Source organism: Streptomyces sp. NPDC006208 (assembly GCF_040613775.1).
Taxonomy (GTDB): domain Bacteria; phylum Actinomycetota; class Actinomycetes; order Streptomycetales; family Streptomycetaceae; genus Streptomyces.
On record NZ_JBEXSW010000003.1, the window covers coordinates 213,770 to 254,503 of the forward strand.

35 protein-coding genes and 9 pseudogenes are annotated in these 40,734 nt (G+C 67.2%); 25 read left to right on the top strand and 19 right to left on the bottom strand.

From position 1 onward, the window contains the following. From ABZ208_RS03595 to ABZ208_RS03605, 3 genes are all read left to right on the top strand, one after another. Nucleotides 1-779: tetratricopeptide repeat protein (locus tag ABZ208_RS03595; protein ID WP_356907914.1), on the top strand; the 779-nt coding region annotated here is incomplete at its 5' end. A gap of 696 nt (nt 780-1,475) precedes the next feature. Beyond that, nucleotides 1,476-2,246 carry a hypothetical protein gene (locus tag ABZ208_RS03600; protein ID WP_356907915.1) on the top strand — a complete coding sequence of 257 codons (771 nt, stop codon included), beginning with the start codon at nt 1,476-1,478 and terminating at the stop codon, nt 2,244-2,246. Continuing rightward, complete coding sequence (locus ABZ208_RS03605) at nt 2,233-3,279, top strand: hypothetical protein (RefSeq protein ID WP_356907916.1); 1,047 nt, start codon at nt 2,233-2,235, stop codon at nt 3,277-3,279. Before ABZ208_RS03600 ends, ABZ208_RS03605 begins: the two co-directional genes overlap by 14 nt. A gap of 440 nt (nt 3,280-3,719) precedes the next feature. On the opposite strand, the pseudogene ABZ208_RS03610 reads toward ABZ208_RS03605, so the two are convergent. After that, nucleotides 3,720-4,347 (bottom strand): annotated as a pseudogene (locus ABZ208_RS03610) (IS701 family transposase); the annotation flags it as partial. A 133-nt stretch (nt 4,348-4,480) separates the two neighbouring features. Between ABZ208_RS03610 and ABZ208_RS03615 the strand changes: the two are divergent. The 7 genes from ABZ208_RS03615 to ABZ208_RS03645 all read left to right on the top strand — a co-directional run bounded on the left by ABZ208_RS03615 (nt 4,481) and on the right by ABZ208_RS03645 (nt 11,301). Beyond that, nucleotides 4,481-4,723, top strand: a complete 243-nt coding sequence (locus tag ABZ208_RS03615; RefSeq protein WP_356907917.1) for a hypothetical protein — start codon at nt 4,481-4,483, stop codon at nt 4,721-4,723. A gap of 288 nt (nt 4,724-5,011) precedes the next feature. After that, nucleotides 5,012-5,881 (top strand): nucleic acid/nucleotide deaminase domain-containing protein, encoded by an 870-nt coding sequence (locus ABZ208_RS03620; RefSeq protein ID WP_356907918.1) that lies wholly within the window; start codon nt 5,012-5,014, stop codon nt 5,879-5,881. A gap of 47 nt (nt 5,882-5,928) precedes the next feature. Beyond that, nucleotides 5,929-7,518, top strand: a complete 1,590-nt coding sequence (locus ABZ208_RS03625) for a hypothetical protein (RefSeq protein WP_356907919.1) — start codon at nt 5,929-5,931, stop codon at nt 7,516-7,518. A gap of 92 nt (nt 7,519-7,610) precedes the next feature. Further along, nucleotides 7,611-9,137, top strand: a complete 1,527-nt coding sequence (locus tag ABZ208_RS03630; protein ID WP_356907920.1) for a nucleic acid/nucleotide deaminase domain-containing protein — start codon at nt 7,611-7,613, stop codon at nt 9,135-9,137. A gap of 42 nt (nt 9,138-9,179) precedes the next feature. Continuing rightward, the gene (locus tag ABZ208_RS03635; protein WP_356907921.1) at nt 9,180-9,731 is read left to right on the top strand and encodes an SUKH-4 family immunity protein; all 552 of its coding nucleotides are present in this window, start codon (nt 9,180-9,182) and stop codon (nt 9,729-9,731) included. 611 nt (nt 9,732-10,342) lie between these two features. Then, complete coding sequence (locus ABZ208_RS03640) at nt 10,343-10,966, top strand: DUF6000 family protein (RefSeq protein ID WP_356907922.1); 624 nt, start codon at nt 10,343-10,345, stop codon at nt 10,964-10,966. Between the two features lie 59 nt (nt 10,967-11,025). Further along, nucleotides 11,026-11,301 carry a hypothetical protein gene (locus ABZ208_RS03645; protein ID WP_356907923.1) on the top strand — a complete coding sequence of 92 codons (276 nt, stop codon included), beginning with the start codon at nt 11,026-11,028 and terminating at the stop codon, nt 11,299-11,301. A gap of 28 nt (nt 11,302-11,329) precedes the next feature. On the opposite strand, the gene ABZ208_RS03650 is transcribed toward ABZ208_RS03645, so the two are convergent. The 5 genes from ABZ208_RS03650 to ABZ208_RS03670 all read right to left on the bottom strand — a co-directional run bounded on the left by ABZ208_RS03650 (nt 11,330) and on the right by ABZ208_RS03670 (nt 17,056). Then, nucleotides 11,330-13,414 carry a site-specific integrase gene (locus ABZ208_RS03650; RefSeq protein WP_356907924.1) on the bottom strand — a complete coding sequence of 695 codons (2,085 nt, stop codon included), beginning with the start codon at nt 13,412-13,414 and terminating at the stop codon, nt 11,330-11,332. Between the two features lie 28 nt (nt 13,415-13,442). Beyond that, nucleotides 13,443-13,823 carry a hypothetical protein gene (locus tag ABZ208_RS03655; RefSeq protein ID WP_356907925.1) on the bottom strand — a complete coding sequence of 127 codons (381 nt, stop codon included), beginning with the start codon at nt 13,821-13,823 and terminating at the stop codon, nt 13,443-13,445. After that, entirely contained in the window at nt 13,820-14,998 is a 1,179-nt protein-coding gene (locus tag ABZ208_RS03660; protein ID WP_356907926.1) for a site-specific integrase, read from the bottom strand. Before ABZ208_RS03660 ends, ABZ208_RS03655 begins: the two co-directional genes overlap by 4 nt. Before the next feature lie 135 nt (nt 14,999-15,133). Beyond that, nucleotides 15,134-15,928 (bottom strand): hypothetical protein, encoded by a 795-nt coding sequence (locus tag ABZ208_RS03665; RefSeq protein WP_356907927.1) that lies wholly within the window; start codon nt 15,926-15,928, stop codon nt 15,134-15,136. Nucleotides 15,929-16,159: 231 nt separating this feature from the next. Further along, nucleotides 16,160-17,056 (bottom strand): helix-turn-helix transcriptional regulator, encoded by an 897-nt coding sequence (locus ABZ208_RS03670; protein ID WP_356907928.1) that lies wholly within the window; start codon nt 17,054-17,056, stop codon nt 16,160-16,162. A gap of 156 nt (nt 17,057-17,212) precedes the next feature. On the opposite strand from ABZ208_RS03670, the gene ABZ208_RS03675 reads away from it, so the two are divergent. Next, nucleotides 17,213-17,401: a hypothetical protein gene (locus tag ABZ208_RS03675; protein ID WP_356907929.1), complete on the top strand. Its 189-nt coding sequence runs from the start codon at nt 17,213-17,215 to the stop codon at nt 17,399-17,401. A 66-nt stretch (nt 17,402-17,467) separates the two neighbouring features. Continuing rightward, nucleotides 17,468-17,755, top strand: coding sequence for a hypothetical protein (locus ABZ208_RS03680; protein ID WP_356907930.1), 288 nt, complete (start codon nt 17,468-17,470; stop codon nt 17,753-17,755). 18 nt (nt 17,756-17,773) lie between these two features. On the opposite strand, the gene ABZ208_RS03685 is transcribed toward ABZ208_RS03680, so the two are convergent. Next, nucleotides 17,774-18,247: a hypothetical protein gene (locus ABZ208_RS03685; RefSeq protein WP_356907931.1), complete on the bottom strand. Its 474-nt coding sequence runs from the start codon at nt 18,245-18,247 to the stop codon at nt 17,774-17,776. A 133-nt stretch (nt 18,248-18,380) separates the two neighbouring features. Between ABZ208_RS03685 and ABZ208_RS03690 the strand changes: the two are divergent. Continuing rightward, nucleotides 18,381-18,509, top strand: a pseudogene (locus ABZ208_RS03690) (integrase core domain-containing protein); the annotation flags it as partial. 68 nt (nt 18,510-18,577) lie between these two features. Then, on the top strand, nt 18,578-19,873 hold the full coding sequence (locus tag ABZ208_RS03695; RefSeq protein WP_356907932.1) for a hypothetical protein: 1,296 nt from the start codon (nt 18,578-18,580) through the stop codon (nt 19,871-19,873). A gap of 233 nt (nt 19,874-20,106) precedes the next feature. Here the strand turns inward: ABZ208_RS03695 and ABZ208_RS03700 are convergent, their stop codons facing one another. Beyond that, a complete protein-coding gene (locus ABZ208_RS03700) occupies nt 20,107-20,514 on the bottom strand; it encodes a helix-turn-helix domain-containing protein (protein ID WP_356907933.1) in 408 nt (135 codons plus the stop codon). A gap of 66 nt (nt 20,515-20,580) precedes the next feature. On the opposite strand from ABZ208_RS03700, the gene ABZ208_RS03705 reads away from it, so the two are divergent. The 4 genes and pseudogenes from ABZ208_RS03705 (at nt 20,581) to ABZ208_RS03720 (ending at nt 24,364) form a co-directional block, all read left to right on the top strand. After that, the gene (locus ABZ208_RS03705) at nt 20,581-21,522 is read left to right on the top strand and encodes an NADP-dependent oxidoreductase (RefSeq protein ID WP_356907934.1); all 942 of its coding nucleotides are present in this window, start codon (nt 20,581-20,583) and stop codon (nt 21,520-21,522) included. Nucleotides 21,523-21,719: 197 nt separating this feature from the next. Continuing rightward, nucleotides 21,720-22,175: pseudogene (locus ABZ208_RS03710) on the top strand (transposase); the annotation flags it as partial. Nucleotides 22,176-22,230: 55 nt separating this feature from the next. After that, nucleotides 22,231-22,842 (top strand): annotated as a pseudogene (locus ABZ208_RS03715) (IS982 family transposase); the annotation flags it as partial. A 505-nt stretch (nt 22,843-23,347) separates the two neighbouring features. After that, entirely contained in the window at nt 23,348-24,364 is a 1,017-nt protein-coding gene (locus ABZ208_RS03720) for a trypsin-like peptidase domain-containing protein (protein ID WP_356907935.1), read from the top strand. Nucleotides 24,365-24,421: 57 nt separating this feature from the next. Here ABZ208_RS03720 and ABZ208_RS03725 read toward each other — a convergent pair. Further along, nucleotides 24,422-24,517: pseudogene (locus ABZ208_RS03725) on the bottom strand (IS5/IS1182 family transposase); the annotation flags it as partial. A gap of 71 nt (nt 24,518-24,588) precedes the next feature. Here ABZ208_RS03725 and ABZ208_RS03730 point away from each other — a divergent pair. Both ABZ208_RS03730 and ABZ208_RS03735 read left to right on the top strand, forming a co-directional pair. Next, nucleotides 24,589-24,795, top strand: a complete 207-nt coding sequence (locus ABZ208_RS03730) for a hypothetical protein (protein WP_356907958.1) — start codon at nt 24,589-24,591, stop codon at nt 24,793-24,795. 123 nt (nt 24,796-24,918) lie between these two features. Beyond that, nucleotides 24,919-25,290 carry a DUF1932 domain-containing protein gene (locus ABZ208_RS03735; protein ID WP_356907936.1) on the top strand — a complete coding sequence of 124 codons (372 nt, stop codon included), beginning with the start codon at nt 24,919-24,921 and terminating at the stop codon, nt 25,288-25,290. A gap of 1,149 nt (nt 25,291-26,439) precedes the next feature. Here ABZ208_RS03735 and ABZ208_RS03740 read toward each other — a convergent pair. Together ABZ208_RS03740 and ABZ208_RS03745 are read right to left on the bottom strand one after the other, a co-directional pair. After that, on the bottom strand, nt 26,440-28,731 hold the full coding sequence (locus ABZ208_RS03740) for a cytochrome D1 domain-containing protein (RefSeq protein ID WP_356907937.1): 2,292 nt from the start codon (nt 28,729-28,731) through the stop codon (nt 26,440-26,442). Nucleotides 28,732-28,891: 160 nt separating this feature from the next. Then, nucleotides 28,892-29,062 (bottom strand): annotated as a pseudogene (locus ABZ208_RS03745) (ATP-binding protein); the annotation flags it as partial. A gap of 494 nt (nt 29,063-29,556) precedes the next feature. Between ABZ208_RS03745 and ABZ208_RS03750 the strand changes: the two are divergent. Further along, entirely contained in the window at nt 29,557-30,099 is a 543-nt protein-coding gene (locus ABZ208_RS03750; protein WP_356907959.1) for a barstar family protein, read from the top strand. A 362-nt stretch (nt 30,100-30,461) separates the two neighbouring features. Here the strand turns inward: ABZ208_RS03750 and ABZ208_RS03755 are convergent, their stop codons facing one another. After that, on the bottom strand, nt 30,462-31,073 hold the full coding sequence (locus ABZ208_RS03755; protein WP_356907938.1) for a hypothetical protein: 612 nt from the start codon (nt 31,071-31,073) through the stop codon (nt 30,462-30,464). 501 nt (nt 31,074-31,574) lie between these two features. Then, nucleotides 31,575-32,184: pseudogene (locus ABZ208_RS03760) on the bottom strand (universal stress protein); the annotation flags it as partial. Nucleotides 32,185-32,560: 376 nt separating this feature from the next. On the opposite strand from ABZ208_RS03760, the gene ABZ208_RS03765 reads away from it, so the two are divergent. After that, the gene (locus tag ABZ208_RS03765) at nt 32,561-34,447 is read left to right on the top strand and encodes a long-chain fatty acid--CoA ligase (RefSeq protein WP_356907939.1); all 1,887 of its coding nucleotides are present in this window, start codon (nt 32,561-32,563) and stop codon (nt 34,445-34,447) included. A gap of 313 nt (nt 34,448-34,760) precedes the next feature. Here ABZ208_RS03765 and ABZ208_RS03770 read toward each other — a convergent pair whose 3' ends face one another. After that, complete coding sequence (locus tag ABZ208_RS03770) at nt 34,761-35,486, bottom strand: SDR family NAD(P)-dependent oxidoreductase (RefSeq protein WP_356907940.1); 726 nt, start codon at nt 35,484-35,486, stop codon at nt 34,761-34,763. Between the two features lie 104 nt (nt 35,487-35,590). Here ABZ208_RS03770 and ABZ208_RS03775 point away from each other — a divergent pair. Further along, a pseudogene (locus tag ABZ208_RS03775) lies at nt 35,591-36,258 on the top strand (LysR family transcriptional regulator). Nucleotides 36,259-36,438: 180 nt separating this feature from the next. Here the strand turns inward: ABZ208_RS03775 and amaP are convergent. From amaP to ABZ208_RS03800, 5 genes are read right to left on the bottom strand one after another with little or no spacing between them, the layout of a single operon-like run. Next, entirely contained in the window at nt 36,439-37,032 is a 594-nt protein-coding gene (amaP, locus tag ABZ208_RS03780) for an alkaline shock response membrane anchor protein AmaP (protein ID WP_356907941.1), read from the bottom strand. Between the two features lie 10 nt (nt 37,033-37,042). After that, a complete protein-coding gene (locus ABZ208_RS03785) occupies nt 37,043-37,741 on the bottom strand; it encodes a DUF6286 domain-containing protein (protein WP_356907942.1) in 699 nt (232 codons plus the stop codon). Further along, nucleotides 37,738-38,187: an Asp23/Gls24 family envelope stress response protein gene (locus ABZ208_RS03790; RefSeq protein ID WP_356907943.1), complete on the bottom strand. Its 450-nt coding sequence runs from the start codon at nt 38,185-38,187 to the stop codon at nt 37,738-37,740. The genes ABZ208_RS03785 and ABZ208_RS03790 overlap by 4 nt, the downstream gene beginning before the upstream one ends. Beyond that, nucleotides 38,184-38,405 (bottom strand): hypothetical protein, encoded by a 222-nt coding sequence (locus tag ABZ208_RS03795; protein ID WP_356907944.1) that lies wholly within the window; start codon nt 38,403-38,405, stop codon nt 38,184-38,186. The genes ABZ208_RS03790 and ABZ208_RS03795 overlap by 4 nt, the downstream gene beginning before the upstream one ends. A 38-nt stretch (nt 38,406-38,443) precedes the next feature. Further along, nucleotides 38,444-38,875 carry an Asp23/Gls24 family envelope stress response protein gene (locus tag ABZ208_RS03800; protein ID WP_356907945.1) on the bottom strand — a complete coding sequence of 144 codons (432 nt, stop codon included), beginning with the start codon at nt 38,873-38,875 and terminating at the stop codon, nt 38,444-38,446. A gap of 220 nt (nt 38,876-39,095) precedes the next feature. On the opposite strand from ABZ208_RS03800, the gene ABZ208_RS03805 reads away from it, so the two are divergent. Together ABZ208_RS03805 and ABZ208_RS03810 are read left to right on the top strand one after the other, a co-directional pair. After that, nucleotides 39,096-39,845, top strand: coding sequence for a hypothetical protein (locus ABZ208_RS03805; RefSeq protein ID WP_356907960.1), 750 nt, complete (start codon nt 39,096-39,098; stop codon nt 39,843-39,845). A 326-nt stretch (nt 39,846-40,171) separates the two neighbouring features. Then, nucleotides 40,172-40,436: pseudogene (locus ABZ208_RS03810) on the top strand (cyclase); the annotation flags it as partial. Between the last annotated feature and the right edge of the window lie 298 nt (nt 40,437-40,734).

The following is a 40,734-nucleotide window of genomic DNA, read 5'->3' on the forward strand; positions in this document are numbered from 1 at the left end:
GGGGGGAGGCAGGAGATGCGGCCGGTGCTGCGAGGGCGTTTGCCGAGCTTCTGGACGACGAGCTGCGGGTGCTGGGCCCTGACCATCCAGCCACTCTCGGTACCCGGCACAACTCGATTTGGTGGCGTGGACAGGCGGGGGATGCGGCTGGCGCTGCTGCTGCGTTCGAGCAAGTGCTTGAGGATTTGCTGCGGGTGCTGGGCCCGGACCATCCAGCCACTCTCACTACCCGAGCTGATCTCGCCTGGTGGCGAGGGCAGGCTGGAGATCCGAGGGAGGCAGCCGCCGCCTACGAGCAGGTAGTGGCTGACAGGTTGCGGGTGTTGGGTCCGGATCATCCTGGCACCCTTGACGCGCGTGCTGCCTTGTCTTTGTGGCAGGCAATGGCGGGAGAGGTCGACGCCTGCCTTGTTCAGCTAGAGCTGGTGGATGACCAAGAGCTCTCTCTCGACGCACCTATCCGGATCTGCCTGCGCCTCCATGCTGAGCCTGGTCATCCCTGGGCCTTGCCCAACGCCCAACGGCCGACGCTTGAAGTGGTGGCGACACCGGTCAGTCACGCTGATATCGAACCGGCATCAGCCCTGTATGAGCACACGCATGATCTGGAGTTCTCCTTCGTTCCCCGCAGGCCCGGTCGGCACATCGTGCGCTTTACCATCTACCACCACGCCACCGGCGCCGCGCTCCAACAGGTCGAGACCGAGTTGATTGTCGTAGGACCTAGGCTTAGTGAGCAGGTGCTCATGCCGCTCCCCGAACACAGCGGGAGGCGATGAGTTGTGCCGACTCCGCTGTCTGTCCGTATCGTCCAGGATCCCAGCGACGGGTTTCGCCGGCTTCCGCACCTGGAGACCACCGAACCTGACCTTCGGGTGAGTTTTGATGTTCTTGGGTGCAATCCGCCCCGGATCCGGGCTCGGTTGTCGGGCCCGGCCGTGCCAGCGCTTAGGGGCGGTGAGCACAAGGCCGACTTACCAGCAAGCCCCGGCCAAGTACGGGCGGACGCTGCATGGCTCTGCAAACAGTGGAGGCTTGCGTTCGTTGACTATCAGCCCACCGACGGTTCCGGGAAACCTCAACCAGGCCGAAAACGTCCGTACTCCTCGGCACTGGACCTCAGCTGCGAGCCCGAGAGCGAGCTACGGGAGGCGGTAGACGAACTCGCCCGAAACGGCGCCTACGTGCTGTTCGACGTTCTGCTCGCTGGGGATGACGAGCGCGTGGCGCTATTCCGAACGTATCTGGCAACCGCGCTGGCACAGGAGGGACTGAGGGTCCGCTTCGACTCCGCGGAGCTACACCTTCCGTGGCCGATGCTGTGCCTCAAACAAGAGCACGTGTCCACGCCCCTCGACCATGTCACTGGGACAGTTGGTGAGCGAGGGCTGTCATCGCAGCTCCAGAGCGCAGCTGCCACATCTCCAGGAGGCCCACCCAGGGAAAGCGGGCCAGTGCAGTGGAAGGCGGAGCCGATGGGGGACATCATCGCGCAGCCGGAGCTGAGTTTGGATGAGCTGTTCACCCTCTTCCTGGGACACCGCCACCAGATCGAGCACACAGGAGATGCCTACCCGTGGCTCCAGCCGCCGTCACGCCCGCAGCAGCTTCCGGCCGTAAGCCTTAACCACGACACCGCTGTGGGCAAGAGGACCCGAGCCCCGGAGGTGGCTGCCGTCCTCGCGGACGGTACGAGGTGCACTGTACGGACCACGTACCAGGACCTCGAACGGGACCTTGGTGCCAGGAACTTGGACGAGCAGTTGATGTATTTCTGGAGCCATGGCTACTTCGAGCCGAACGGCTCAGAATCAGCCCAGCTCGTCATCCGGCTCACCGATGGGAGGCCCTTTGGCGGCCAGACGGTTCGGGCGCGGCGTCACCCGCACCGCAGGGCGGGTGCGTTCCACCCCTTCGTCGTACTTAACGCCTGCCACGGCGGGATCGCGGCCGGGGACGTTGACCGTGGGTTCCTCGGCCGAGTGATGATTGAGTACGGTGCCCAGGGCGTGCTCGGCCCCCACATCGAGATGCCACAGGTATTCGCCGCCGAATACGCATTGGCTTTCGTCAAGCGATACCTAAGCGGCGGCCCGTCCGCCACCGCTGGAAAGATCGCGCTCGACCTTGCACAGCTATTCGCGACTCGGTACCGCAATCCCTTGGGCTTGGCATACGCACTTCACTGCGGCATGGACACCTTTCTGCAATCGGCCGAGGGGATCGACCCGAATGAAGGCGGATAAGGATTTGTGGGCGATGGAGATGGTCACCGCTGTTGACCTGGATGAGACGGGCTGGCTGCTGGATGCGGATACGGCCGAGCCGGTTGCTGAGCACCGGCTGTGTGAGTATTTCGCCGAGGAGCTCGCCCCGCCGTCCTGGGCCACCGATCTCTTGGTGTACGTTCACGGCTGGCAGACATCGCCTCAGTCGGCAGTGAGGGCTGCCCAACGCCTTCAAGCGTTGGCGCGGCAGCAGTATGGAGCCGCCCGGCACCTGTACCCGCAACTTACGGAAGATGACTTCCGCCCGTGGACAGTTGTAGTGCGCTGGCCCTCCTCCAGCCTGATCAGCCCCACTGGCTACCGGCGGATCCGCGACCGAGCGCATGCCATGGGCGCACGAGACGAAGACGGCCATGCCGCTCACATCATTGGTCGTTTGCTCGGCTATCTCGACACCGAACGTCCCGACCCTGTTGACGCCCAGGTACTCGCCAATGACCAAGGGCAGTACCTCCACCTAGTCGGCCACTCCTTCGGCTGCCGGTTTCTGTGTGAGGCGGTGCAGTGGGCAGCGGAGGCCGCGCTTGGGGACACCCTGGGATGGAGCTCAGCGATCGGGATGCCGTCCCGCCCATTTGCAGTGGACAGCATGCTTCTCTTCCAAATGGCAGCACCGCGAGACGCGTTCTCCTCTCTGTTCACCTCTCTGCTGCCTGATGGCGACGACGACGGAGCCCCTTTGCGAGGCCCAGTGGTGACGACATACTCCCGTCACGATCGGGCCAACGGCTTCTGGCATTTGCGAGCGGAGGGCCAGTCTGGTATCGGTCACTGCGGAATAGGTCCCGCACCTGCTCCGATGTTCGGCGCCCGCATGCTTCCCCCCAACGAGCGCTATCCGCTTCACACACTCGACCATCGGTTCATCAGTATCGACGCCTCCGACTACTACGTACGGGGCAAGCGCTTGAACCCAGCTGGTGCCCACTCGGACCACTTGCGCCCTGAGTCCGCGCACCTGCTGTTGACCTTGGCCGATTACTCGCGCTAGGCGTCGACTGCCAGTCGTCGCCCTGCAGCCGCCCGCTGCAGTCACCGGAGAGCGGAGCAGGACCACCGGCGCCAGCCGAAGGGACGAGGGTGGCGAGGGCCATGCCCCACTGGGCGCGGAGTGCGCGTTGTTCACGTCGGTCAGCGCGTTCTGCGTCGGTCTCTGCGGCGATGCGCTCAGCACGGCGGGCTGCTCGTCGGCGGCCGAGCACATCGAACTGGCGGCGGCTGGCTGGCTCTGGTGAGTGCGGGGGTGTTGCTGGTCGTGGTGACGTCGGTCTGCGAGGTGTCGGGCGGGGCGTCTGCGTCGCCGGCGCCGCTCTGCCGCGATACTGCCGCGGTCTCCTCGCTGTCTGGTGCGTGTGTGCTCACAGGTTCCCCAAGCGCGCTCCGGGCGGGATCCACCCTAGGAACCCGGACCCCCTCGTGTCCGGGAATCTGGAAGGCGTGAGCCAGCATGGCGAGGGTGACCCAGCGGCTCCAAGACGGGTAGCGGCGGACCTGGTGTTCATCGAGTCTGCTGGCCGCGCTTTTCCAAGGCCGCCGTCAGTTTCGGGTTGCCGCCGTAGACCTCGTCGCCAGTCACCCAGCCGACCCGGTGCCCGGCGTCCAGGAACCGTTCGACCATCGTGCGGGCCAGCTCGGGCTTGGTGGCGAAGACGGTTCCTCGCCCAGCCCGGCCGCCCGGCAGCGAGCCGGGGTCCGAGGTCCACGAGCGCGGTACGTACAACTCCCGGTCCACCGCCGCATGTCCTCGCTCGCTTGCGTAGACGAGGTAGACGGCGACCTGGGAGTTCTCGATCCGGCCGGCGGTGCCGGTGTGTACTGGCGCTGGACCCCGACGGTGCCGGTGCCCTTCTTCACGTCGCCAGTCTCGTCCACGACCAGTTCCGCGGCCTCGTCATGGAGGTGTTCGACGACATACTCGCGCACGTCGTCCCGCACGTCATCGGCGTCCCAAGCGGCTCGGCACAGCAGGTGCTGCATGCCATGAGGTGGCCTCACCGGCCCACTCCGCGATCGTCCAGCAGTTCTTCCGCGGCAGATCAGACAGAAGGCCCATCACCAACCGCGCGGCCCGCCGCGGGGAACCGTACTACGTCACCAACGGGTCAGTCGGTGACTGCCTCAACGAGAAGCGCACGCCCGGCGAAGCGTTGCCTGTCCTGGAGGACTGCAGAGCACCGCACGAAGAGGAGACAGTGGGCTTCGTACGCGCACCGGTCGGCATGACCTTCCAGGAGCTCATCAAGGATTCCGGAGCGGAAGCCCTCGACCTGTGCATGAAGGAGTTCGCGGCGGCCTATGAGAACGACCGCCACAACCTGCAGGCCTGGTGGGGACTCGGAGATGACTGGCGCGCCGGCTTCCGGTATGTCATGTGGACTGTTCTCAGAACGGACGGCAGGAAGCTCCCAGGCGGCACTGTGCAGCGCGCGATGTGATCAAAAGAGCAGCGCGTAGGGCAGGCTGACGTAGGTTGCCGCTGGAGCGGATGAAGGCGAGCAGGAAGCGCGACGCGGTCGTGAGGCGTTCGCTGCCCGCTGCGTTGTGGGATAGAGAGCCCCACGAGGTCGACGCCCGCTGGTGCCGACGATGTCGCGCTGAGCACCGAAGCGCGGGGCTCGAAGAATGCAGAGGCCGGAATCTGTCATTGCGCGGCCTGCCAGAATGCCCGAGCCAGGGGTAGATAGGCTCGTCGAGATCAACTACTTACGGGGAGGCGTTCGGCCATGCAAGATCAGACTCCGCATTCTGCCGCCGATCACTTCGGGCGAGACGGGATGCGGCGACTGTCGCTGTCGAGTCTTGGTGCCGCCGTGCAGGAGGAAGCGCGTGCAGTTCTGGAAGAGGTCGGCGTACCCCTGAGCGTGGCTCCGTATTTCGAGGCTGCGGGCGAGACGGACGGTTTGACGCTGGGCCTGTTTGCCGGACATCACGGGCTGCGCTGCGATGAGTCGCAGGCTCATTGGGTGCGCGTGGGTACGGACGGGCTGGCTCACGTGGCTGTAGGCGCGGACGGTGTTGTGCATGCGGTCTTCATGGACCGCGTGGAGTCGAGCATGCTCGTGAACTCGGATGTTTCCGCGTTCGGTAAGTGTCTGGCAGCCCTGGACCGGCGCTTGGGTGTGATCGCTGCGTCGGTCGATCTTGCTGCGGGGGCGGCTGCGTTCCGGGAGCTCAACGCAGAGCTGAGACTCATCGATCCGGATGCGTTCGATGGGCGCGAGGACTGGTGGCCGCGAGTGCTGGACGATGTGCGGCATGCGCTCAGTATTGGCTTCTCTGCGGCGATCGAGTACATCGACGCGAGCGGGCAGAAGCACATCGTCACGGACGCCACGGGTCCCGGAAAACCGCATCCGGAGGAGCTGATCTGGCAGCAGCTCCAGAAGGCCGGCGTCGATGGACGGCAGGTCAAGCGCGTGTACTGCGAGTTGGAGGCATGCATGATGCCGGGCCACTACTGCGCAGCGTGGATGGCAAGGGAGTTCCCCAATGCGCAGTTCACGCACAGCTTCGACTACGGGGAGACAGCCGAGTCCCGGGAAGAAGGGCTCAAAGGGCTGATCCGATATACGGCGGAGCGGGCGCGCCGATGACGCCGCAGGCATGGTCTCCTCCTCCCGCGGGGCGTGAGCCTGCCGGCGTGGCAATCTTGGGGTGGCTGCGTGACCCACATGCCCCGCGCGTCTGCGTGATCAGCGGTGATGAGCGTTGCGGTAAGTCGATGTTCCTGGCGTGGCTCGCTGAGCAAGCGGCGCGGCCGGATGTCGTGGTGGAGCGACGCGTCCACGGACTCGTTCCCCTGGCTGGGCACTCCGCATTGACGGCCTCTTGGCTGTTGGCCGAGCAGTTGGGCTCGGCCGCGCGCACGCCAGGCGATTTGATCGCCACTGTGGCTGCTGACCGGCGTCGGACCGTGGTCGTCTTGCCCGATTTGCATCACTCGGCCGCTCCTGAGGCGATCGAGGAACTGATCTGTGCGCTGGCCTGCTTCGATCACGTTCGCCTGATCGTCGAGACACGCGAGGTATCAGCGGGGCTGTCGGCTCTGGCTCCGGCTGTCATGGATCTGCGGGCGGCTCAATGGCGGGACGAGGAGCGCTACGTGGTGTGGGCGGCGTCCTCACCGTCGCCGAAGCCGGATGCGCTGTCTGGTAATCAACAAGCTACTCCTGATCTTGATGACCCCAGCTCGGTGTGTCGCGCCGATCCTGTGCAGGTCACGGCACTGTACGAGCTCTCCGTAGACCCTCACGGAGGGCTACGTGCCGCGTGGCTGCGTGCCGGTGGTGCCTTGACGCACCCCTGCCCTCCGGCCGAGAGGGCCTTGGTGCTGTGGGCATCCCTTGGAGACGATGCTGATCCACGATTGGCGAACGAGCTGCGGACGCTGGCCCACGGTGCAGGTTGGACAGTGCGCTGGAAACGGGTCCGCGGCGATATCAGTCCGCCATGGCCCGGGCCCGCCTCGGCGCTGGGGATGGGCGTCGGCAAGACATCGGGCAGTATCGCGGTAGTCGATCATCAGGGCATCGTGCGTCTGATCGAGGCAGAAGGCGGGCAGCCACAGAGTCGTCTGCCGCAAGCGGTCCCAGGGGCCACGTCGGTGGCCTTCGGGAGAGACGGCGACCTAGCTGTCCTGGACGGCCACGGGCATCTGACGCTCCAACAGAGCCCCACGGCGCCACGCTCCACGGGGATCGGCAGCTTGCTGGAGACCGAGGGGAAGCCCTTGGAGCAGCTCGTTGCCGCCGTCGAAGATTCCGCTACGGCCGTCGCCTGTGTCGGTGACGCCTTGGTGTATGGGAACGGCGCCGGCACGGTGCAGGTGGTGACGCTGGACGGCGACACTGTCGCCGCTTCCCACAAGGCGCTGCACAAGGGCGCGGTAACGGGCCTGGCCGGGGTTGAGTTGGCCGAAGGGGTCACGCTCATCTACAGCGGAGGTCAGGACGGTCGCGTACGCCTGTGGGCTCCCGACCGGGCGCCGCTGACTACTGCGCTGCGCGAGAGGAGCTGCGCTGTGACAGCTCTGGCCGCTGCTCAGACACCCGATGGGCCCGTGGTGCTGATCGGCTGGGGGGACGGTCTGGTGGAGTACTCGGCGGTCGAGGCCGAGCTCGCCGAGCGGTTCTTCCGTCCCGGGGCGCCCGTGCGATCAGTAGCGGCGTTGGACAACGGCGACATCATGGTCGGAACCGATGAGATGTTGGTCTGCCTCACGCCGTCCTGAGGTGGGCGGGGCTGGCCTGATCTGGTGCCAACCGCGTTGACGTCCCGTCACGTCATGGCCTAGGCAAGGGGAACTGTTGTTTCACGGGGGAGATGAAACGCGTGGGCAAGACGCTGCCCGATGATCTCGTAGAAGTGCTTGACCTTGTTGGCGTCAACTGGCCGAACATCGATGAGGACGAGGTCCGGAGTACGGCCAAGGACTACCGGCACCTTGCCGAAGGCATCAACGATGCGATCACGCAGGGCAATCGGGCCTGCTCTTACGTCGTCGGCGGCAAGAGCAAGGGCAAGACTGTCCATGCCATCGACCGGCGCTGGGGCAAGCTGACTACCAGAGATCTTGCGACGTTCTCCAAAGCTCTGGACGACCTGGCGGATGCCCTTGATGACTGCGCTGGCTTCATCGAGGGCTGCAAGATCGCCTGCATCACCGAACTCACGGCGACAGCTGCGGCCGCCACAGCCGGCGTCATCGGAATGTTCTTCACTGCGGGACTCAGCGGGCTCCTGAGCGCTGCCGCGATCGCTGCGTGCCGGATCGCTCTGCACGAGGCGATCGACTACGCGATCGGCCAGATCACTGAGGTCGTGACCGACAAGATCGAGGCAAAGATCCTCGGCAAGATCGAGGACCTGTTCACCGACGCGCTCGACGCCCACGACGACGGCAAGGCCGGTGGCTACGTGTCCGGATCGGCGGACATGGCGACGGACTTGGCGATCGAGTTCGACGACTTCGAGAAGGCGACCGGCGGCTACGACGAGACGAAGCGGGACTTCGACAAGAAGAAGACGCTGCACAAGACCGGCGGCGGCAGGCGCCGCAGCTCGGTTAAGAAGGACAGCCGCTTCCACAAGCTCGCCACCGTCATGGACAAGGCCGAGGACGCCGTCGACAAGAAGGCGGACGAGACCGTGCACGTGCTGGAAAAGCACGGTGCCGACATCGACGCCGCCAAGAAGGAACACAAGAAGAACGACAAGAAGACCAAGGAAGACATCGACGGCTGCAAGGACGTCCGCACGTACCTTCTGGACGCGGACGGGACGGTGCGCCGGCTTAAAGACGACGGCGAACTGAAGCCTCTGGACAGCACGGACAAGCAGCGTCTGGACGGCATCCTCAACAACGGCAAGGCGTACCGACCCTCCACCCGCGGCGAACGTGAGGAGTTCAGCGTCGCGGACACATACAAGCAGAAGGTGCAGTCGACCAAGGTCGATCCCTACACCGACGAGCTCGGTCAGGCCACGCAGCTGGCCCGGTACGCGCGCAACGACTATGACGGGAACAACTACGCCGCCGGGCGTTACATCGATCCAGACGGGAACGGAGAGAGCATCCTTGTCGGCTACAGCAAGAAGAGCCTGCACTCAGAGCGGTCGATCGGCTACCCCCTCCTGAAGAACGGCAAACAAGACGGGTTGAAGGAAGTATTCACAGAACGGGAGCCGTGCCAGAAACGGCCTCGTTGCGACGCATGGCTGGACAAGCACTTCAAGAATGCCACTACCGTGCATCACACCAACACATACGATCAGGACGTCAGCCGGAGCAAACGCGACATCGAGCACCAAAAGTATATGGAGGAGCTGAAGGCTCACCATGGCCGATAGCATCGATCACCAGTTGCCCTCCCGGAATGCAAAGGTCTCAGCATGAGCTTCGTCGTGTCGCCGGACGAGGTGCGCACCGCGTTCGGGCTGACCGGTGTCGTCTACTTCCCCCGCTACAGCAGCCCGCACAATCAGATGAACGACCGCGCCGCGCTCTTGCTGAGCAGCATCGGCCTCCCGGACACCGAGTGGTTCATGTCCAAAGCCAGCCTCCGCGCCGACGACTCCATCAACCTCAGCGAGTGGTACGCCGACAAGGGAACGGTACCTAAGGAGTGCCACAGCTGGCTCGTGCTCGGCATGTTCGCCGACACCACCCTCGCGCTCGCTCCGGACACGGGCACGGTCTACGCTCTCGGCGACGGTGAGACGCAGCTCGTCTACACGGCGATCCACCGTGACGTCGAATCACTCGTCTACTGCCTGACCAAGTTCCAGATCCTCCAACAGGAATTGGAAGACGGCGACGAAAACACGGAAGAACGCGTCGACGCACTCCGCACCGCGATCACCGAGTTCGACCCTCTGCCCTTCGAGGATGAGGACTCGCAGTGGCACCTGACTCTCGAAGAAGTCATCGACGGCATCTGGTAACTAACAGACTTTGCTCACCTGGCGGCCAGAGAACGGCACGACTCTCTCCGCGAGCTGGCGCCAGAGATTCGTGCGAGAGAGCGCGATGCTGATCAACGATCCGATCGGCCGCCAACTTTGAGACCTTGAGGATCGGTGTCAACTGGCGCCGTGTGGTCTCAGGACCTTGCGGGCGACGGAGCCTGGCCGCCTTGATGGCCGTGACAACACCCGCACCGGCCAGGCCCCGATGCCTGGCGGCTACGGCGCTCGGTCGCGTAGACGACGTCAGACCAATGGCGCGCGCTCTCCAGGGCGGTCGCCGAGGAAGGCCTGCCAGGCCGCGTACCACCATGGGCTACAACGCCGTCTACCCCACCGAGGCCATCGCGCGTTCATCACCTGGCGCCGCTCCCTGCGTCCCGCCGAGGAGTACCGCACCCCCAGCGACGCCGAGTGGGAAGACTTCCTTGGCCGCTTCGGACGCCGCATGCTCTCCGTCGGCACCTGCGCCCGCGCCGAGGCACCGCCTGCATCCACGAGCATGCCTGCTTCTCTGAACTAGCGATCGCTACTCGGGGCTCTGGGTAAACCGCTGGCAGCTGGGTCCCCGCCCGGGCAAAGATGCAGCCATGCGCTATGCCAACACCGACCCCGAGCTCATGGACCTGGTCCGACGATTCGTCACGCCCGGCCGACGGTACCTGCGGCTGGGTGGAAGCTCGCTGCGGTTGAGCGGGCCTGAGCGCGACTTGTTCATGAGGGAGCTGGTCAAGGCTGCCGGGGAGATCACTCCCGCTGAGCTCGGCGTCCTTTTCGAAGGCGGTTGGCGAGAGCGTAAGACTGCCTCCTGGCTGGTTGCTGTAGCCGGCAGGACCGAGTTCCGCGGCCGCATCGGCGAACTCCTGCTGGCCAGCGAAGGCCCCGGCGGCGGGGCCTACTGCATCACTCTTGCCACCTTCGGCACCAGCGCGGACGCCGATCTAGTCTGCAGATACCTTGATCGCTGCTTGCCTCAACCCGACCGCGTCTACGACCAGATCGTCGCTCTCAGCACACTGCTTCACCTCGATGCCGTCCTTGGGACCGAGCGAGCGTCCCCATACCTTGCCGCTGGTGGCCTGTGGCAGCACTGGACCGATGCCACGCCGAACCTGTTGCGGGATCCGCAGAAGTACCGGCAGGTCGTGGACCAGCTCTGTTCCTTCGCCAGCGAGTGCGCTGAACTCTTTGCCAGAATGGAAACCAGGCACTGAGCCCCCCGACTTGACCACTGGACGCCGACCGTTTCGGACCCCTCAGTAGAGTCTGGGCAATGACAGGAAACCAGGGCCGCTGGCCAAAGATCGACCAGGATGGTGGCATCGAGGACGTGACACTCCTCATCCTGGAATGGCTGGGTGAGCAGGGCGTGAACGCCATGATCAGAGTGGACGCCGAGAGGGTGGCCGACAACGCGCCGGCGTGGACGTTCGCTGCCATTGGGGGTCCCTTGGAACATGGCATGCGTGCTGACGGGAGGACTGTGCAGCAATGCATGTCCACAGCCCTGTCCCAGCTGCGCGAGGCCGGGCTGTCGGTTCCGTTTTGATCTTCGTCTTCGCTCGCTCTGGCTTCGATCATGATGTTGGTCTCGGCGTCCCAGCGGTTCCTCCGGACCGGCTGAAGTCCGGCATTCCGAGCTGGACCGCAGCCGGCTGTCTCTCGGCCAGTGCGTCGACCTGGGCGAGCTTGTCTTCGGCGCCGGCCAAGCTGACCCGGAGTCCTTCGACCTCGCCGAGCCAGCCCTCTTGTTCGGCTTCGGCGATGCGGGCGATGAGGTTGTCGCGGATCTCCTCCAACCGGCCGCGCTGGGCCGGGTCCGGCCGGAGGAGCGAGCAACGAATGCAAGCGTGCTCATGAACACAAAGGCTTGAGAAAGCACGAGCGCAGGTGCCGATGGAGACCTTGCGCTTCTCGAAGTGCGCGAGGAAGGCGTCCCATTCCTCTTCGGTGGGGGTTCGGTACTCATCGCTGGGTCGGGTGGCCCTGCGGCGGGCGATGAAGGCGCGATGGGCCTCGATGGTCTCGGCCGGGTAGATAGCCTTGTAGCCCATCGTCGTATCAAGACTCTTATGTCCGCAGAGCACTTGGGCGATGTGCGGTGGCAGGCCGTTCATGATGGCGTCGGTCACGAAGATCCTACGGAAGTCGTGCGGGGAGAAGACGAGCGGTTTGCCGGCGGCATCGGTCAGGCTCGTGGCGGCCAGCGCGTTGATCAGAAGCTTGCGGAGCGCGGTCGGGGTGAAAGCCCGTTGTTCGGTGCCGATATCGCGTTGGAATAGCAGCGGCATCGGCGGGTTCCAGACCCGCTCGTGGACGTCGTAGGAGGTCACCAGCGGGATCGCGCGACTGCTTCCCCGCAGGCGGCGGATGATGGTGGAAAGGACGTCTGCCAGTTCCGGGCTGACCAGCAGGAGCCGTTCGCTGTCGGTCTTGGACGGGGCGATCTGCAGCAGGGGTACGACTTCGCCGGTGCTGGGGAGCCGGTATTCGGTGATGCTGTGGTGGGTCAGCTCCAAGAGCTCCTCGTTGCGGATGCCGGTCAGGCGCAGGACCTCGATCGCGGCGAAGGCCCAGAAGGCTTCGGTCTCCTCGTAGGTGAGGTTCCGCCGCCGCCCGGTCGAGGTCTCCTCTGCCCAGGTCAGGTGCCCGGCGGCCTTGGGCGCGACCGCTCTCCGCAAGGCTCCGGCGGTGTCCGGGATCAGATCCCCGGGCAGGGTGTCCTTGGCGGCAGCCAGTAGTTCGGCTGTGGCCCGGCGCCTGCGGTCAACGTTGTCGGCCAGCACCGGCAGGAGGGGAAGCCGTTCGCGGGTGCGCTGGTCCATCCGGGCCTTGCGGTGTTTGCGGTCCTTGGCCTTGCTGATCTCCTCATCGCTGATCGGGCAGGGCACTACCCACGGTGCCCAGCGGGCCGGCTCTTCCGCAGCCCAATGGGCGATGTCGAGATAGAAGGCGCGGACGCGGATGAGCTCGTCTTTGGCGTTCAGCCTGGGGCTGGCGACCTCGACGGCGGTGCCGTCTGGGCCGGTCGTGGTGCGCTTCTTGGTGGCGATGTCCGTCTTCCAGGCCCGGGCCAGTGCTGGTGGCAGCCGCAGGGAGTCGATGCCCGGGGAGAGCGCTTCGTTCCTGGTCCAGAACAGCCCGGCCAGCGTGCGAGACACCGCGTCCAGGCTGGTGTAATCCAGCGACGGCTGCCGTTCGCGCAGGTAGTCCACGATCAGGTCGCGGATCGGGCGGCACCGGATCGGATAGCGATCCACGAGTTCTTCGATGCTCAGCCGGCCGGCGGCAAGCCCGAACGCCCGGATCGTAGCCGGGGCGTCCTCAGGGAAGATATCCAAGGCCCGCAGCCGAAGGTAGAAGTCGACTTTGCGCTGCCCCCCGCGGACATGGACCTGACGCAGGGTGTCGACCAGTTCTACGCAGTCGCCGACGGTGATGTCCGTGATCGCCCCGCCTTTGCAGGCCAGAAGCATCGCGATCCGGGTCGCCGCGATGGTGGCCTCGCCTCGGGCGTTGGCGGGCTCGGCCTCGGCCAGTTGTGCCAGCCGTGTGAACCCCTCGGGGTCGCGGACCTCGGCCATGACTGGAGCCAGGTGCTTGTGGGTGCGCGTGAGCATCCAGGCCAGGTCGGGACGGATGACATCGCCGCAGACCAGCATCAGCAGCCCGGAGGTCAGGTCAACGCGCTCATACGACGGCGACGGCCCACCTCTGACGCAAGAAGCGCAGCGGGAGATCCGTCCAGTCCGCGCCGGGGATCTCCTCGGCGCGGCTGGCCTTCCAACGCTGCTGCCAGGTGTCCCCTGGGAGGCTGGACAGCCAGCGCAGAAGTTTGGCGACCCCACGCCGTCGCCCGGCTCGGGTGGCGTTGGCCGCTGGCAAGAACGGTGGCGCGGTCAGCCGACGCAGTACGTCGTCCGCGGACTGCGCTGTCGCCGGCCACCACGCCTCCGCAGAGCGGGACGGGAACCGTTCCCGCAGTGCGCTGTTCCGCGCCCGGGCCTGTTCGGCTGTTGCATTCGCGGTCTGCAGCTGTCGGCGCGTCGAGTGCTTCGTGGTGATGGTCATGAAGACCGCCCGAAGAGCACGTCCATAGCTTCCGGGTCGTAGCCGGGTGCCGGAGGCGGCGGCACTGGCTCGGCGTGCTGGTCTGCCCGCCGGGCGTGGTGGGCCAGCACCTCGGCCACGACCTCGTCCTGGCGCGGCGCGAGGTAGATCTCGGTCGTGGTCAGATGCGCGTGCCCGAGGACCCACTGCACGTCGGTCAGCGTCAGCGCCGGGTCGCGCACCATGCGGGCTGCGGCGCTGTGACGAAGGTCGTGAAGGGTCCAGTCCGCACCGAAGGCGGCGTTTACCCGCTCGAACATGCGATGGGCGCCGTGGTATGTCAGCGGCTGAAACGGACGCCGCAGCGTCCACCACACTGGCTGCGCCCGGCCCCGCGGCACCCGCCCGTGCAGCTCCTGCTGGTAAAGCCGCAGCCACACGAACGCATCTGCCGAGGCCGGCACCTGCTGCCGTGCTCGGGAGCCCTTCCGCACAACGCTGATCAGTTGCTGTCCCGGGTCGACGCCGCACTGCCGGACGCCGATCAGCTCCGAGGCCCGGACTCCGCTGGAGATCCAAAACGCGATCATGGCCCGGTCCCGGTTCGACGGCAGCGCCGCGAACAGCGTGTTGAACCACTCGTCCGGGATCGAGCGCGGAATCCGGCGCGGAAGGGTGGGCCGGTAGCGGCCTCTCCGCTCCGGTGCCCAGGCGTCCATCGGGTTGTGGTGTGCGTGCGCACGGCCGGAGCGGCGCGCCAGGTCCAGTGGGAATGGGTTGATCAGCGGCCCAGATCCGGCATCACGGTGCAGATCGTAGAACCTGCGCAGCACTGTCTCGCTGTGGGCAACGGTCGATGGGGCATAGCCGAGCCCAGGGCTCGTTTTCCCGGTAACCGGGTTCGGGGCGCCGACGCTGCGGGCCGGTCGCCGCTTGGCCGCGATCGCTCGCGGCTTGACCGTCAGCTGGATCCAGCAGCTGAAATCCCGAGCGTCCACGCGCGTCGCTCGATCCCATGACACCTCGACCGCGTGCAGGAACCGCCACCACCGCAATAGGTCCATGCCATAGGAGCGGACGGTCGCCGCCGCCTTCCCGGCTGCCAGCAGCTCCTGGAAGAACACCGCAACGGGCGCCACGGCCGCGCCGTCGGCGTCGACGAGCCGGTAGGGCTCGTATCGGTCGCCGGTCTCCACCAGCCGACCCCACCGAGGAACGGCCAACCTCGACAGATCTCGCTCGGGCACACGATCGTCCATCACGACCGCAGACCGTACTGGGCGACAACGTCACCTGTGCCCTGAACTGCACAATCAACCTGGTTCGTTCAGTCAACGGGGCGTCCTCTGCTCCCTGCTGCGGCCGGACCCCGCCCAGCGCGGCCGTCTCATGGAGATCCGCGACAACCTCCTCGACAGGATTGCCGAGGCCGAGCGCGAGGGCTGGATGGGCGAGATCGAGGGGCTCCGCAGGTTGGGGTCCTTGGCGGTGAGGTAGGCGGCGCTCGGGATGTAGACGGTGGCGCCGCGCAGCGCGATGGAGGTCGGGCCTTGGAGGCCGTGGGCGGCGGTGAGGACGATGGTGTGGGTGCCGTCGGGCCGGACGAGGGCGACCTCGTTGACGGTGTCGAGGACGGCGATGATCTGGTCGCCGCGGCCGGTGAAAGCGAAGTCGTCGATCCCGGTCAGGCCGGTGGCGGTGACCCGGGCGGTGCCCGAGCGCCCGTCGGCGAGGATCGAGACGCGGACGACGGTGCCCTTGTCGAGGTTGGTGGCCCAGACCGCCCCGTTGTGGATCTTCAGGCCGTTGGCGCCGAGGAACCCGGCGGGGGCCAGGGCGGGATCGGTGGACCAGGCCTCGGCGGTTCCGCCACCGGTGGGCACGCGCCAGACGGTGCCGAGGGTGGAGTCGGTGACGTAGAGCGTGCGGGTGCGGGCTTCCAGGGCCAGCCCGTTGGGCAGACCGGCCGCGAGCAGGGCGGCGCTGCGCTCCGCTCGGCCACTCGGGCGCAGCCGCCATACGCCGGTCAGGTCCGCGGTGCCGGTGGCGTACAGAAAGTACAGGGTGCCGTCGTGGGAGCGGACGCTGGCCCTTGGCCAGGTCGAAGTGCACGGCGGTGCGCGCATGGTTCAGCGGGGCGCAGAGGGCGGCTGCTGGAGCCGGAGCGGCCATCGCGACCGCGGCGGCGGCCAAGACGGCGGCAGGTACGGCGGCCTTGGAACGCTTCTTGACATGGTTCCTTCACTGATTTCGGGCATGCGGCAGCATCACGCCGACGCACAGGGGTGGATGGATGCCCGGCCGGGATCCGCACGCGTCGGTGCGGGCCGAACGGAGGGAGGGGGGAAGGAGTGTGGTCAGCCGGTGCTGAACCGGCTGTCCGAACGGGCGGGTACGGCTTGGGTGATGACTCGGGTGATGGCTTGGGCAAGGAGGTCCAGGGCCGCTCGCGAGGGTGAGCCGGCCGCAGTGGTGGCGACCACGACGCTGGAATCCGGCCCCTGGCTCAGGGTCTGCTGGATGACGGTCAGCGAACCGACCAGCGGGTGCCGCAACTCGTAGTCGGCGACCGCGCATGCCTTGACCCGGTGGTCGGCCCACATCGACGCGAAGTCCTCACTCTTCGCGCTCAGCTCGCCGAGCAGCGAGTGCAGCGCGGCGTCCTGCGGATGCTGGCCCGCCACCAGACGCAGATTCCCCACCACCGCGCCGGCTTTGCCCGGCCAGTCGGCGTACAGGTCACGGGTATGGGGGTCGAGGAACACCAGCCTGGCCATGTTGGGGCGCTCCGCCGGTACGTCCGGGGCACCCGGGTCGAGGTGTCCGGCGAACAGCGCGTGGCCCAGCCGGTTCCATGCCAGGACGTCCCTGCGCCGGCCGAGTACGATTGCGGGGACGTCCGTGAGCGCGTCCAGCAGCTGGCGGGTCGCCTCCGTCACGCGCTCCGGCGCGGGGCGCCGGCGGCTGCGGGGCTTGGCAGTTCGGGCCAGGTCGTGCAGGTGCAGACGTTCGGCCTCGTCCAGCCGCAGGGCCCGGGCGATGGCGTCGAGCACCTCTGACGAGGCATTCAGCGAGTGCCCCTGTTCCAGCCGGGCGTAGTACGAGGCGCTCACTCCCGCCAGCAGCGCCAGCTCCTCACGGCGAAGACCCGGCACACGTCGGCGCTCCCCATAGGTGGGCACCCCGACCTCGTCGGGTCGCAGCTGGGACCGCCGCGTCTGCAGGAAGTCCCCGAGCTGTGATTTCCCGTTCATGGCTCCGATCATGGCTCCGAGTATGGCTCCGAGTATGGGTCGACCCGCAACGCACAGCCTCTCCCTGCCGAGGATAGGCACCAGCGGGTCTGGCTTCCTGGCCCGAGCGGCGATGAGCTGGGCCTCACCGCATCCCGCGCTCATCCAGGAGGACGCTTGAGCACCGCAACCCGCGAACACGACCCCTTCGAGACCCTGAACGCAGCGGATTTCGGTTTCACCAGGCGCGCATGGGTCGACGCCGCCCCCACACGCGTCTACGACCTGGTCAGCGACGTGTCCGCGATCCGCCGGTGGAGTCCCAACGCCACCGACGTCGCCTTCGACCAGGATGCCGGACCCTGAGTCGGCGCCTGGTTCAGCGGCCGCAACCACAGGGACGGCAAGCAGTGGACCACTCGCTCCCAGATCGTGCGGGCCGACCCCGGCAGCGCCTTCACCTTCGTCGTCGGTGGCGCCGAGGACGGCATCGTGCGATGGAGCTGGACTTTCCGACCTCAAGGACGCGGAACCGTCGTCCAGCAGTCCTGGCAACTCCTGCGCCTCGACCCGGTTCTGGGCACCACCCGCAGCGACCTCGACGCGCTACGCGACTACATGGCGGACAGCGCCGAAACCACACTGGCCTCCCTCGCCCAATGGGTCGCCGAAGTACACCACCCCGACACCACCCGCAGCCAATGCCGGATCTCCGGCTGATCTGCTGTTGCGGCAGTTTCAGCTGTGCGTGAGGCTCGATCGGCGGTCCTCGTCGGTGAGGAAGTAGACGTGGTGCAGCTCGGCGGGCGCCTGGGGGTCAAGATCGAGAAGGTCGGAGTCGTCTTGGACTCGTTGCCAGAACTCGGCTTCGGTCGATGCGGTCCCGAGGACCATCCACGGTGTGCCGTACTTCGTCGCTGCCACCCATACCCCGAACTGCCGAAGACCCGGGCCGAACAGCTCCTCTCCGACCGGTTCCTCCTGCATCTCGGCGACCAGGCTTGACGTGTGCTGGTGCGGGCACTTGCGCTGCAAGTGCTGTCGCTCCCACCAGGTGCGAAGAGACTCCGTCGCGGAGTCGGCGGAGTCGTCGGCCGCATCCAGCGCCCCTTGATCAGCGTTCGAGGCGGCGGGCCGACGAACGCGCACCAGCAGTTCGTGCCCGCAAGGCCGGTAGCTGATGAGCCTGAAGATCGCGATCGGGATGCTCACCGGACTATTGTGCCGTTCACGCGCTGGCCCTTTCCGCCGTCCCGTCGCCCTCGCCCGGCCCGTCGGAGGCCGGCCCGGCGTCGTGGCCGCCATGGCGTACAGACCGGGCGGCATCGCGGCCAACGCCTGCGGCCCGGGCGAGGTGCTGTTCCGGAACTGCCGGGAGAATGGGGTCGTGCACCGGCTGACCAAACCCCGGTCGCCGACGGCCGCAGGGAAGGTCGAGCGGTTCCACCGGACCCTGCGCCGTGAACTCCTCGACGGCTGCGAGCCGTTCAGGGAATTTGCGTCGCGCCAGTACGCTCCGGCGATGGCCCCATACTTGCCGATATGATTACCCGCTACTTCGCCCATCAGAGCTGCGAGCCCGACGACGAGCTTACCGCCGACGAGGCCGCGCGCCGGCCCCACCACGTGCGGCGGATAGACGCCGGGGCCGGGTCGATTGTCGAGCGGATCCACGAAGGCGCGATCCACGAGGTGATCTACGACGGTCTCGAGCCGGCCGGGCACGCCGCGCGCTACGGCGCGGTCCCGTACGAGGTGGTGCGCACGACCCAGACCACGACCGGCCGGGTGATCGAGCGCGGCTGCCACCGCGCCGACGGCACCCTGACCACGCGGGCCCGCACCGAGATCGATCTCGATGGCCGGCCCCAGGTCGAGGAGTACTTCGACGGCGCCGGCGCGCCGACCTCGCGCGACGTCTACGCCTGGCACGGCGACCGGTTGCGCCAGGTGGTCACCCACCAGCCCGACGGGCGCAGCATCGTGACCTACCAGGCCGACGACGACGGTGACGACGACGCCCCGGTCGACGCGATGCGGGTGCCTGCGGTGCGCACGGTGCCGTGCCGGCCGTGCGGCCGCACCGGCACCTGCGCGACCTGCCGCGGCACCGGCATCTCGCCGCTGCGCCATCTGCCGGAGGCCGCGCCGGCCGACGGCCGCTGCCGCTCGTGCAAGGGCAGCAAGCGCTGCAACCAGTGCAAGGGCCAGGGGCGCTGGCACCCGGTCGGCCCGTACCGACCGGCGCGCGAGGTCGCCGACCCCGGCTTCGCGCTGTGCTACGAGTGTCACGGAACCCGTGGCTGCGCGTTGTGCGAAGGCACCACCTTTGACGACGATGCCCTGCCGTGGTGCAGGGCCTGCGACTACGGCACCTGCAGCACCTGCTTCGGCGAGGGCCAGATCGCGGCCGCGCCGGGTACGGCCTCGGCGCTGCGCACGATCACCTTCGAGCAGGGCCACCCGACCGCGGCCGACGCCCCGTGGGGCCAGCAGAGCCTGACCCTGACGACCGACGGCACTCTCGGCTACCAGCAGCAGGTCAAGGGCGAGGTCCGCAGCGTGCGCGGCCGGGTCGATCCCACGCGGATCGAGGGGCTGCTGGTGGCGCTCGCCCGCACCAGCTTTCCGGCCGCGCCCCAGCAGACGTTCCTGCCCGGCGCGTCGGTGATCACGCTCGTGGTGGAGCCCGGTGGCCGCGTGGTGATCGACTACTTCGTCGCGCTGGAGCTCGACGGCTACCGCGAGGTGATCCGCGTGCTTGGCGATCTCAACACCGCGCTGCGCAAGCACGACGCCCCGGCGCTCTCGGCCTGGCGCTTCAAGCCGCACGCGTAAGCTCACCCGATGTCCAACCTTGCCGTTCACCCCCAACACCCTGGCCCGCGCCCCGGTCCTCAGCGGCGCTGAAGTCGTGCGCTGCCGGCCGCTCGTGGCCGGCACAGCACAGGCGGACTGCACAGCAGCCCCGGCTACCGAAGCCCCGCCGAGTAGGAGACAGCACTCGCGGTTTGATCACCACACCGACGGTGGCGGTCAGGGGGAACAAGCTCAAATAGCGGTGGTACCGGTCAGACAGGCTTCAACTCCTGGGTGGCTCGCTCGTCGTAGCTCGCCTGAGCCGCCTGGATGTCGGTCATGTGCGTCTCGGACCAGGCGCGAATGGCGTCCATCAGGCCCGCCAGGTTTTGCCCGAGTTCGGTGAGGCTGTATTCCACCCGAGGCGGCACGCTCGGATAGACCGCCCGGTGGACCAGTCCGTTGCGCTCGAGGTCCCGCAGGGTCCGCGTCAGCATCTTCTGGGTGATGCCGTCCAGCCGACGGCGCAGTTCGCCGAATCGCTTCGTCCCCGGCCGCAGTGCGCCCACCGTCAGGCAGACCCACTTGCTGGAGAGGAAGTCCAGTACGGCCCGAGAGTTGCAGTTGCGGAGATAGGCATCGGCGCCACCGTATGAGCGCAGGTCAGGAATGGTATCCACGAGGTACCTGAATACCATTGAGGTGCCTTCTTCACAACGGATACCACGTCACTGATGCTTGATCACATGACAGAGAACATGCGAGTCGTGCACCAGGAAAGCCTCGGCGGACCCGAAGTCCTCCGACTGATCGAGACCGAGCGCCCTGCCCCTGAGCCGACCGAGATACTGGTCGAAGTACGCGCCGCGGGCGTCAACCCCGTCGACTGGAAGGTCCGTCAGGAGGGACGCTGGCTCACCCCGCCCTTCGCCGTCGGCTGGGACGTCTCCGGCGTCGTGGCCGCGGTTGCACCCGGCGAGAGCCGCCTGTCGGTCGGTGACGAGGTCTACGGGATGCCGCGATTCCCCGCGCCCGCGGGCGGATACGCTGAGTACGTCACCGGGCCTTCGCGCCACTTCGCGCTCAAGCCGAAGAGCCTCGATCACGTAGCGGCCGCGGCTCTGCCTCTGGCGGCGCTGACGGCCTGGCAGGCCCTCGTGGACGTCGCACAGGTCGGCGCCGGCCACAGGGTGCTCATCCACGCCGCCGCCGGGGGCGTCGGGCACCTGGCGGTCCAGATCGCAAAGGCTCACGGGGCGTACGTCATCGGCACCGCGAGCGCGGCCAAGCACGATGTGCTGCACGAGCTCGGAGCGGACGAGCTGATCGACTACACGGTTCAGGATTTCGCCGAGCTCGTACGGGACGTGGACGTCGTCCTGGACCTCATCGGCGGGGAGTACGAGGACCGTTCCCTGCCGACGCTGCGCCCAGGAGGCCTCCTGATCAACGTTGTGAATCCGTTTGATGTCGAGCAGACCGCGACGAAGGCCGCCGCGGTGGGGGCGCGCGGCACCGCGGTGTTGGTGGCGCCGGATCATGTCGCACTGGAACGGATCGCCGCGCTCGTGGAGGAAGGCAAGCTGCGGCCTCTGATCGCCGCGACGTTCCCGCTGGAGAAGGCGGCGAAGGCGCATGAGCTGGGCGAGAGCAGTCGTACCACCGGGAAGATCGTCCTGACCACCTGAGGACCCGGCGCGAGAGGGTCGGCAGTCGGGTGCTCGATGTGCCGGTGCTCGATTGGTGGGTTCCTGAGGACTGGACGTGTCGTGAGGGGCAGGAGCGAGTTCTCACGAGGAGGCGGTGGGACCACCTGGAGGGGGTCTGTCAAACGAGCGGTGTAACTGGGGTGGTTGATGGTTACTGACGGGCCGCTGAGAGCCTCTGCCTGGACGAGTTCGGCCCGCTCAACCTCCGGCCCCACCCCGGCCGGCAGTGGGCCGAACGCGGCGGGCGGCACAAGGACCCCGACCGGGAACCCCGACGCCGCCGACGGGCGACCTACACCCGCCCCCACGGAGTCCGGCACCTGTCCGCCGCCTTGGACCTGGGAAAGGACAAGCTCTATGGCCACATCAAGCCGAAGAAGAACCGGACGAGGTTCCTGGAGTTCTGCCGCTACCTGCGCAGCCTCTACCCGCTGAAGATCCGTATCGCGATCGTGCTCGACAACTTCTCCCCGTACCTGACCACGGAAGGGGACACCCGGGTCGGCGACTGGGCCGCGGCCAACAACGTCGAGTTCGCCTACACGCCGATCAACAGTTCGTGGCTAAACCGCATCGAGGCCCAGTTCACCGCCCTGCGCTACTTCACACTCGATGGAACCGATCATGCATCAGCCTGCCTATGGCGGGCTCGGGCCCAGACCCCTGCCGCGCCGGATCGGGCGACCCCCGAAACTGACAGACGCCGCTGCTGTGCCTGGCGGTCGCCCAGGTCCTGATGGGCTTCCCTTCGGCCCGGCACTGGATCCGCTTCGCCCACGCCGGCTGGGGCACCTCTTTCGCTACCTGCCTCAGCAGTCCGCCTACAACAAGCGGCTCAACGCCGCCGGACCGCTGATCAGTCACGTGATCGAGGCCCTGGCCAGGCGGATCCCGACCTGGAACGACGACTTGCGGCTGATCGACTCCACACCGCTGCCCTGCGCGGCCTCTCGCGAGACCGTCAAACGTTCCCAGCTGGCCGGACATGCCGGCTACGGCTACTGCCGCAGCCATTCCCGCTTCTTCTGGGCTTCCGGCTCTATCTGCTGACCACCGCCGAAGGCATGCCAGTGTCCTGGTGCCTGGCGAACCCCAAGCTCGGCGAACGGGAGGTGATGGCCGCACTGCTGGAACGCGACCACCACCTTGTCCGCTCCGGTCAGGTGACCCTCGCGGACAAGGGCTTCGCCGGGCGGGAGTTCGAGGCGTTCCTGACCGAGCGCTTGGGCGTCCATCTGGTCCGGCCGGATCGCAAGGGACGAACCGGCCCGGCGCGGCCGTCTTGCTCGTGTCCGCCAGCACACGAACGGTGCATCAACCGCCTCACACAGTGGCGCGCCATCGCACCCGCTATGAGAAGACCGCCACCATCTACCTCGCCGGACTGTACGTCGCGGGCATCTTCCGCTGGTCCGCCCGGTGATCCAAACGAAACTGCCCACGTGAGGATGCGACTTCGGCTGATCAGTGGTGTCCTGAAAGAGAGCTTTGGCACGTCGGCACCGCTAAGTCTCGGCGGTGATCAAGCCGACCGGGCACCCGATCCGGCTACGTGTGGGCTCCCCGCAGCGTCCCGCCACCCTGGGCATGTCGACACGTGGCTGACAGACCGTCAGCTCACGCGTCTGGTTGCCGACGGCAGCGAAGCGTGATTGTCTTCCAGTCTCCTCGGAGGCAGACCATGCCAGCCAATAAGCGGACCGTGAATCGCCTGCGACTAGCCGAAGAGGGTCAGCGGCCGCTGACGCCATATGAACTCGTACAGTTGCGACCCAGTCTGGGAACCGGCGAACCGCCCCCGGCCATGATTGAGCTCGCCAACCGCAAGCGCATCCACGTCATCGCCGATGAAAGCCCCCCAGAGCCAGAGGTCCGCCGCATTGATGGGGCCGGGGAAAATCTGTGGCGTGTCGACGTGCACGTCGGGCCGGAAGGCGACGTTGCCCTGCCCGGCAAGACAGCTATGCGCAGCCTCCCGGAAGAGCTGTTGTCCGAGATCGATCCTGACTTGGATTTGCGTGCCTGCCGTCCCGAGTGGCTCGACCTGTTCTATGTGCCGCGCTTGCTTCCCAGCCGCAGAGAAACGCCGATCCGGCGACTCAGGGGCGGCATGGTTCAGCCGGAAGCCCTCTTTCCCCCTGAGAACCGGTCAGATCTGGCCGAAACAAGCTTCCCCTGGGGCAATGTAGGGAAAATCGTTAACAACGAGGGGAACCACGGTTCAGGGGCGCTCGTCGGTGACCGCCTTGTCCTCACGGCCGGCCATGTTGTGCCATGGCAATCCGAAGAGTGGTGGATGCGTTTCGTGCCCGCGTACTACAATGGCCAGTCCCTCCACGGTGCCGGCGTCCAGTCCTACGTATCGGACGTGCGGGGCTACAACCCGGATCTCCTGGGCGGCGACTCGGCGGGGTACGACTGGGCCATCTGCCGACTCTACGAACCGCTTGGAACAGTGGATCGACTCGGTCACTTCGGCACCAAGACCTACAACCCTGCCTGGAACGGTCAGGGGTTCTGGAACAACATGGGTTATCCGGTCAACATGTGGTTCCTAGGAGCCAGCCTCCAGGGCTTCATCGCGGTCGAAGACACCGACGACGACATCAATGGAGGCCTCGAAATCGAGCATTACGGCGACACCACCAAAGGCAACTCTGGCGGCCCGCTGTTCGCCTTCTTCGGTGAGGGCCAGCCCCGCATAACCGCGGTTCAATCCGGTTACCAGGCGGAAGACGAGGACATGGGCCCCATCAACGTCGCAGCCGGCGGCCCCGGCATGTCCAAACTTGTTGCATGGGGACGCACGAACTGGCCTTAAAGCGTGTTGCAGAAGTCGGTGTTCTGGCAGGTCAGGGTCCTGTCTCGAGTCTTCTGATCATGCGGCAAGGGCGAGGTTGTGCATGCGGGCGACGGCTCGGACTGCATGGTGGAGGCTGTCGCCGCGCTGTCGGCAGTCACGCAGGATCTTGTAGTTGATCAGCAGAGAAGTCCGCTCCTGGCGGCTTCACATGCGGATGCACATGACGTTTCGTGCGCGGCTGGATGCAGCACTACGGCGCGTACTACCGCACCTTGCTGCATCCCCTCCTCCAGCGCATCAACACCTACTTGATGCGCTGGATCCGCAAGAAGTACCGACGGCTCCGGGCGTTCAAGAGGGCCCACAACTGCTGGCTCGGGATCACCCGCCTGCAACCAAGCCGTGTAACGGGAGACTTTACGCACGGTTCTGTGGGAGCCCGGGGGTGAGAATTCCCCGGGCCACCCGACCTCTAATCGAGCCATGGCGAGAACCGTCCCGGGGCGTCCAGCCTCCACCCCGGGCGGGCCGCGGGGGAGGGGCATGCGCGCGCTCCCTGTTCAGCACGTCGCGTGACGAAACCCCGGCCGCGGCGATCGAACCGGTGGCCCTTCACCACCGCGAGGCGGTCAAGGCCGCGCTGGCCGAGACCCTCGACCGGATCATCAAGCGCTGAGCACACGGCGCGCCGAAGCGGGCCACGCCGGCCCCCTGATCTCCTCGACCTCGCCGGACAACGCTCGGGCAGCTACCTCACAGAGCCTCACTTCATCCCCAAGGCAGCTTCACGCGCCTGGCGCTGGGCTCCGGAGATGGAGGAGGCCGCAGAGGCCGACCTGCCGGACGATCTCATGCGCGCCACGGTCGCCGTCCTTTCCCACTGGGAGGGCGCACGCGACGCCGACCTGAGCATCGGGGAAGCGCTCGACCGACTTCGGGACTGAGGCGGTCAGTCCGGGGAACCGGCGAAATGCGGCTCCCAAGATGGCCGGATGCGCGGAGCGGGGTCAGCGGGCCGTACAACCGCTGCGTGGCTCGAACTCAGTCTCGCGGCGATCGGCCTGCTGGCCTGGATGCGTGTCCTGCTGCTGAACCGGAGCTGGCCACTGCCGAGCCGAGCAAGCTCCGCTATCGGCTGCTGCACGTGGTAGGCGCCTGCGCTTGTGGATGTCGGCGACCTGGCACCTGGAGACACGAACTGGCCAGGGCTTTCCACCGCCTCGCGGCACTGCCCCGTCCCGCCGGCTGACCAGCAAACACCTGACCGCCCACGACCCGAAGGACATAGGAGAACCCAATCCCCGCGCCGGGACTCCACCCTGCCCAAGCAACGACAATCCCACGCCCACCCGACAGCAGACGATCAACGGTCTCCCACCACCCCAACCTAAACGCCGAGGTTAAGGGGCTGGGAGGGGTCTCCAAGACGAAGGGTAAGTTCTACGGAGAGTCGTCAATGCTATGAAATGTCCCAATACTGCGACAAGTCCGCTATGGGCGTTGACGCCATCATCTCCGACCTCCCACGCTGATGGGTAAGCAGCCCATCCACCCCCAAGAGGAGATCATCGTGGAGACAAGCGTCTGGCGGCCCCTCCGACATCTTGTCGGCGCGTCTTGCGCGGCTGTGCTGCTCGCCGGAACGGTGGGCGTGGCAAGCGCCGAGGCAGTGCCTCAGACAACGAAGGCCACGGCGGAATCGTCGAACGCGGCACCACACGAGCCCTGTACGGGCAACCACATCGAGGACGGCAGGCTCGTCTGGGATCCGCCGGGCTGCACCCCGCCATGACGTGAGGCAACCACCGCTAACCTCGCGTTTTCACCAGGCCTGGTGTGGTCACCGACCAGTGGTCTCACACTTTCACCAAGGTTTGATCACAAACCCGAGAAGCGCCCTGACCTGCAACAATAGGACTTGAGGAGCCAGTCCCTCTACGCCATCAACCCGCTGATCGCCCACTGCCGCGATCGCTAAGCCCTGAGCCGCAAGAACGGCCGACCGCCTGGACGCCAAGGTCCTGGCGCACCTCTTGCATACCGACATCGCCGAACACCGGCTCCTGCCCGCGGACAGCGAACTACCCAGGCCGTCACCGCCTTGGCCTGCACCCGGCCGAACGCCGTCCCGGGACCGCCGCCGAGCAGTCCACCGGCCAAAGATCGCGCCAACCCCTGTGTGGGTCAGTCGCGCTTCTGAGGGAGACGTTTCCTTTCTGGGCGGACGGCCATACTGCTGGTCCCGCCGAATCTGCCGGGCGCAGTCCTGAGTTGTCAGACATCTTCCCGAACGGTATTACCGACACCGAGTCCGAGACGAAGTTGGACACGTAGACCTGGCGTCGATGGCTGTCCGGCGACACCGCTACCCCCAGCGGGCCGTGGCCGACGGGGAAGGTGCGGTCCACGCGGTTCGTCGCGGTGTCGATCACCGACACTGAGCCTTCGTAGTTGTTGGCCACGTAGACCCAGCGCCTGTCCGGCGACACCGCCACCCCCCGCGGGCCGCGGCCGACAGGGATGGTGATGTCCACGCGGTTCGTCGCGGTGTCGATCACCGACACGGAGTCCGAGTAGAGGTTGGTCACGTAGACCTGGCGCTTATCCGGGGACACCGCCACCCCCACCGGGACCTTGCCTACGGGGATGGTGCGGTCCACGCGGTTCGTGAGGGTGTCGATCACCGACACCGAATCCGAGCCGTAGTTGGTCACGTAGACCTGGCGCCTATCCGGGGACACCGCCACCCCCTGCGGGTCTTTGCCTACGGGGATGGTGCGGTCCACGCGGTTCGTGAGGGTGTCGATCACCGACACCGAGCCGCGCACCGAGCCCGAGCGGCTCAAGGTCACGTAGACCCAGCGCCCATCCCGGGACACCGTCACGCCCGCCGGGGTGGAGCCGACGGGGATGGTGCGGTCCACGCGGTTCGTGAGGGTGTCGATCACCGACACCGAGTCCGAGCCGTAGTTGGTCACGTAGACCTGGCGCCTATCCGGGGACACCGCCACATCCCGAGGGTTTTTGCCGACGCGGATGGGGTGGTCCTCGGTGCGGTTCGTGAGGGTGTTGATCACCGACACCGATCCCGAGCCCAGGTTGGCCACGTAGCCCCGGCGCCCATCCAGGGACATCGCCACCCCCTGCGGGGAGTCGCCGACCCGGATCGAGGGCACTGGTTCAGGACCAGAGGAGCCGGACTGCGCCAGGTAGATGCCGACACCCCCCACGGCCAGCGCCACCGCCACCACCCCCGCAATGAACCTGGCCCGCCAGCGCCAGCGCCAGCGCCAGCGCCTGGGCCGCGGCAGGCGCGGCCGCGGCCGGGCCTCGTCACCTTTAGGCGGCGGCGATTCCAGGGGCGTGCCGGACGGTTCCTCCGGCTCGGCTGGTGGCAGGAGCTCGGTCAGCGGGGCCGGCTCCGGGGAGCACGGCGGCATGGTTTCGGTCGGTTGCTCCGGCTCGGCCGACGGCATGACCGAGGGAAGAGACGGTGGCTCCGAATGGGATGGGTGGGGCTGGGCGGCGATGGGGGTGAGCCGCTGAGCGGCCTCGTCGCCGCTCATCCGCTGCTCTGGGTCCTTGGCCAGCAGCCCGAGGAGGACCGGGGTCAGCTCCGCTGCCCGGCGCGGCGGGACGGGAAACTCGGACAGTACGGCGCTCAGCGTGGTGATGGCGGAGTCGCGGTCGAAGGGGCCGGTCCCCTCGAGCGCGAAATACAGGGTGGCACCGAGTGAGAACAGGTCGCCGGCCGGGGTGGGTTCGCCGTGGGCCCGTTCCGGGGCCATGAAGCCCGGGGTACCAATGAGATCCAAGGTGGCGGTCAGGCGGGTCTCTCCGGAGCTCGGCTCCAGCGAGATGCCGTAGTCGATCAGCAACACCTGGCCGCCCTCCGCAGGGTGGGACGGCTGCGGGCCGGGGTGGGTCAGCAGGACGTTGGCCGGCTTGACGTCCCGGTGCAGGATGCCGAGCCGGTGACCCTCCTGCAGTGCGTCGAGAACCGCCAGCCCGATCTGGGCGACGTCGGCAGGCGGCAGCGGCCCCCGCTCGCACACCACCGCGTTCAGGTCCATGGCGCCGGGAACGAATTCCATGACGATCCACGGCAGGCCATCGGCCTCCACGATGTCGTACACAGTGACCACATGGGGGTGGTTGCGCAACCGTGCAGCGTGCTGCGCTTCGCCGCGGGCCCTCGTGATCCGGGCCCTCACCTCTTGTTCTGGAATGTCCGGCGGCAGGACGACCTCCTTGAGCGCGACCTCGCACGCCAGTCGCTGGTCATACGCCTGCCACACCCGTCCCCTGCCGCCGGCGCCGAGCCGACGTTGGAGCTGGTAGCGCCCGGCGATCACGCGCCCGGCGGCCTCGTACGCTCCCGTCATGGCGCTCCCTCTTCCAGGACGGCCCAGTAGGGTTACCCGGCGAGCGTTGAAAAGCCCCTTTCCAGGGTAGCCCGCGTATGCTCCGTGCGGCGGGGTCCGGATCATGCGAAAGCGCAAGCCGGATGCCATGAAACCCGCCCGCCTCCCGTGGCGTGCACCCCGTGCCCGGGGCCGGGATGCGCGGGATCCGGTCGCCCCGCCACCCGGCATCGGTCACTTCGATCCGCAGGCTGCCGTCCTCGTGCAGCTTCAGGGTCAGGCGGAAGTCCCGGCCCCGGACGCGGCAGTGGAGCACGGCGTTCGACGCCGGCTCGGCCACGATGTGTGCCGCGTCGTTCCCGCAGGAAGGGGGCAAATGGTCGCGGTGCCAGACGCTGGAGCCGGTGTAGCCGCGGGGGGGCGGTGTTGGTCAGCTCTGGGCCAGCCTGCACGCGTCCCAGCTGGCGGCCGACCGGGTACTCGAACCACAGGCGGTCACGGACATCACCGAGCACCCCACCCTGGAGGGCAAGGTGTACTGCGCGGTCGTCCTGACACGTTCCCGCGACGCGTGGTGGGTTGGTCGATCGACGCCTCGCCCGCTGCGGCGCCAGGGCGGTGTCCCAGGCAATATCGGTGTGTACCGAGGGAAAAACATTCCTGGTGGCGGAAGCGATAAGCCTTTCGGTTACTGGACCGAGATGGATGTCTGGCCGACCGAGCCCGGCGGAAGGCGGAGCGGCATGGGTCGTCTCGTCATCGGGGGGAAGGGTGAGGTTTGGTATACGCCTCACTATAAGCCGGGTTCATGGACACTTATTCGAGAGGGGTGCGGCTGTGGCCGGTATGGCAAGTAGCGGAGCGAAGGGGAAGTGGGAGCTGCTGAGGTCGGCTCCCTCTGGCACGGATGACCCCTATGTGATTGCGGCACGGCGAAGGGTGGCTCGCTGGGAAGATCTCGACGTGGCGAGCATCGGCGAGCGTCCGTATCTTATTTCAAGGGATGAATACCTGCGGATTCGAGACGAATTCAATGATGTAGGTGTCACCTTTCTTGAGGTTGATGCGAGCGATGTCACCACGGAGGACGATCTCCTCGTACTGCTTGGAAAGGCGTACAAATTTCCGGAATACTACGGGGAGAACTGGGACGCCTTTCTCGACTGCTATGCGGACGTGGTGGAGGCCGACGAGTCCCCGCTCGTTCTGGCGATTCATGGCCTCTCGAACTTCTGTGAGTCTGACTTTCGGGCATTCCTCCGATCCCTGTACGAACTGGAATCGATCACTGAGACTATCCCCCTACTCCGGTCGGTGATTCCCAGGAAGGTCGTCAACCTTTACCCCGGGGACTGGCCTGCATCGCCCCGTTCGGGTGATGCGAAATGATCTTTCAGTGAGATAGAGAATCGGCTCCCGTCGGCACGCGCCGGCGGGAGCTGCTTCTTGTTCGATGGCAATCGCGCGGCGGCCGCCCAGTCACTCGCCCGCCCGATATGCCTGAATGTGACACGTCTTGGCCAACTGCGCTGAAGTCGTGTCCTGCTCGCCTCATGACGCCACTGTCGGGCGCCGGTGCAACGCTCAACGCACAAGACGTGCGGCTGGCGTCGTCGAGACCGCGGCGGGCGGTGCAGGACCGCTTCGTGTAGACGGGCCCACGCGCCAGCTCTGGCCAGGTAAGGAACCGGAGACTCCAACGTCTGGTGGACACTTGGAGACCGGTGCGGTGGTGGACTGCGCGTCCGTTCTCACCATGAGGCAATGGACCCACTCGGTGGACATTGCAGCTCGAGCCGCCCTTGCGCGATCACGACCGTATCGTTGGTGGTCGAATCGGCCCTCGGACACTCGCTATAGCGATACGGATGCGAGGGCCTCGACCTGACGGTCGCGGTCCTCGTGGCGTTTTCGTAGGTGATGGTGATGCCGAGGGCTTCGTAGAGGGGGCCTGTCATGTCGGCGTCGGCGGCGTGGACGTGCTGTGTGACGTCGCCAAGTCTCTCGGTCATCGCCCGGATCTGGTCGGCGGTGAGCGGTTGCTGCGTCGTCCGGGTAACAGCGGGCAGCGTGTCGATCTTCTTCTGTGCGGCTTCCTTGTCTCGTTGTGCCTGCTCGGGTGTCAGCGTCTCTGCGGTGCTCGCTGCGATGTGCGCGTGGTTGAGTGCGGTGATGGTGGCGGCGAGCCGGTCCGGTGGGAAGGCCCGGGCGATCCACGAATCCAGCGCCCGGCACACGATGTCTTCGCGCAGGTTGACGGTCCGCGGGTGGTCGAGCCCGGGGTGGAGCGCGGCTTCCTGCTCCCTGCCGTGAGGCACGGCATGGGGCGGGCCCGCATCCAGCGCCCTGGGGGCCCGCTCCACGCGATCCCGCCGTGCTCGGAGGCCGGCCGGTGGGCAGAAGCGGGGCCGCGGCCGGCGAGCTGTTTGTCGCCCCGACTGTATGTGCTTCGGGGCGATCGCCTGAGGGGAGCCCGTAGAGCATGCGCCAGCCGTCGCTCGCGCGAGGAGGCTTGCAGTCCCGGTGGGGCGTGCGCGGGGTTGCACCAAAGACCTTGCGTCCGGTGCGGAATCTGGTCCTGACCGAGTTTGAGGAGCGTCTGGCCCACGAGTACGGACCGGGCTCAGTGCCGCTCCCGGTTCGTACGCAGGCGCCGCCTGCCCGGGGCCAACTCCTTGCCAAAGCGCCCCCGGACAGATGGTGCCAAACACGCCCATTGCCGACGGGCTAGACGTTGTCGCCGGTACAACGAGGCCGGGGGCCAACAGGTCACCCCAAGGCACCATCTCGCACCGTGGTCCAGGCTGTTGCGCGTCATCCATCCCCGTACTGCCAGGTTGGTCATCGGCAGCGGCGATCGGCTTTCAGGGGTGCGGCACCACTGCTATGGGGCAGGCGGCGTGGTGCAGAGCGGCGTGAGCCGCGGGTCCGATACGGCCACCGATCGGGGAGCGGCGTACCCGGCGGCCAAGGACGAGTAACTGTGCCCGGGTGGCGGCCGAAAGCAGCACTTGTCCGGAGCTTCCGATTTCCACGTGCGGGATCACCGTGACGATGGGGTACCTCTCCCGCCATGGCTTCAGCGCGTGCTCCAGTGCTTTCTTCTCGAACGGTCGAGACCTCCGGCTTCGTCGGCGAGGCGCATCAATCCGGGGCTGTAGGCGAAGATGGGCGGCAGGCTCGCACCGCTCGCAGTGTTGCGCCGCGTGGGGCGGCGGCCTCGAAGGCGAACTGGAGTACGTGGTCATTGTCCTCGGCGTCGCCTTGCTGGCCTACGACGATTTCGCCGCCTTGTGTCTCATCCTCGCCCCCGCCGGGGGCGCGGACGGAGACTACGGGGCACGGAGATGCCGCGATGACCTGCTGGCCGTAGGAACCGAGCAGGCTTCCGGTGATAGCCCCGTACCTGCCCGATCCGAGCACCAGCATGTTCGCCAGTTCGGCTTCGGAGAGCAGCGCGGCAACTGCGGTGTCCGACAATCGAATCTGCGCAGGAACGCCTGCCAGCGCAGGCCGACGTCCTCGCCTTACAGGCCGATGGCCGACGTCCACAGCCAGACCGGCGGCGTGAAGACCAGTCTGTCGATGCCGGACAGGTGTCCCCGGCCCCTGTCATCGCCCTGTACTCGGCTACCACGCCAGAGGGTCACTCGCATGTCGCCGAGGCGCCGGAGCTCCGGCGAGGGAGGCTCCTTGTGCGCGTGCCCAAGGTTCGACATTGCGGCTTGTGCAGCGTCTTCCTCCCTTACGCGTCGGCGGGCTCACCCCCTACTCTGACCACTGCTTGCGAGTTACCTGTCAGTTAACAAGTCGTTTGATGGGCGCGGCGCACCCGGGCCCGGAGGTCAATGTGAGTTCCGCGCAGTCCCCTCTTGAAAATCGCCCGGCTTCCGTGGCGCACCTCTTTCTCTCGAGAGTCGAGGCCACACCCGACCGGGAGGCTTACCGCTATCCCGCGTCGGCCGCCGACGGCGCTCCCGGAACCGAGCAGTGGCGCTCGCTGACATGGGCGCAGACCGCTGAGCGCGTCACGGCGATTGCAGCCGGCCTGCTTGCCCTCGGACTGCAGCCCCAGGAAAGGGTGGCGATCTCCTCCTCCACCCGAGTGGAGTGGATCCTGGCCGACCTGGGCGTCATGTGCGCGGGCGCGGCCGCCACCGCTGTCTACCCCAGCACCAATGCCGACGAGACGGTGTACATCCTCTCCGACTCCGGCAGCCGGGCGATCTTCGTCGAGAACGCCGCCCAGCTGGCCAAGGTGGTCGCCCACGTCGACCGCCTGCCCGAGCTCGGCCACGCGATCCTCTTCGACCCTGAGGCGGACATCCCGCAGGTGGAGGGGCTGGAGGTGCTGTCCCTCGCTGAGCTGGAAAAGCGGGGCACGGCGTACCTCGAAGAGCACCCGGACGCGATGGAGAAGACGGTCCGGGCAATCGGCCCGGAGCAACTCGCCACCCTGATCTACACCTCCGGCACCACCGGCCGACCGAAGGGCGTGCGCCTGGTGCACGACTGCTGGTCCTACCAGGCCGTGGCACAGGAGGCCGGCGGACTGCTGCGCTCCGACGATGTGCAGTTCCTGTGGCTGCCGCTGTCCCACGTCTTCGGCAAGGCTCTGATCTCCGGTCAGATCAGGACCGGCCACGTGTTGGCGGTGGACGGGCGGGTCGACCGCATCATCACCAACCTGCCCGCCGTACGCCCCACCCTGATGGCGTCCGCCCCGCGGATCTTCGAGAAGGTCTACAACGGCATCGCGGGAAAGGCGAGAGCCGAGGGCGGCGCCAAGTACAAGATCTTCCTCTGGGCGGCGAAGGTCGCCCGCGACTATGCCAGGGCCGGGCAGCAGAGCATGGCGGCAACCGGAAGACGCAGCGTGCCTCTGTCGCTCGCGTTGCAGCACGCCATCGCTGACAGGCTGGTGTACGGCAAGATCCGCGCGGCCTTCGGAGGCAATCTGCGCGCCAGCGTTTCGGGCAGTGCCGCACTCGCCCCCGATATCGGCTACTTCTTCTCCGGCGCCGGCGTGCACGTCCTCGAGGGCTACGGTCTGACCGAGACCAGCGCGGGCTGCATCGTCAACCCCGCCGACGACAACCGGGTCGGCACGGTCGGCACACCGCTGCCCGGCACCGAGGTCCGCATCGCCGAGGACGGCGAGATCCTGTTGCGGGGCCCCGGCATCATGCGCGGCTACCACAACCTCCCCGAGAAGACCGCAGAGGTGCTGGAGAGTGACGGCTGGTTGCACACCGGCGACATCGGCGAGATGGACAAGGACGGCTTCGTCCGGATCACCGACCGCAAGAAGGACGTGTTCAAGACCTCGGGCGGCAAGTACGTGGCGCCCACCGAGATCGAAGGCCGCTTCAAGGCCGTCTGCCCGTTCGTCAGCAACATCCTGGTCATCGGCAACGGCCGCAACTTCTGCAGCGCCCTGATCACCCTGGACGAGACCGTGATCATGCCCTGGGCGGCGTCTCACGGCCTCGGCGGCCGCAGCTACGCCGAGGTCGTCTCCTCGCCACAGGTCCACGAGCTGATCGACGGCTTCGTTCAGCGGGTCAACGGCGACCTGCAACGGTGGCAGACAATCAAGAAGTTCTCGGTGCTGTCGCGCGACCTCGACATCGAGCACGGTGAACTCACCCCGAGCCTCAAAGTCAAGCGGCCTGTCGTGGAGCGCGAGTACGCCGAGGTCATCGAGGGGATGTACGACGGCTCCCGCGAGGCCTGATCCCCATCTGTCCGGTACGGCACTTTCCACAGCCGTACCGGACTCTGGGCTCACCTGTCCGAGAAGGGCATTCGGCTCGCCGGATACCAAAGCAGGGTCCGGTGGGCATTGGGGCAACGGGGGGAGGCAGGGCCAGCACGGCCGGGGAGTTCCTCCGGCCAGGCGACGCGGAACACCAACGGCACCGCTGTGTACGGGCCGTCGTTCGAGCCGGAGGCGAAAAAACACGCTCAGGCCATAGGGAACGGCTGCTCACACGGCAATGGCGGGGCGCCCTGAGCCGCGGGTCAGTCGAGCAGAACACATCAGACCATCACCATGGCACGACTCCGTTGTCGTCGAACATCTGACCAGTGGGGCCGTTGTCGGGAAGAGCCGCCGACCGGATGGCGATCGCCGCGCCCTGCTCAGGGGTCTGAGTACCGCTGAACCCATTGAGGTCGGTGGCCACGTGGCCGGGGCAGGCGTTGTTGATCAAAATGTTGGCACCGCTCAGCTCCTTGGCGTACTGGATGGTGACGGCGTTGAGGTAGGTCTTCGTCGGCGCGTACGCCCCACTGATCCCGCCGAGGTCGACACCGGGCGTGGTCTGCAGGGCCAGAGAGCCGACATGGCTGGACTGGTTGACGATCCGCGGGTGTGCCGAGCGGTGCAGCAGCGGCTGCATCGCGTTGGTGACCCGGATGATGCCGATGACGTTGGTCTCCACCAGCCGTCGCACGGTCTCCGGGTCGAGGGTCGTGGGCGCCTCCGGCCAACCACTTGCGACACCGGCGTGGTTGACCAGGACGTCAAGGCGTCCCGCCCGCTGCTCGATCAGCTGCGCCGCGGCGGTCACGCTCGCGTCGTCGGTCACGTCCAAGGGCACGCCGAACGCGTCGACACCCGCCGCGCGCAGTTTCGCCAGGGCGTCCTTCCCGCGCTCCTCGTCCCGGGCGCCGACACCGACGCTCCAGCCCAATGCACCCGGCCCTGCCGCGATCTCGTACCCGATTCCCTTGTTCGCGCCGGTGACCAGCGCGATGGTCTCCTTGCTCATGACAGCGAGCGTGGCCGCGCTTCGGCCATGCACCAACACCACCTCGGTAACGCACCGATACCCGAGCGACATAGATCGACCGTCCGCCGAAGTACGGTGCGTGCATGAAAATACGCGAGCTGCGGTACTTCGTCGCCCTCGCCGAGGAACTGCACTTCGGTAGGGCCGCCCAGCGTCTGGAGATAGCACAGCCGCCCCTGTCCCGCGCGATCGCCCGGCTCGAACGGCAGCTCGGGGTCATGCTGTTGGAGCGCACCACCCGCAAGGTCACGCTCACCGAAGCCGGGGCCGTACTGCTGTCCGAAGGGCGCGTGATCCTCAGCGCGGTGGCCGCAGCCGAGCGGCGTACCCAGCAGGCTGTGCAAAGGCGCCCCCGCCTCGTCCTCGCCGTCAATCCGGCACCGCCGCCCTGTACGCCGAGGGGCACGTGGCGATCCTGCCCACCCCTCACCCACTTGCCGGCCGCTCCGAGATCCGGATGGCCGAAGTCACCGCATTGCCGGAACTCCCGATGGCTCGCTGGCCCGATCCCAGCGGCAACTACCCGGAGGGGCCAGGGGCCGAGGTACGGAACCTGACACAACTCTTCCAGCTGATCGCGCTCGGCCGTACCACGGTGATTGTGCCCGAGTCCGCCAGCACCGACCTGCGCCGGGATCTCACCGCCGTGCCGGTCCTGGACGCTCCGCCCGTGACCACGGTGATCGCTTGGGCGCCGCACAGCCGACTTCGCACAGTCGCCGACCTGATCCGCGTAACAACACGTCTTTGACTGGCTGCTCTGCATCTGCTCGCGTGGAAAGCGGCCGACTTTTGGGAGCGGCGGCCGGAAAACCCGTCCAACGACCCGACGCGCTCACGGAGCGATCCGGGAGGGCAGCACCAGGGCGGGAGGCGGCCCTGCTCCCTGCGAGTTCTGTGAGATTCCGTCCTGGTAGGCGGCGAAGAGTTCTCAGTCGACGCGGTGGGCGCGGTGGCGGACTTCCCGGAGTCGCACCTTCGACGGGAGGCGGTCCAGGCCTGCCGAGTCCCGTGCGTGTGCGAGCGTTTCCCGGTTGAGTTGCATCAGGACCTGCGCCGGTTCCGCGGGAGGCTCCAGCCACAGCCGCACTCGTGCGAACGGAGCAGTACGCCGACCCGTCAGCCGGACACGAGCCCGCAAGACCCCGTCCAGGGCTTGCGATTCTGCTTCGATCACATCCTCCAGCGCGCGGCCGTTGAGTTGGGCCGCCGCGCCGTCCTCGCTGTCGACGAGGACTTGGCCCAGCCGGTGCCGGAGTTGCGCAATAAGCCACCACAGCAGCAACGCCAGCAAGACGGCGAGCACCGCGATGACGGCCGGCCACCACCAGCCCTCTTCCCGCCACCGGGTGCGTTCCACGGTGCCCAGCACCACATCGTCCGGCCCCCGGAAGGGCCACCAGCCCGGCACGCCGAAACCCCAGCGGCGCTGAAGATCCAGCCCGCCCAGCAGCACGCCGCCACCCAGGGCGAACAGTCCAACGCCGAGCAACCCCAGCAGCACCCGGTTCACTGTCTTGATCATCGGGATCACCTCAGCTTTTCTTCGGGCGCCGGACGCGCACGGCCAGCGTGGGTTGCCGGGCGAGCCCCAAAGTCCTCACGGCTTCGCCCAGCGCAGTGCCCAGGTCCGCGCGGACCTCGTCGAGATCGCGGAAATGGACCTGTGCCCGGGCTTTGACCTTCCGGCGGCCGACATCGACCCGTGCCGATTGGACACCGGACACGCGCATGGCCCGGTCGCGCAGAAGCAGGGCGGCTGCGCGGCGGTCGAGCCCGGCGCGGACCTCATCTGCTCTGGGGGTACCGGTGGGCTGCCGCATGGGTAGCAGCCTGCGCAGTCCCGGCGTCACCGCCAGCAGGAAAAGCCACAGGCCGAGGGCCATCGCCACTGCGGCCCCGACGATCATCCAGATGTCATCCAGCGGTCGTGTCGCCAGCTCCTCGGCGAGCCGCCGTCGCCAGCGCATCGCAGGCCCGCCTGCCCGCACCGAGACCACGTCGTACAGGAGCAGTCCAGTGGCTGCGATGGACAGCAGGGCCACAACGGCCGCGGGGATCCGCCGCCCAGACCAGAACCGGCGCGCCGACCGGCCCGATTCCTGGACCGCCGCCGTCGTGCCCGCGCCCGGGGGATCATCGGCGGCCGAAGCGGCCGGTCCGGGATCGGAGGGAGGATCCCCCTCGCCGATCGGCAGCCGCCGGGTGTTCTGATCGGGCTCGCTTGCGCTCATCTCACCCTCTCCTGACCTGTGCGCCGCGTGTGCACCGAGTGCAGCTTCTCGACCGACACAGAGAGGTCGGAGACGTCCATGCCTGCCCATGTCCTGAGCCGTTCGGTGACCTCTCGGCGCACCGCAGCGCACTGCGCCCCGATGTCGGACGGATAGCCCAGCTCCACAGCGATGCGTACCCTTGCTTCGCCGACCACGGCTGGACGCCCAGGGGCGGCCTCGCCCTCACGGCGTTCTGCGGCATTCCGCTCGGGTGCCCGCCGCACGGACACCGTCACGTGCGGTGCCGCGCGGCCCACCGGTACGTGTCCGTCCGGCTCGGTGAAGCGGCTCAGCGCCTCACGGGCCACCTGGGAAGCGATCTTCGCAACGACCCGGTCGGCGACACTGATGGCACCCCGCTCTTCGCGGGGACTGTCCGGAAGACGATCGGCGTCACTGGTCACTGCCGCCAGTCTCCTCGAGCCCGTCGCCGGTCGTCGCGGCTCCGGTCGTCACGGGGCCGGAAGAAGTCGCCCAGTTCCAGGTCACCCTCCATCAACCGCCCGGCCACAAGTCCGACAACACCCAATGCCAACACCACCAGGAAGGCCCCGAAGCCACCGAAATACCCGGCGAAACCCAGTGCCATTCCGGCGATCAAGCCGACCACGGCCTTGCTCATCGCGCGCTCCTTCACTCAAGCAGGCTGTTCCGCCTTGGCTACTGGACCCGCTGCCGCTCTTCCTCTTCGTCCTCCTCGTCGGGCAGCTTCACATCGCTGACCGTGATGTTGACTTCCACGACTTCCAGGCCCGCCATCCGCTCCACAGCGGAAATCACGTTCTCGCGCACGTCACTGGCCACGTCGGTGATCGAGACGCCGTAGTCGACGACGATCTCCAGATCGATGGCCGCCTGCACCTCTCCGACCTCGACGCTCACCCCACGCGTGGCGGATTTGCCGCTGCCGGCGCCGGGCATCCGCTCCCGCATGGATCCCATCGAGCGCGCGAATCCACTGCCCATGGCATGGACGCCGAGCGTGGCCCCTGCCGCCATTCCGGCGATCTTCTCCACCACCACATCGGCGATGGTCGTCCGGCCGCGAGAACCGGGCGGTCCGCCGTGCTTTACGCCGGTGTTCTCAGTCATCGGGTCATTCCTCCCTGAACGAGCTCACCTGACAATCTTTAATCAGATTATATTCGTTTTAGTACCTTTTGCCCGAGGGGTGGATCATGAGACAGGGTGGTCAAGCGAGCGGCACGAGCGCCCCCTGTCGGGAGCCCTTGCGGACACTCAGGCTCAGCGGGGCTAGAAGAGAATCGCGGCAAGGGAAGAGGGTGAGAGGCCGGTGAAAACTGAGGCGTGGATGCAGGCAGTACGGCGCCAGCTCGACCTGGGCCGGCTGCTCCCGCTCGGCGGGCCCGACGACGGGGCGTGGATCACCGAGCAAGCGGCCGGCCGGGCTCTCAGGCGCACGGCCGCGGAGATTCCCGGCGTGTGGCTGGAGACCCTGCGCATCGGGCCGGCACCGCTCGAGCCCGTGTCCGAGCCGGCCGTCCGTCCGCCGGCCAGCGCGCTACCGCCTGGCCCGCTCAGGATTGAGGCCGCCTTCTCCGCATCCATGGGGCGGCCGCTGCCTCAGGCAGCCGAACAGTTGAGGAGCACATTGCTCGACGCGGCCGGTGAACGGCTCGGCCTGGCCGCCGTGGCGGTTGATCTGCGCGTCACGGATCTCCGCGATGGCCCGGAGGAAGCTGTCAGGTCGCGGACCGAGGAGAGGGCCATGAGGCCCCCGCCGGAAGCCGCAGCCGCGCGAAGCTCGCCCCCAGTGACCGGAACAGGACCCATGCGTGGGCCCATCGCGGAGCTGGCCGACGTCGCGGCGGCCGTTCCGGGCGTCGCCCGCCTCACCGTCGTGCTGGGAAGCCGCCCGGTCAAGGTGGATCAACATGACGATCCACCCGGCCGACACATCGAGGTCCAGCTCGCGGTCGCCCCCGGACACCATCCACTGGAAGTCGCCCGCGCCGTCCGGGCAGCGGTAGTCGACGCAGCCACCAGTGACACCCCGGGCCTGGTAACCGCCGCCGTCCTCATCACAGAAACCGCGGCCTAGCAGGCGTCGAGCGGCAGCTCGACGCGCTGGGTCCGGTCTCGCCTTCAGCGCAGTACGCCGCGGCCGGCCTCCGAACTGCGAAACACCAGGCACTGGCTTTCCGCCGCAGGACCAGCTGAAGGGTGTGAGGTCCTCGACGCTGGCCGCAAGGCAGTGACAGCCGCTGCCAATCGCGGCATGGGGACGCTTGCGGACACGCTCCGTGAGCGCACGGCCAGCCTCGGCAAGAAGGAGGACGAAGAGCCGAGGAAGAGGAAGAGCCGGAGGAGGAGATGGAGGAGCCGGAGCCCGCTCGGCCGCAGTGCCGCAGAAGCTCCCGGCAGCGCAATCTGTGGCGGGCCCAGGGCCGCCGGGTTCGGCTGGACTTCAAGCACTTCCAGCGGTACGTCACTCTCACCGAGGAAGAGCCGGAAGGCTGGCGCGGAGAGATCCGGGACGGCGAAGTCGTCATGTCGCACGACGAAGCGATGGAAGAGGAAGAAGCGGAAGAAGCCGAGGAGTCGGAGGATGACGGCGAGTACGAAGCCGCGGAAGACGACGAAGAAGAAGAGGAGGGAGGACGAGCCCGCCGATGAAGACCGGGATGAGTAATCCCGGTATGCGACGCCATGGGACCAGGTGGTCTAAACCACTCTGTGACGGCCCGCCGTCGGCCCAGCAGAGGTGAGGCAGCGAACTGTGAACGGCAGCAGCACCGAACCACGTTGACGACTCCCGTGCGGCGAGGGCATCGCCGACACCAGTGGGATGTTCTCTCCACTCGGCTCTGCTGGTTGGAGGCGTAGCGAGCATCCAGCTCAGGACGCGGATGAAACTTCGGCTGAGCTGTGGCGTGCGTCGCGGATAGGGCCTCCTGCCCGGTGGAGGCTTGTCAGGGCTTGTCGGTAGG

Excerpts from the sequence above, each read along its gene's own strand:
- ABZ208_RS03600 (WP_356907915.1), top strand. The coding sequence starts at position 1,476 with ATGGGGGACATCATCGCGCAGCCGGAGCTGAGTTTGGATGAGCTGTTC.
- ABZ208_RS03605 (WP_356907916.1), top strand. The coding sequence starts at position 2,233 with ATGAAGGCGGATAAGGATTTGTGGGCGATGGAGATGGTCACCGCTGTT.
- ABZ208_RS03620 (WP_356907918.1), top strand. The coding sequence starts at position 5,012 with ATGCAAGATCAGACTCCGCATTCTGCCGCCGATCACTTCGGGCGAGAC.
- ABZ208_RS03630 (WP_356907920.1), top strand. The coding sequence starts at position 7,611 with ATGAAACGCGTGGGCAAGACGCTGCCCGATGATCTCGTAGAAGTGCTT.
- ABZ208_RS03635 (WP_356907921.1), top strand. The coding sequence starts at position 9,180 with ATGAGCTTCGTCGTGTCGCCGGACGAGGTGCGCACCGCGTTCGGGCTG.
- ABZ208_RS03640 (WP_356907922.1), top strand. The coding sequence starts at position 10,343 with ATGCGCTATGCCAACACCGACCCCGAGCTCATGGACCTGGTCCGACGA.
- ABZ208_RS03645 (WP_356907923.1), top strand. The coding sequence starts at position 11,026 with ATGACAGGAAACCAGGGCCGCTGGCCAAAGATCGACCAGGATGGTGGC.
- ABZ208_RS03650 (WP_356907924.1), bottom strand. The coding sequence starts at position 13,414 with ATGCTGGTCTGCGGCGATGTCATCCGTCCCGACCTGGCCTGGATGCTC.
- ABZ208_RS03655 (WP_356907925.1), bottom strand. The coding sequence starts at position 13,823 with ATGACCATCACCACGAAGCACTCGACGCGCCGACAGCTGCAGACCGCG.
- ABZ208_RS03665 (WP_356907927.1), bottom strand. The coding sequence starts at position 15,928 with ATGCGCGCACCGCCGTGCACTTCGACCTGGCCAAGGGCCAGCGTCCGC.
- ABZ208_RS03670 (WP_356907928.1), bottom strand. The coding sequence starts at position 17,056 with ATGAACGGGAAATCACAGCTCGGGGACTTCCTGCAGACGCGGCGGTCC.
- ABZ208_RS03695 (WP_356907932.1), top strand. The coding sequence starts at position 18,578 with ATGATTACCCGCTACTTCGCCCATCAGAGCTGCGAGCCCGACGACGAG.
- ABZ208_RS03705 (WP_356907934.1), top strand. The coding sequence starts at position 20,581 with ATGACAGAGAACATGCGAGTCGTGCACCAGGAAAGCCTCGGCGGACCC.
- ABZ208_RS03720 (WP_356907935.1), top strand. The coding sequence starts at position 23,348 with ATGATTGAGCTCGCCAACCGCAAGCGCATCCACGTCATCGCCGATGAA.
- ABZ208_RS03730 (WP_356907958.1), top strand. The coding sequence starts at position 24,589 with ATGCAGCACTACGGCGCGTACTACCGCACCTTGCTGCATCCCCTCCTC.
- ABZ208_RS03740 (WP_356907937.1), bottom strand. The coding sequence starts at position 28,731 with ATGACGGGAGCGTACGAGGCCGCCGGGCGCGTGATCGCCGGGCGCTAC.
- ABZ208_RS03750 (WP_356907959.1), top strand. The coding sequence starts at position 29,557 with ATGGCAAGTAGCGGAGCGAAGGGGAAGTGGGAGCTGCTGAGGTCGGCT.
- ABZ208_RS03770 (WP_356907940.1), bottom strand. The coding sequence starts at position 35,486 with ATGAGCAAGGAGACCATCGCGCTGGTCACCGGCGCGAACAAGGGAATC.
- amaP (WP_356907941.1), bottom strand. The coding sequence starts at position 37,032 with ATGATCAAGACAGTGAACCGGGTGCTGCTGGGGTTGCTCGGCGTTGGA.
- ABZ208_RS03785 (WP_356907942.1), bottom strand. The coding sequence starts at position 37,741 with ATGAGCGCAAGCGAGCCCGATCAGAACACCCGGCGGCTGCCGATCGGC.
- ABZ208_RS03795 (WP_356907944.1), bottom strand. The coding sequence starts at position 38,405 with ATGAGCAAGGCCGTGGTCGGCTTGATCGCCGGAATGGCACTGGGTTTC.
- ABZ208_RS03800 (WP_356907945.1), bottom strand. The coding sequence starts at position 38,875 with ATGACTGAGAACACCGGCGTAAAGCACGGCGGACCGCCCGGTTCTCGC.
- ABZ208_RS03805 (WP_356907960.1), top strand. The coding sequence starts at position 39,096 with ATGCAGGCAGTACGGCGCCAGCTCGACCTGGGCCGGCTGCTCCCGCTC.